The organism is Amycolatopsis deserti (assembly GCF_014653945.1).
GTDB lineage: Bacteria > Actinomycetota > Actinomycetes > Mycobacteriales > Pseudonocardiaceae > Amycolatopsis_E > Amycolatopsis_E deserti.
The window spans coordinates 228,426-282,935 of record NZ_BNAU01000004.1 but is presented as its reverse complement, the minus strand read 5'-3'; the positions used below and the strand labels follow the sequence as shown (position 1 = coordinate 282,935).

The following is a 54,510-nucleotide window of genomic DNA, read 5'->3' as shown; positions in this document are numbered from 1 at the left end:
GTCGAACCGGGCGTCGGCGGGGGTCTACGCGGACCACACGGGGCCGGTGATCGTCGGCTGGCTGCGGGAGCGCGGGTTCGACGTGCCGGAGCCGCGGGTGGTCCCCGACGGCGACCCGGTCGCGCAGGCCCTGCGCGAGGCCCTGCGTGATGACGTGCAGGTTGTCATCACGACCGGTGGGACCGGGGTGTCGCCGACGGACCGCACGCCGGACGTGACGGCGCCGCTGCTGGACCACCAGCTGCCGGGGCTCGCGGAGGCGATCCGGTCGGCCGGGCTGCCGAAGGTGCCGACGGCGGTGCTGTCGCGGGGCCTGGCCGGCGTGGCGGGGCGGACGCTGGTGGTGAACCTGCCCGGCTCACGCGGCGGGGTGACGGACGGGCTCGGCGTACTCGACGGCGTCCTGATGCACGCGGTGGACCAGCTCGCGGGCGGCGACCACCCGCGCCCGGCCACGGCTGGGACTGCGGGGGTGGCTGGGGCCCTGCCGGGGGCGGGCACCGCGGATGGCGCGACTGCGGCGGGTGCTGCAGGTGCGGCTGGGGCACCGCCGGAGGCGGGTGCCTCAGCGACCGCTGGAGAGCCCGAGGGCCTCAATGCGGCGGCCGGGGCAGGAACGGGCGCTGTCGCGGCCCAGGGGGCCGCTGGGGCGGTGGCCCCCGAGAGGGCGCCGGTCGCCCGGGAGACGGCCACTCAGGTGACGGCCAGCCAGGAGGCGGGCGCCCTGGAGACAGCCAGCGAGGAGACAGCCGCCCGGAAGACGGGCGCTCGGGAGACACCCGCCCGGAAGACGGGCGCTCGGGAGACGGGCGCTCGGGCGACGGGTGCCCGGGAGACGAGCGCTCGGGAGCCAGCCGCCCCGGGGGCTCCGCACATCGTGCGGGCTGAGGTGACCGATCGGGCCCTGTCGGTCGAGGAGCATGCTTCTCTTGTCGACGATCAGGCCGCTGGGGCGGTCGTCACCTTCGGCGGGGTCGTCCGTGATCATGATGGCGGGAAGGGCGTCAAGTCGCTGTTCTACGAGGGCCATCCGACCGCGGGGGACGTTCTCGCCCGCGTGGTGGCTCAGGTTGCCGGCCGCCGGAGGGGCGTGCGGGCCATCGCGGTCAGCCACCGGATCGGGGCGCTCGAGATCGGGGACGTGGCGCTGGCTTGCGCCGTCTCCGCCGACCACCGTGCCGAGGCCTTCGCGACCTGCGCCGAACTCGTCGACGAGGTGAAGGCCCAGCTGCCGGTGTGGAAGCACCAGCACTTCACCGATGGCACCGACGAGTGGGTCAACTCCCCCTGATCGTCGCCCGGCCCGCTTGGGGCCGGACGCGGCGGCACGGGTCACGAAAACCCGAAACCACCAGGGCGCCGGCGCCCCACCACCCGGGGGAGTGTGGTGGGGCTGCCGGACACCCCCAGCGTCACTTCGTGGCGATCTTCTGCCCGACCAGGATCAGGTTCGGGTTCGAGATGTACTGCGAGTTCAGCTCCTGAAGCTTCTGGTAGCCGCCCTCGACGTTGAACTTCTTGGCGATCCCGGACAGCGTGTCGCCCGCCACCACGGTGTAGTCACCGTTGGGGTTGGAGGCCGGGACGCTCACGGCCGGAGCCGGGGTGCTCTTCTTCGGCGTGCTCTTCGGAGCAGTGGCCTTCTTCGGCGTGGTGGCCTTCTTCTGGGTCGAGCCCTGGGTGTTGGAACCCTTGTAGCTCGCCGAAGAGCCGGCCTTCTTGCCACACACCGGCCAGGCGCCGATGCCCTGGCCCTGCAGGACGCGCTCGGCGACGGCGATCTGCTGCTCACGCGAAGCGTTCGCCGGGCTGCCGGTGCCGCCGTAGGCCTTCCAGGTGCTGGCGGAGAACTGCAGACCACCGTAGTAGCCGTTGCCGGTGTTGGTGCTCCAGTTGCCACCGCTCTCGCACTGCGCGATGGCGTCCCAGTTGACGCTGGCGGCCTGCGCGGGGGTCGCGGCGATCGCCAGCGGGGTGCCGACCGCGATACCCGCGACAGCGACGCGAGCGATGTTGCGAGCGGCGGGGGACATCTTGCGGTGCTTGCCTCGGTAGGACATTCCATCAACTCGATCTTCGCGCCGACGAGCATGGCTGCGAGGCGAACCCGGTAACGGGTCCTGCTCCACCCGGCGGGGTCCGGGGGAGCCAATCGGGCCTTCGCGGAAACGCTCGGGTCCAACCCTCTCCGTCCCTGTCCGGAAGATCTTCTTTCGCTCGGGGTTTGGTCCGGGATTCCGCCGGACAGGACTTGGCGCTCGGAATCCCGGTGTTGCCGTGGCCGGTCGGGGCCAGCCGAAAAGCGACGGTACGTAACGGCGAGCGTGATCGGAAATTATTCGAGGTGTGACCTACATCACAGTAACATCGAGCAACCTGTGCCGATCTCGTCGTTTCTCCTGGTCAGCGGGCCGTTACCTGGCCGTTTCCAAGTCGAGATATTTCACCGATCGTGAGGTCTGGGTCACGTCGTTTTGGCACGGTTGGACCATTCGTGAACCTCGTTCAACCGCCCGCGAAGGGCGGCAGGACGTCCAGTTCGGCCCCCTCCGGGAGGGGACGCGAGGGGTCGCGGACGGCCACGCCGTCGACGAGGAAGCTGGCCGCCTGGAGGATCCGCGGCAGGGTCTCCGGATGAAGATCACGGAGAGCGACCACCGCCTCGGCGACCGACGCGCCGGCCGGCAACTGGAGTACCTCTTCTTCCACGCCCGCGGCCGCGCGCGCGGACGCGAAATAGCGCACCAGGACGCTCACGGTCAAGATCTATCCCCCGATCGCGCTCATCGGCCGGATCGGCTGCGCGAAGCCGGCGTCGTTGATCTCGTGGCCGGCCAGCTTGCCCCACATGGTCATCCGCCAGGCCTGGGCGATCTCCTCGTCGCCGGCCCCGCCGCGCAGCAGCGCCCGCAGATCCGTCTCGTCGTTGCTGAACAGGCACGACCGGACGGCGCCGTCGGCGGTGAGCCGGGTGCGCTCGCAGGCCGCGCAGAACGGCCGCGTGACCGACGCGATGATCCCGACGTCGGCCGGGCCGCCGTCGACCAGCCAGCGCTCCGCCGGCGCCCCGCCGCGTGCCTCCGGGCTCGGCGTGAGCGTGAACTCCTTGCTGAGCAAGGAAAAGATCTCCTTCGCCGTCACCATGTCGGCGCGGTTCCAGCCGTGCTGGGCGTCCAGCGGCATCTGCTCGATGAAGCGCAGGTGGTAGCCGTGCTCGAGGCAGAACCGCAGCAGCGGCGCGGCCTCCTGCTCGTTGATCCCGCGCAGCAGCACGGCGTTCACCTTCACCGGGTCCAGCCCGGCGGCCCGCGCGGCGGCGAGGCCGTCCAGCACGTGGCTCAGCCGGTCGCGCCGGGTGATCTTCACGAACGTCTCGGGATCGACGGTGTCGAGCGAGATGTTGATCCGGTCCAGGCCCGCCTCGGCGAACGCGCGGGCCCGCTTGGCGAGCCCGATCCCGTTGGTGGTCATGGAAAGCCGGGGCCGTGGGCGCAACGCCGTGATCTCGGCGACCAGGTGCTCGAGCCCGGGCCGCAGCAGCGGTTCGCCGCCGGTGAGCCGGATGTCGGTGACCCCGAGGCGCTCGACCGCTATCCGCAGCAGGCGCACGAGCTCGCTGTCGGTGAGCACCTCCTCACCCGGCATCCACGGCAGGCCCTCCGCCGGCATGCAGTACGTGCAGCGGAGGTTGCAGCGGTCGGTCAGCGACACGCGCAGGTCCGTGGCGACGCGCCCGAACGTGTCGACGAGGGCGGGGTTGTCGGGGCGGGGCTGCGTGGTTCCGCGTGTGCCCGGCACGCGGGGGAGCCCGAGATCTACCGCACTCATTGACACCAGCCTAACCCGCGGACCGCACTGCCGATCCTCACTAGAATGTCTCGGTAGCAGAGTGTTTCAACCGCGGAGACGACTTGGGAAGGGACGCGCCGGATGCCGGAGGAAAAAAGGTACCCGGTGCCCCGCGAGGTGCTGGCGCGGTTCGCCGAGATCGGCCGCGAATCCAGCACCCTCGCCGTGCTCCGGCACGCCCAGATCGCCGAGAAGATGGGCCTGTCCGGCACCGACCACAAGGCCCTCGACCTGGCCGCCCGCGCCGACGGACCGCTGACCGCGGGCGAGATCGCCAAGCTCACCGGCCTGTCCACCGGTGCGGTCACCGGGGTGATCGATCGCTTGGAGCGCGCGGGATTCGTGCGACGGGTGCGGGACGTCAAGGACCGCCGCAAGGTCCTCGTCGAGGTGCTGCCGCTGGACGAGGAGAAGGTGGCGCCGCTGTTCGAGTCGGCGCTGGTGTTCACCGAGAAGGTGCTGGAGAAGTTCAGCCCGGCCGAACGCGAGGTCATCGAGCGCTACCAGAACGAACTGCTCGCCTTGATGCGCGACGACGTTCTCGGCGGCAACCCGTAGCTTTTCCGCAAATGCGGAAGTAATGTCCTCCGCATGCCGCAATTCCGGTTATCCGAGGCTGCCGAACTCCTCGGCGTCAGCGACGACACCGTCCGGCGCTGGGTGCGGGGCGGGCAGCTGACCGCCACCACCGACGGCGCCGGCCGCAAGGTCGTCGACGGCGCGGAGCTGGCCGCGTTCGCGCGGGAACAGGCCGCGCGGCCCAACGATCCCTCCGGCGTCGGCCGGTCGGCCCGCAACCGGTTCGTCGGCCTGGTCACCGACGTGGTCGTGGACAAGGTGATGGCCCAGGTCGAGCTGCAGTGCGGGCCGTTCCGCGTGGTGTCGCTGATGAGCGCGGAAGCGGTGCGCGAGCTCGGCCTCAAGCCGGGGTCACTGGCGGTTGCGGTGGTGAAGGCGACCACGGTGGTCGTGGAGACTCCGGGAGGACAGAGTTGAAGAAGCTGGGCGCCCTGCTGGCCGCGGCCGCGTTGCTGATCACCGGGTGCGGATCGTCCTCGGGCGGGAGTGAGAGCCGGACCCTGACCGTGTTCGCGGCCGCCTCGCTCACCGAGTCGTTCACCGCGCTCAAGACGGCCTTCGAGTCCGCGCACGCGGGCACGGAGGTGAAGTTCAACTTCGCCGGCTCGTCCTCGCTCGTGCAGCAGCTGTCCAACGGCGCGTCGGCCGACGTGTTCGCCTCGGCCGACCAGCCCAACATGGACAAGGCCGTGCAGGCCGGCGTGGTCGACGGCGCCCCGTCGGTGTTCGCGACGAACAAGCTGGCCATCGCGGTCGCGCCGGGCAACCCGAAGGGCATCAGGAGCTTCGCCGACCTGGCCCGCGACGGCCTGACCGTCGTGGTGTGCGCCCCACAGGTGCCGTGCGGCTCGGCGACGGAGAAGGTGGAGAAGAGCACCGGCGTCACGCTGAAGCCGGCCAGCGAGGAGCAGGACGTCAAGCAGGCGCTGAACAAGGTGCGGACCGGGGACGCGGACGCCGGGCTGGTCTACGTCACCGACGCCACGAGCGCGGCGGGCGCGGTCGACCGGGTCGACTTCCCGGAGGCGACCTCGGCCGTCAACTCCTACCCGATCGCCGTCGTCAAGAACGCCCCGCGGGCCGAGCTGGCCAGGCAGTGGGTCGAGTTCGTGCTGGGCGAGCAGGGCAGGGCCGAGCTGCGGAAGGCCGGTTTTGGCGCTCCGTAGGACCCGGCGGGTGCCGTGGGTTCTGTGGGTACCCGCGGCACTCGCCCTCGCACTCGTCGTGCTGCCGGTGGTCGGTCTGCTCGTGCGGACCGACCTCCGCCGCGTTCCGGGCCTGATCGTCACCGACGCCTCGCTCGCCGCGCTGCGGTTGTCGCTGGAGACGGCGGCCGTGTCGACGCTCGCCTGCGTCGTGCTCGGCGTGCCGCTCGCGGTCGTGCTCGCCCGCTCGACCGTGCCGGGCATCCGGATCCTGCGCGCGATCGTGCTGCTGCCGCTGGTCCTGCCACCCGTCGTCGGCGGGCTCGCGCTGCTCTACCTGCTGGGCCGCAAGGGGTTCCTCGGCTACCTGCTGAGCGTCACGGGCGGCGTGCAGATCCCGTTCACCACGACCGCGGTGATCATCGCGCAGACGTTCGTCGCGATGCCGTTCCTCGTGGTGAGCCTGGAGGGCGCGCTGCGCAGCGGCGGCGACCGCTACGAGCCGATCGCCTCGACGCTGGGCGCCCGGCCGTGGACGGTGTTCCGCCGCGTCACGATCCCGCTGCTGCTGCCCGCGCTCGGCTCGGGCGCGGTGCTCAGCTTCGCCCGCGCGCTGGGCGAGTTCGGCGCCACCATCACCTTCGCCGGCAGCCTCGAGGGCGTGACCCGGACGCTGCCGCTGGAGGTCTACACGCAGGCCGAGGTCGACGTGGACAGCGCGGTCGCACTGGCGCTGCTGCTGATCGTCGTCGCGATCGCGGTCATCGCGGTGGCCCGGCCGCGCGCGCTGGAGGGGACCGCCCGGTGAGCTTGCACGCCGAGATCGAGCTGACGCGCGGCACCTTCGGCCTGTCCGTGGACTTCGACGTGCCGGCCGGGAGCGTGCTGGCGATCCTCGGCCCGAACGGGTCCGGCAAGTCCAGCATCCTCGGCTGCCTGGCCGGGTTGTTCCGCCCGGACCACGCCGTGATCACCCTCGGCGGCCGGGACCTGCACGACCTCCCGGCGCACGACCGGGCGGTCGGGCTGCTGTCCCAGGACGCGCTGCTGTTCCCGCACCTGTCCGTTGTGGACAACGTCGCGTTTTCGCCGCGGTCCAAGGGCAAGAGCCGCGCGCAGGCGCGGGAGATCGCCCGGCGCTGGCTGGCCGAAGTGGACGCCGCCGAGTTCGCCGACCGCAAGCCCGGGCAGCTCTCCGGCGGCCAGGCGCAGCGCGTCGCGGTCGCCCGCGCCCTGGCGGGCAACCCGGACCTGCTGCTGCTCGACGAGCCGCTCGCCGCGCTCGACGTCGACGCCGCCCCGGCGATCCGCGGCCTGCTGCGCCGGGTCCTGGCCGCCGACCCGCACCGCGCGACCGTGCTGGTCACCCACGATCCGCTGGACGCGCTGGCCCTGGCCGACCACGTCGTCGTGCTGGCCGCCGGCCGGGTGGTCGAACGCGGTCCGACGCGTGAGGTGCTGGCCGCGCCCCGGACGGCGTTCACCGCGCGGATCGCCGGGCTCAACCTGGTCCCCGGCACGGCGGTCGAGGGTGGTCTGCGGACCGCCGACGGCAGCCTGGTGGCCGGCATCCGGTCGCCGGACGCGGTCGAGAACGAGCCCGCCGTCGCGGTGTTCGAACCCAGCGCGGTGTCGGTCCACCCCGCGGCGGAGGGACCCCACGGCAGCCCGCGCAACACGATCGAGGCGGTCGTCGGCGCGCTCGAACCACACGGACCGGTGATCCGGGTGCGGGCCGCGGGGGCCGGCTGGGCGGCGGGCCTGTCCGCCGACCTCACCCCGGACGCGGTCGCCGACCTGCGCCTGGAGCCGGGTGTGCCGGTCCGGCTCGCGATCAAGGCCACCGCGGTGACGGTGCACCCGGCTAGTCTTCAGGCATGAGCCGTTGGACGTATCTGACCGACATGGACGGCGTGCTGGTGCACGAGGAGCACCTGGTGCCCGGCGCCGACGAGTTCCTCGCCGAGCTGCGGGCCAACGACACCCCGTTCCTGGTGCTGACCAACAACTCCATCTACACCCCGCGGGACCTTCGGGCGCGGCTGCTGCGCACCGGGCTGGACGTGCCCGAGGAGCGCATCTGGACCTCCGCGCTGGCGACCGCGAAGTTCCTGCACAGCCAGCGCCCCGGCGGGTCGGCGTTCGTCATCGGCGAGGCCGGGCTGACCACCGCGCTGCACGAGGCCGGGTACGTGCTCACCGACCGCGACCCGGACTACGTCGTGCTCGGCGAGACCCGCACGTACAGCTTCACCGCGATCACCCGCGCCATCCGGCTCATCGAGGCGGGGGCGAAGTTCATCGCCACCAACCCGGACGCCACCGGGCCCAGCCTGGAGGGCAGCCTGCCGGCGACCGGGTCGATAGCCGCGCTCATCGAGCGGGCCACCGGGCGGCAGCCGTACTTCGTGGGCAAGCCGAACCCGCTGATGATGCGGTCGGCGCTGCGCAGCCTCGGCGCGCACTCCGAGGGCACGGTCATGATCGGCGACCGGATGGACACCGACGTGCACTCCGGGATCGAGGCCGGGCTGCAGACGATCCTGGTGCTCACCGGCATCTCCACGAAGGAGTCGGCCGAGCGGTACCCGTACCGGCCGACGCTGGTGCTCGACTCGATCGCCGACCTGGTCGGCCGTACGCAGGACCCGTTCGGGGACGGGGCGGTGCTCACCTGACCTGCGGCAACCGCCTATCGTCGAGGGATGGACGACCAGCAGCGCCCCGATGCCCGCACCTACGTCGTCGGCGACGTGCACGGGCACCGGGACGAGCTGGCGGCCGCGTTGCGCCGGGCCGGGCTGGTCGACGAGGCCGGTGACTGGTCCGGCGGGCAGGCGCACCTGTGGTTCCTCGGCGACTTCGTCGACCGCGGCCCGGACGGGATCGGCGTGATCGACCTCGTGATGCGGCTGCACCGCCAGGCCGCCGAGGCGGGCGGGTCGACGCGGACGCTGCTCGGCAACCACGAGATCCTGCTGCTGGGCATGCACCGGTTCGGCGACACCGAGGTGCCGTCCGACTTCGGGCCGCGCAGCTTCGCCCGCAGCTGGGAGATCAACGGCGGGCAGCTGTCCGATCAGGACGCGCTGACCGACGAGCACGTCGAGTGGCTGACCAGCCGCCCGCTGATCGCGCACGCCGCGAACCACCTGCTGATGCACTCGGACACCGTGGAATACCTCGACTGGGGCGACGACGCCGAGGACATCAACACCACCGTGCGGGAGATCCTGACCGGCGAGGACCTGGTGGAGTGGTGGGACGTGTGGCGCCGGATGACGACGCGCTACGCCTTCCGCGGCCCGCACGGCCCGGACATCGCCGACTACCTGCTCGAGCAACTCGGCGGGGAGCGGATCGTGCACGGGCACAGCGTGATCGCCGACCAGCTCGGGATCCACCCCAGCCAGATCGAGGCGCCGTACCTGTACGCCGGGGGCAGGGTGCTGGGCATCGACGGCGGGTTGTTCGTCGGCGGGCCCTGCCTCATCGTTCCGCTGCCGTGGCGGCCGGAGGACTGACCAGTGGGCGTCGAGCTGGAACTCCACGCGGGCAGGCCCGCGCGGGACGGGTCGTCGCGGTTGCGCGGGTCCTACGAGCACGCGAAGCGCAGGCGACGCTGCCCGAGGTCGCCGCGCTGCTCCAAAAGTCCCCGGACGCGGACGCCAGGGCGGCACTGGCCGATCTCGCCGGGATGCTGGAGGCGTGCGCGGCCACGCCGGGCAGCTACCTGCGGTTCATGGGCGACTGACCGTCTTCGCGCGGTCGCGGCGCATCATCGCCAGCGCGATGCCCAGACCGGCGAGGGTGGCCACGGCGGCCGCCGGGTAGAGGGCGCGTGGTCCGGCGCCCGCGATCAGCCCGCCGCCCAGCCAGCCACCGAAGGCTGCGGCGAGCTGGTACCCGGAGGCGTTCACCGCGATCGCCAGCGTGGGCGCCGCGCCCGCCGCCGTGAGCACCCGCGTCTGCATCCCGGGGACGACCCCGAACGCCAGCGCGCCGAGGACGAACGTCAGAACCGCCACCGCCACCCGGTTGTCCGCGGCGAGCCACCACAGCACCAGGGTTCCGGCCAGCGCGGTCAGCATCCAGGCCAGTGACGGCATCAGCGCGCGGTCCGCCAGCCGCCCGCCGAGCAGGTTCCCGATCACCGCGCCCGCGCCGTACACCAGCAGCAGCACCGGCACCGCGTCCGCGGTGAACCCGGCGACGTCGGTCAGCAGCGGGGCGATGTAGGTGAAGACCGTGACGACGCCGAGGTTCCCGACGCCCGTCAGGACGATGCCGAGCCAGACCTCGCGATCCGCGAGCACGCGGAGGTCGCCGACGGCGGACCCGCCCGCCGCGGGGAAGGCCGGGACGAACCGCAGCACCAGCAGCAGCGCGAGCAGCGTGATCGCCGCGACGGCGACGAACGTGGCCCGCCACCCGGCGTGGTGCCCGACGAACGTGCCCAGCGGTGTGCCCAGGATGATGCCGAGGTTCAGCCCCAGCGCGACCTTGGCGATCATGCTCGACTGCCGTCCGGCCGGCGCCATCGCCGCCGTGGTCGTGATCGCGACCGCGAAGAACGTCGCGACGATCAGGCCCGCGACGAACCGCGACAGCAGCAGGACGGCGTAACCCGGCGCGACGGCGGACCCCAGGTTGCCCAAGACGGACACCACGACGAGCCCGATGATCAGCGGTTTCCGGCCGACGCGCGCGGTCAGCACGGTGACCACCGGACCGCCGACGATCATGCCCACCGCGTAGGCGCTCACCAGCAACCCGGCCGCCGGGACGGACACCGACAGCCCGGCAGCCACGTCCGGGACGAGTCCGGCGATCACGAACTCGCCGGTCGTGAGCCCGAAGACCACGAGCATCAGCGAGAACACGGACAACGGCACTGTGCACCCCCAAGAAGGTTCGAACTGTAATATTGCGAGCTAGAACTACCACAGTTCGAACCATCTTCGCTAGACTCGCGGCATGGCGGATGTCGAGATCGATCGCGACGTGTGCAAGCTGGTGCACGAGTTCGCCCGCCGCCTCGACGTGCAGGTTCGCCGGGTCGGGGAGGAGGTCGGCCTGACGCCGGCGCAGGTCGTCGCCCTGCGCGAGCTGTCCGAGCCGATCACGGCCCGCGAACTGGCGAGCCGGATGTCGTGCGAGGCCTCGAACGCGACCTTCGTGATCGACCGGCTGGAGGATCAGGGACTGGTGCGGCGCCGGCCGCACCCGACCGACCGGCGCGCGAAGGAGATCGTGCTGACCGACGCTGGGGTCCAGGCGCGGTCCGGGGTGCTGGAGCGTCTCAACCGGACTTCGCCGCTGGTGTCGCTGGACCGGGACAGGCAGGAGTCGCTGGTCGAGTTGTTGCGGGAGCTCGTGTCCGACTGATCAGGTGCCGGCGGCGTACTTCACGCGGATGCCGGTGAGGACGATGTCCAGCCCGGCCTCGAAGGCGGCGTCGGTGTCCGGGGCGAAGAGGCGCCGCACCAGGCGGGCGGTCAGCGGGAGCTGTTCGCCGTCCACCATGCGCTCCAGCCGGCCCGGTTCGTACGGGTTGTCCGCGCCGTAGTCGGTGCCGGTGCGGGCTTGTTCTTCGATGGTGAAGCCGATCGTGTAGTGCAGCAGGGTCGGGTAGGCCTCCGCGGCGTCGTCCACCGTGAAGCCCGCGTCCTGCAGCGTGCGCAGGGTGAGTTCGACGGAGCGGAACATGGCCGGGTGCGCGGTGTTCGTGCCGGCCAGCACACGCGCCCCGTCGCGGTAGCGCAGCATCGTGCGCCGCAGCCGCCGGGCGTTGTCCGCCAGCCACTCCGCCCAGGTGACGCCCGCGCCCGGGGCCTCCAGGCCGTCGAGGGCCTCGAGCAGGATCGTCGTCGCCATCGCGTCGAGCAGTTCCTGCTTGTTCTTCACGTGCCAGTACAGGGTCGGGGCGCGCACGCCCAGTTCCGTCGCCACCACGCGCATGGTGAGCCCGTCGAGGCCGACGTCGGTGAGCAGTCGCAGCGCGATCGCCGGCGCCGGGCCGACCGGTCTGGTGCTGGCCTGCGAGCTGCGGCTGGCGGGCGTGGACGTGACGGTGCTGGACCGGCTGCCCGGGCGCAGCGGCGAGTCACGGGCGGGCGGGTTGCACGCGCGGACCCTGGAATTCCTGGACCAGCGAGGCGTCGCCGATCGGTTCCTGGCGCTCGGCCGTCCGCTGAACGTGGGGCACTTCTCCGGGCTGTGGCTGGACTTCACCCGCCTGCCGACGCGCTACCCGTTCGTGCTCAACCTGTTGCAGGCCCAGGTGGAACAGCTGCTCGAACAGTGGGCCGCCGAATTCGGGGTGCGGGTGCGCTGGTCGTCGGAGGTGACCGGGGTCCGGCAGAGCGCCGACGGCGTCGAGGTGACGCTGGCGGACGGCGCCGCCTTCGACGCGGCCTACCTGGCCGGGTGCGACGGCGGGCGCAGCACCGTCCGCAGGCTCGCCGGCATCGAGTTCCCCGGCACCCCGGCAACGCTCACCGCGCTGCTCGGCGACGTGGAACTCGCCGACCCGCCCGGCGAGGGGGTCTTCATGCGGCGCACTGAGCACGGCGACTTCTCCGTGCTGGGGTTCGAACCGGGCTGGTACCGCGTCATGACCACCGAGTACGACCGGGTGGCCGCCCGGGACGAGCCGGTGACGGTCGAGCGGCTGCGGGAGTCGCTGGTCCAGATCGCGGGCACCGACTTCGGGATGCACAGCCCTCTCTGGGTTTCCCGGTACGGTGACGCCGCCCGGCAGGCGGCGGACTACCGGCGCGGCCGCGTGCTTCTCGCCGGGGACGCGGCGCACATCCACTACCCGGCCGGCGGGCAGGGGCTGAACACGGGCGTGCAGCACGCGGTCAACCTCGGCTGGAAGCTCGCCGCGGTCGTCCGCGGCCACGCGCCGGAGTCCCTGCTGGACACCTACCACGCGGAACGGCACCCGGTCGGGCACCGGGTCCTCCACAACACACGGGCCCAGACCGCGCTGGGCCGCCCGGGGCCGCAGACCGAGGCGCTGCGGGAGGTGTTCGCCGGGCTGATCGCGATGGACGAGGTGAACTCCGCGCTCGCGGGAATGATCTCCGCGCTGGACGTCCGCTACCCGCTCGGCGACGCGGATCCGTTGCTGGGGCGGCGAATTCCCGACCTCGACCTGATCGCCGAGCGCGGCGCGACCCGGCTGTTCACCCTGCTGCACCGGGCCGGGCGGTGCTGCTCGATCTCGTCGGCGACCCGGAGCCGGCCGCGGTCGCGCGGGACTGGCCGGGCCGTCTCGATCTCGTCCTGGCCAAGTGCGCGCAGCCCGTTCCGGACGCCGTCCTCATCCGTCCGGACGGTCACGTGGCCTGGGTGGCGTCCCAGGGCGTCGAAGCGCTCCGGGCGGCGTGCGCGGCGTGGCTCGGTCAGGGGCGGTAGTAGGCCTCGGCGCCGCGGTCGACCGGGACGATCGTCTTGCCCAGCGGCATCAGGGAGACCGGGATGAGCTTGAAGTTCGCCAGCCCGAGCGGGATCCCGATGATCGTGACGCACAGGGCGATGCCGGTGATGATGTGTCCGATCGCGAGCCAGAATCCGGCGAAGACGATCCAGATGACGTTGCCGAGCAGCGACCCGACCCCGGCGCCGCGGCGGTCGACGATCGTCCGGCCGAACGGCCACAACGCGTAGTTCGCGATGCGGAACGACGCGATGCCGAACGGGATCGTGATGATCAGGACGCAGCAGATGATCCCAGCGACCAGGTACGCGAGGGCCATCCAGAAGCCGGCGAACACCAGCCAGATCAGGTTCAGGATGAGTCGCATCAGGCGTGCAGCTCCCCGCTGACGACGGTGACGGCCTGCCCGGACAGCGTCACCCGGTCCCCGTTCACCACGACCCGGACGATCCCGCCGCGCTCCGACGCCTGCTCGCCGACCAGCTTGTCCCGGCCCAGCTTCGCCGCCCAGAACGGCGCCAGCAGGCAGTGCGCCGAGCCGGTCACCGGGTCCTCCGGCACGCCGACGGCGGGCCCGAAGACGCGGCTGACGAAGTCGGCGTCGTCCCGGTCGCCGGGCGCGGTGACGATCACGCAGCGCGCGTCCCAGCCGGCGATGACGTCGAGGTCCGGCTTCAGCTGGCGCACCTGGGCCGCGTCGGTGGCCTCGACGAGGATGTCCCACTTGCCGCGGGCGACGCTCGCGACGGTCACGCCCGGCAGGGCGACGGCGACGTCGTCGTCGGCGGGACGCGGCGGGTCGTTCGGGAAGTCCATGCTGACCCACCCGCCGGCGGCGCGGGTGCGCAGCTCGCCGCTGCGGGTGGTGAACACCTGCTCGCCGCCCAGGACGTGCCCGGCGGCGAGGGTCGCGTGCCCGCACAGGTCGACCTCGACCGTCGGCGTGAACCAGCGCAGCGACTTCGGGCCGTCGCCGGAGACTTCGACGAACGCCGTCTCGGAGTGCCGCAGCTCGGCGGCCACGGACTGCATCCAGGCGGCGTCGGCCGGCTCGTCGAGCAGCACCACCCCGGCCGGGTTGCCCGCGAACGGGGTGCCGGTGAACGAGTCGACGATCGAGAGCCGCATGCCACCCACTCTAGGGGGTGTCCGGGGCGCGCAGGGATTCCTAGACTCGGTCACAGTCAGTGTCGACCGCGTCCGAGGAGGCGTCATGCCAGCCGTGCCGAGTTATGCGTCGGGTATCTCCGAGGTGCCCTTGCTGGGCGACACGATCGGTGACAACTTCGACCGGACCGTGGCCGCGTTCGGTGACCGGGACGCGCTGGTGGAGTACGCGTCGGGCCGCCGGTGGACCTACCGTGAGCTCGCCGCCGAGGTCGACGCGCTGGCCGCCGGGCTGGCCGGGCGCGGGATCGTCAAGGGCGACCGGGTGGGCATCTGGTCGCCGAACTGTGCCGAGTGGACGTTCCTGCAGTACGCGACGGCGAAGATCGGCGCGATCCTGGTCAACATCAACCCCGCCTACCGCTCGCACGAGCTGGAGTTCGTGCTGAACCAGGCCGGGGTGCGGATGCTGGTCGCCGCGCGCACGTTCAAGACGTCCGACTACGCGGCGATGATCGAGGAGGTCCGGCCGCGGTGCGCCGGCCTGGAGCAGGTGGTGCTGCTCGGCTCGGACGAGTGGACGGAGCTGCTGGAGTCCGGGCGGGGCAAGGCGTTGCCGGAGGTGGGCCTGTCCGCCGACGACCCGATCAACATCCAGTACACCTCGGGCACCACGGGCTTCCCGAAGGGCGCGACGCTGTCGCACCACAACATCCTCAACAACGGCTTCTTCGTCGGCGAACTGTGCCACTACACGGAGGCGGACCGGATCTGCATCCCGGTGCCGTTCTACCACTGCTTCGGGATGGTGATGGGCAACCTCTCCGCGACGACCCACGGGGCGTGCATGGTGATCCCGGCGCCGTCGTTCGAGCCGAAGGCCACCCTGAAGGCGGTGGAGGCGGAACGGTGCACGTCGCTGTACGGGGTCCCCACGATGTTCATCGCCGAGCTGTCCGAACCGGGCTTCGAGGACTACGACCTGAGCAGCCTGCGGACGGGCATCATGGCCGGCTCGCCCTGCCCGGTCGAGGTGATGAAGCAGGTCATCGAGCGGATGGGCATGGCCGAGGTGTCCATTTGCTACGGCATGACCGAGACCTCCCCGGTGTCCACGCAGACCCGGTCGGACGACTCGATCGAGCGGCGGGTTTCGACGGTCGGCCGGGTCGGGCCGCACCTGGAGGTCAAGATCGTGGACCCGGAGACCGGGCTGACGGTGCCGCGCGGCGAGCCGGGCGAGCTGTGCACCCGGGGCTACTCGGTGATGCTCGGGTACTGGGACCAGCCGGACAAGACGGCCGAGGTGATCGACAAGGCGAGGTGGATGCACACCGGCGACCTCGGCGTGATGGACGACGAGGGCTACATCCAGATCACCGGGCGGATCAAGGACATGGTCATCCGCGGCGGCGAGAACATCTACCCGCGGGAGATCGAGGAATTCCTCTACACGCACCCGGACGTGCTGGACGCCCAGGTGATCGGGGTGCCCGACCAGCGCTACGGCGAAGAGCTGATGGCGTGGATCCGGATGCGGGAGGGGGCGCAGCCGCTGACGGCGGAGTCGCTGCGGGAGTTCTGCACCGGGAAGCTGGCGCATTACAAGATCCCGCGGTACGTGCACATCGTGGATGAGTTCCCGATGACGGTGACCGGGAAGATCCGGAAGGTCGAGATGCGGGAGAAGGCGCTGAAGATCCTGAATCTGGAGTAGGAAGAAACGCAAGCCGGCAACGGAAGCGAGCCGGCTCCATCCGGGGCCGCAAACCACCCGACAAACCGCCGGCCGGCAGCGCAAGAAGACCGACTACCCCAACCAGACCTCCCCCGCCCCCGATCCACAGCCTGCTTTTGGTCGCCGATCAGGCGTGTCAAGGTACTCTTTCCCGCCTTGACACGCCTGCTCGGCGACTGAAACACAATCAGGCATCGGGGGTGGGGGTGGTCGTAAGGTGACCGTTTGGCGCCGTGAGGCGCTTTCCGCCCGTAGGGCGGACTCTTCGCCTGCCGAAGGCGGCGCCGGTTTAAAGATCAAGAGATGTCCTCGCCGGACGGGCAGGCTCCGGGATGACGGGGGACCGTTGTCGTCTCGCCTCGGGTGGGTGGGAGCCGGGTGGTCATCCCGTCGCCTTCCGGTTTGTGCATATCACTTTGAGCCAGGCCCGCAAGGTTGGCATGTCATCTCGCGTTGGCAGCGGATGTTGCGGGCCTGGCTCAAAGTGATCGTTCCGGTGTCAGGCGACGGGATGACCACCCAGCTCCGGTTGTGTGCAAAGCTTGGCGCTGCGCGCCCTAGCTCACTGCGTTCGCTAGTGCCTTGGCATCCTCTTCACCAAAGGTCTCTTCCAGTTGTTCTGGCGAGTAGTCCAGATCGATCTGGCCTACCGGGACTCCGCGCGCTGATTCGATCGCGCCCAGGCGACGCTGCGCCCGGTCCGCCGCGTATTCGATGAACTCCTGCGGGTCGTTGTCGAAGGGGCGTGGTTCCTCGAACTGGTTCTGCACCCATTCGATCATTCCCAGCGCGTGCGGCAACAGCTCGCCCATGCGCTGCTGCACTGCGTCCCACAGCGAATCGTCCGCGGCGATGTGTCGTCGGCACGTGAAGGTGCCCCATGCCATGTGCCGGCGCTCGTCGTCGCCGATGTGTTTCACCAGTTGCTGCATGCCGGGCAGGATGCCGCGCGTCGTGCAGACCTTTTGCCACGCGTAGTAGCCCGTCAGCGCCAGGCTGCCTTCGATCACGTGGTTGTAGGTGACGCTCGCGCGAACCTGGTTCAGCGGACTGGGGTCGTGCTCCAGAACAGCCAGCGACTCCGGCAGCTCCTCGTAGAACAGCTTGCGGTAGTGCGGGTTCTCACTCACGTACGAGGTCAGGTCCTCGGTCAGCCCCACCGCGTCCATCCAGCGGCGGAACACCTCCGTGTGCTTGGCCTCCTCGAAGCAGAACTGGGTCAGGTACATCTCGTCGCCGAACCGGCCCTCGGCGGCCATCGCCTTCATGAACGGCTGGATGTCCTCCGTCACCGCCTCCTCGCCGGCGATGAACTGGGCGCACAGGTACGTCGACGACCTGCGCTCCTCGTCGGTGAGGGTCTGCCAGTCCTCGGCGTCCTGGCTGAAGTCGATGTCGGCGGGGTTCCAGAACTTGCGGTTCCCCTTGACGAACAGCCGCAGCGGGAACGAGTCCCAGTTCAGCCCGCCCCGGCGGAGCGAGGCGAACCCGGTGCGGCGCACGGGAAGCGTATCGGTCATGACTGGTCACACTCCATTGTGGACGAGTAGTGGGTGATGGCCGGTGCGATCGCGGCGCAGATCAGGTCGGCCGCCTCGGTCGCGGTGTGGGTCGGCAGCACCAGGTGGCTCAGCGAGAGCCGGACCACGGTCTCGGCGAGGAGGTTCGCGGCCTCGGCGCTCAGAGCGGGCAGGGACTCCCGGTAGTTGGTCGCGGCGACCTCCATCGCCGCGGCCAGGACCGGTTCACCCCGGGTGGTGAGCAGCGGCAGCAGATCCTCACCCTGCGGTGTGCCCAGCGCGGAAGCGACCAACCGGTTCTCCCGGCCGTGCTCGATCGTGTAGGTGACCGCGTCGTGGATGCCGGTCAGCAGATCGGGCGCGGTGGCGAACCGGTGGTGGATGCCGTCCAGGAACTCGCCCGTGGTGCGCAGGACGACCGCCTGCACGAGCGCGTTCTTGTTGCCGAACTCGTTGTAGACCGTCTGGCGGCTGACCCCGGCCGCCGACGCCACGTCCGCCATCCGCAGGGCCGCGTAGCCCCGCGCCGCCAGGATGTCGGCCGCCGCGTCGAGCAGGGTCTCCCGGAGCGAAGTCCTGGTGCGCCCCGCGAACGAGTCGGTGATCTCAGTCACAAGGCCAGCTTGACACATGAGGCTCCGATGTCAAGAAGCTTGACCCGAATGGGCGCGCTGTAAAGCGGAGTGAGACGGCGTCCGGAACTGTCGGGGGTTCCGGCTACCGTGGCTGTCGTGGGGATCGTCGTCGGATTCGACCTGGACATGACGCTCATCGACCCGCGGCCGGGCATGGTCGCGGTGATGAACGCGCTCGGAGCGGAGGCAGGCCTGCCGCTGGACGGTGAGCACTTCGCCGCCAACCTGGGCCCGCCGCTGGACATGGTGCTGCGCGACTTCGGCGCGCCCGAAGACCGGATCACCGGGCTCGTCGACCGGTTCCGGCAGCTGTACCCGGAGATCGTGATCCCGGAGACGGTCGCGCTGCCGGGCGCGCACGAGGCGCTGGCCGCGGTGCACGACGCGGGCGGCCGCACCGTCGTGGTCACCGGCAAGTACGGGCCGAACGCGGCGCTGCACATCAAGGCGCTCGGCCTGGCCGTCGACGTGCTCGTGGGCGAGCTGTGGTCGGACGGCAAGGCGGTGGCCCTGCGCGAGCACGGCGCGTCGATCTACGCCGGCGACCACCTGGGTGACGTGCGCGGCGCCCTGGCCGCCGACGCGGTGCCGGTGGGTGTCACGACGGGCCCCTGCAGCCGCGAGGAGTTGCTCGAGGCGGGGGCGGCGGTGGTGTTCTCCAGCCTGGAGGAGTTCCCCGGCTGGCTCAGCCGGCAGCCGCTTTCCGGTGCTCGCGAACCAGTGAGATGAGCGACAGCGCGATGCCCAGCGGAGTGGCCACCCCGGCGACGGCGCTCAGCCACACCGGGAGGTCCCGCAGGCCGAACGCGAACAGGACGAACACGGCCAGCACGGCCAGCACGCCGATGGCGAACACACCGATCCCGAGCCGCATGAGGAACGGCTTGCGCGGGGAAGTCTTGGCCGGAGTATCCATGGCACAAGGTTAGAACCCATATCTTCTTCACCGGAGGGCGCATACCGGGATAGGCTGGTGGATACGCGTCCTGGGTACGCCCAGGGCGCGTTCGTCGTGCAGGCGGTCACGTGCCGCCGGTACGCGAGATGACTTACTCAGAGCGAAGGAACGGTGAGGGCAGTGCCGACCGGCAAGGTCAAGTGGTACGACGCGGAGAAGGGGTTCGGTTTCGTCACCCAGGACGGCGGCCAGGACGTCTACATCCGCAAGACCGCGCTCCCCCAAGGGGTGGAGGCACTCAAGGCCGGCCAGCGGCTGGAGTTCGGCGTCGCCGACGGCCGTCGTGGTCCGCAGGCCCTGTCCGTTCGGCTGATCGACAGCCTGCCCTCGGTCGCCGAAGCGCGCCGCCGCCCGGCGGAGGAGCTGCACGGCCTGATCGAGGACATGATCAAGCTGCTCGAGATGAAGGTGCAGCCGGACCTGCGCCGCGGCCGCTACCCGGACCGCAAGAACACCAAGCGGATCGCGGAAGTGATGCGCGCGGTCGCCCGGGACCTCGACCCGTAAGCCGGACTCCGTTGGGACGAGTGGGGTTCCTCGCACCGCGGGGGACCCCACTTCCGTGCGCGGTCAGCCGGGTTGAACCTGAAGCGACCAGAAAGCCCGCGCCACCAGCTGCGGATTCCCGTTCTCATCCAGGATCGGGTTCCCCGCCTGATCAGCCGCATAAGCAGCGCCGAGCTGCTGCACCTCGACCACCACCAACTGGTCGCCGGGCGCGGTGCCGGTCGCCGTGTAGGCCAGCTTGTCGCCCGGCGAGAAGAACTGCTGCTTCACCGGCTGCAGCTCGCCCTTGGCGTTGGCGTACTGGACGTTCACCAGCCAGGGCGTGTCGCCGATCTCGGACGGCACCGAGATCTGCACCGGCTTGCCCGGGCGCACCTTCAGCGTCACGGCGGCGTCGGGGTTCTCCGAGCACGACTTCAGGAGCGCGTCGCAGTTCACGACCGGCTCGGCGTTCACGGTGTGCCCGTCGCCGAAGAAGGTGACCTCGGGCGGTCCGACCTGGGCGGAGCACCCGGTCAGCGCCAGCGCTCCGGCCGACAGCAACAGCAAAGTTCGCCGCATGGCGGAAACACTACGGGTCGCGTCACTGCACGCGGGGAGCGGCCCCGTTGCCGGTTCGCGCCGGCCTGCGCTCCCGCCTGCCGCGCAGACCGGGCACCAGTGACACGCCTCTCTGCAGCAGGAACGTCTGCGCCAGGCCGACCGCGAGCAGGATCGACACCACCAGGAACCCGATCCAGTACGTCGGCGGCAGCAGCAGGCCGATCGCGCCGCCGAACACCCACGCCAGCTGCAGAACCGTCTCCGACCGCCCGAACGCCGACGCCCGCGACTCCTCCGGCAGATCGCGCTGGATCACCGCGTCGAGGCTGATCTTCGCCAGCGCGCTCGCCGTGGCGCCGACGAGACCGACGATCGCGGCCGTGACGATGCCGGACATGACGGCGGCGAGGATCGTCGAGGCGAGCGCCGCGCCCGCGCAGCCGAGGACCACCTGGCTGGGGTGCCCGAAGCTGAGCCGCGACCCGAGCGCGTTGCCGACGAACCCGCCGAGCCCGGCCGCGCCACCGATCAGGCCGAGCAGCAGCAACTGCATGAACGGGCTCTGCCCGGTCTGCTCCGCCTGCGCCTTCACGGCGAACGCCGCGAACATCATCAGGAACCCGGTCAGCACGCGGATGGTCCCGTTGCCCCACAGGGCGAGCACCACGTCACTGCCCAGCGGCTGCCGTTTCTTCTTCTTCGCCGGGTGGGCCTTGAGCGTCGCCGGGACCTCGCCCTCGGTCACCTCGACCCAGGCCGGGATCCGCATGGCCTGCACCGCGCCGACCGCGCAGATCACCGCGGTGAACCACAGCGCGCCCGCCGATCCGAACAGCGAGTTCACCCCGGAGGCGATGGCGCCGAACACACCACCGGCCGCCAGGCCGAACACCGTGAGCCGCGCGTTGGTCTTCGACAGCGTGATGTCCGGCGGCACCACGCGCGGGGTGACCGCCGACTTGAGGACCGTGAACGACTTGGACAGCACCATCTTGCCGAGCGCGGCGGGGTAGAGGCCCCAGTCGTTGAAGTGCAGCGCCATCAGCACGGCCATCAGCACCTGGCCGACCGAGGTGAGGCACATCGCCAGGCGGCGGCCGCGCTGGATCCGGTCCAGCAGCGGGCCGATGACCGGCGCGACGAGCGCGAACGGCGCGATGGTGATCAGCAGGTACAGCGCGACCTTGCCGCGGCCCTCGCCGCTGGTGGCCGCGAAGAACAGGGTGTTGGCCAGCGCGATGGCCATCGCCGCGTCGCTGGCGTAGTTCAGCATCACCGCGTACGTCAGCGAGGTGAGGCCGGACTTGTCGGCGCCGTCGGCCTTCGTCGCGCGCTGGAACATGCCGACCGCGCGCCCGCCGAGTTCCCGGCTGCGCAGCGCGGCGACCCGGGTGACGGTCAGCTTCTTCGGCATCCGGGGCAGCGGCCCGGCGGTCGCCTCCGTGCGGTGCCCCGCGGCCGGCTCCGGCTCAGGCTCGTGGCGCGCGGAACCCGCGTAGCCGTCGGTGTCGTAGTGCTCGTAGAGCGGCTCGGTGCGGCGGGGCGGCGGCTCAGAGCGTGGGGGCAGCTCGCTGTGCCACGGACGCTGCGGCGGGGGCGGGCCCTGCCGCGGCGGGTACGGCCGCGCGCCACGCGGTGGTGGCGGCGGTGTGCGGCCGCCGGCCGGGAACGCGCTCGTCGGCGCCTCGTCCGCGTTCGGGACCGCCGACGACTCCGGGTAGAAGCGCCCCTGGGCGCGCCACGGTTGCCCGGCACCCGGTGCCGGTGTCCACTTCCGTTTGCGCCCCACACGTCAATCTTGCCGTATTGCTGGGCCGACGCGCTGGGTGATCAGGTAGCGGGGACGAATTTCACCCGGAACATCGCCGGCCAGAGCTTCCCGGTGATCAGGAACTCATCGGTGCCGGGGATCGCGGCGATGCCGTTGAGCACATCCGCGGCCGCCGCCTGGGCCGGGGTGAGCAGCCCGGCCGCGGTGATCTGGCCGGTCACCTCGCCGGTCGCCGGGTCGATGCGCAGGATGCGCTCGGTCTTCCACACGTTCGCGTACACCGCGCCGCCTGCGCACTCCAGCTCGTTGAGCTGCGTGAACGTCTGCTCGCCGGAGTGGGCGGTGACCTCGCCGGTGACCTCGAACGTCGACGGGTCGCGGAAGGTGAGCCGGTCCGAGCCGTCGCTCATCACCAGCCGGCCGCCGTCGTGGCACAGCCCCCAGCCCTCGCCGTCGTAGGACACGCGCCGCAGCTCGGCGAGCGTCCGCGCGTCCCGCTCGATCGCCACGCCGTTCTGCCAGGTCAGTTGCCACAGGGTCGGGCCGGTGACGGTGATGCCCTCGCCGAACAGCGGCGCGGGCAGGTCCACGCGCGTGGCCGGCGGCTGCCCGGGCGCTCCGGCCCGCACCGACGACTGCCCGACCAGACCGGTGCCCTCGTACAGGGTGGCGCCGGAGAACTCGAGCCCCTGCGTGAACGCCGCCGGGTCGTGCGGCAGCGTCTCCAGCACCCGCACGGTGAGCTGCGGAACGGTGGCCGGCGCGGGCGGTGTCGCGGCCGCGCAGCCACCGAGTGCGACGACCGTGGCGAGGGTCAGGGTGATCAGGGTGCGCACCCCTCCACCCTGACACGGCGGCCCGAGGCGCGCGGGGCACAATTGGGGTATGACGCTGCTGCTCACCCTGGACGACGGCTCCGTGGAGCGCGCTCTCGCCGAGGCGGTCGGCCTCGCGCGCGAGGCCGCGGTCGAAGAGGCGGGGGCCGAGCAGGTCGGGGCGCACGTCGGCGTGTCGCGTGAGGACGCGGTGTCGGCGAGCCACCTCTTCGAGGCCCACGTGCCCGGTTACCGCGGCTGGCGCTGGTCGGTGACGGTCGCGAACGCGGGCCCGGACACCCCAGTGACGGTGAGCGAGGTCGTGCTCGTGCCCGGCCCGGACGCCTTGATCGCCCCGCAGTGGGTGCCGTGGGAGCGCCGGGTGCGGGCCGGTGACCTCGGCGTCGGCGACATCCTCCCGCCGGACAAGGACGACCCGCGGCTGGTCCCGGCGTACCTGCAGTCCGACGACCCGGCGGTCGAGGAGGTCGCGCACGAGGCCGGGCTCGGCCGCGTGCACGTGATGTCCCGCTTCGGCCGCGAGGAGGCCGCCACGCGGTGGCACCGCGGTGAGTTCGGTCCGCGGTCGGACATGGCGCGCAGCGCGCCGGCCCACTGCGGCACCTGCGGCTTCTACCTCCCGCTCGCCGGTTCGCTGCGCGCGGCGTTCGGCGTGTGCGGCAACGAGATCGCCCCGGCGGACGGCACCGTCGTGCACGCCGAGTACGGCTGCGGCGCGCACTCCGAGGTCGAGGTCGAGGTGACCTCGTCGGTGCCGGTCGCCGAGCTGGTCTACGACGACTCGCTGCTGGACATGGAGCCGGTCGAGGAGCCGAAGACCGAGACGGGCGCCACCGCGGACGCCGAGACGGCGAGTGAGTCAGCTGAGTGATCCGTTCGGCACCGAGGCGCTGCGGGCCTCGGTGCTGCGGGCCTGGCGGGATTCGCCGACCCGGTTCACCGAAGACACCAACGCCGAGGGCGACCTGCGGGTCGGCGGCTACCGCGACCGGCTGTTCGTCGAGCTGGCGCAGAACGCCGCCGACGCCGCCGCGCTCGCCGGGAGCCCCGGCACGCTACGGGTTTCCGTCGTCGGTTCCGAACTCCGCGTCGCCAACACCGGTGCGCCGCTGGACGTCGCCGGAGTCGCGTCGCTGGCTTCGCTGCGCGCTTCGGCGAAGCAGGGCGACACCGTGGGGCAGTTCGGCGTCGGCTTCGCCGCGGTGCTCGCGGTCAGCAGCGAACCGCGGGTGATCTCCCGGACCGGTGGGGTGGCCTTCTCCGAGACGCGGACGCGCGAGGCCGCCGGGCGCGATGGCGCGGTGCCGGTGCTGCGGCTGCCCTGGCCGGTGGACGAGGACCTCCCCAACGGCTTCGACACCGAGGTCCGCCTGCCCCTGCGCGACGACGTCGACGCGGACGAGCTGCTCGCGCGTCTGGCGGACGAGGCCGAGGACCTGCTGCTGTCCCTGCCCTGGCTGGCGCGTATCGAGGCGCCCGGCGCGGAGTGGACCCGGTCCGAAAAGGACGGTGTGGTCGAGCTGTCCACGCCGTCCGGCGCGGTCCGCTGGCTGACCCAGGTCGGCGAGAACGCGGTGTGGGCCAAGCCGGCCGATGGGCGGCTGACCGAGGACGTGCTGCACGCGCCGACGCCCACGGACGAACGGTTGTCGTTGCCGGCCCGGCTGATCGCGACCGTGCCGCTGGAGCCGTCCCGGCGGAGGGTGCTGCCCGGCGCCGACGCCGCGCTGGTCGCCGCCGCCCGCGAGTACCCGGCGCTGGTGCGCAAGGTCGCCCCCTCCGACCGGCTGGACCTGGTGCCGGACGCGGGTTTCCCGCTGTCCGAAGTGGACGGCAAGTTGCGCGAGCTCGTGGGCCGCCAGCTGGCGAAGCAGGCGTGGCTGCCCGCGGCCGAGGGCGACGACCTGGTGCCCTCGAGCGCCCGGGTGCTGTCGGTCGAGTCGCCGCGGCTGCTGGAACTGCTCGCCGGTGTCGTGCCCGGTTTGGCCGGGATCAGCGGCTACGAGCCGGCGCAGGTCCTGGCGACCGTGGACGCCGACCGCCTGGACGTGTCGGACCTGGTCGACCTGCTGATCGGCGTGGACCGGGACCCGGAGTGGTGGCGCTCGCTGTACGACGCCTTCCTGCCGCTGCTGGACAACCACGAGGTGACCGCGGACGAGCTGGGCGCGCTGCCGGTGCCGCTGGCGGACGGGCGGACCCTGCCCGGGCCGCGCGGCGCATTGCTGCTCGGCGCGTCGGAGCTGCTCGACCTGCTGGCCGACGCCGACGTGGGCGGCCTGCGGCTGGTGCACCCGGAGGCGGCGCACCCGCTGCTGGAGCGGCTCGGCGCGAAGCAGGCGGAGGCCGCCGATCTGCTCGACGCGCCCGCGCTGCGTGAAGCCGTCGAGCGCAGCCTGGCCGACGCCGAGTCCGGGTTGGACACCCGCCCGCTCGCCGAAGCCGTGCTGCGCCTGGTTTCCGAGACCTCCGCGGAGGGCCTGGGCGCGCTGGCGCTGCCGTCGGAGGACGGCTGGCGCCGGGCCGATGAGCTGGTGCTGCCGAACTCGCCGCTGCGCGAGATCTTCGACCCCGAGGTGTTCGAAGAGGACGGCCCGTTCGCCGTGCTGGACGCGGACTTCGCCGAGCGGTGGCCGGTGCGGGTGCTCACCGAACTGGGCGTGCTCGACGAGTTCCTGGTGGTGCCCAACGAGGACGAGCGGCTGGAGATCCGCGACCTCGACCTGGTTGCCGACGATGCCTGGCCACGGGCGCTGCGGCTGATCGCCGGGCAGCGCGTGACCTGGCAGGCGCTGACGGTGCCGGACAGCCCGTCGGCGGCCTGGCTGGAGCGCAACGCGCTGCTCGCCGGCCGCCCGCCTGGCGAGTGGCGGCTGCCGGACGCGGACAGCCTGAGCGGCCTCTACGACCCGGTGCCCGACGTCGGGGTGCGCCCGGACGTGCTGGCCGCGGCCGGGGTCCGGTCGGAGCTGGCCGTGCGCGACCTCGACGACGCCGCCGACCTGCTCGACCGGCTCGGCGACCCGGACCGGGAGATCCCGCCGGGGCTGATCCTGCGGGCGCACGCCGTGCTGGCCGCCGCCGACCTGGAGTGGAGCGAGCTGGACGCGCCGGAGCGGGTGCGCACGGTCGACGGGTCCGTGGTCGACGCCGAGCAGACCGCGGTGCTCGACCTGCCCTGGCTGGGCGCGGTGTGGGCGCCGGAACGCCTGGTCGCCGCGTCGCCCGGCGCGGACGTGGCCGCGCTCGCCGAGCTGCTGGACATCCCGCTGCTGTCCGAACACGCCGAAGCCCGGGTCAGCAGCGAGGGCGAGTTCGTGCCGTGGCCGGAGATGACCGCGCTGGTCCTGGCGGCGGAGCTGCTGGACATCCCGCTGCCCGAGGGCGGGCTCGTGGTGCACGACGAGTTGACCGTCGAGGTCGACGGAGTCAAGCGCGCCACGCCGTGGTGGGTCGAAAGTGGGACGTTTCACGGGGAACATCACGCCGAGGACTCACCCGAAGGGCTGGCCCGCGCGTTCGCCTGGGCCACCGGTCGCTGGTCCGAGCGCCACCTGGTGGAAGCCGTGCTGAACGACCCCGCGACGACGACCTTCCTGCTCTAGAGACCCGTCTGGGCGCTCCTCGACCCGCGGCGGCGGGCCCAGCGCTGCCAGCTCATGATGCCCATCCCCATCAGCCCGAGGACGCCACCGGCCAGGCAGGTCCACATCCAGACGCTCGCCGGGCCGCCCGTGTCGAACACGCGCAGCGCGCCCAGCACGACGAACCCGGTGAACCACACGAGTGTGCCGACCACGACGACCGGGTAGAGCACCACCAGTCGCTCAGGCAACTCGGGCACCGGAAGCAACGGACGTTTAACATCCCCGGCGTTGATCGGATCGGCCACGTCAGGAAGGCTACCCGCGGGTCATCGCAGGAGCAGCAGGTAAGGCAGGTTGCATTGGCTGAGCAGGGCGGCAGGACCGGGCTGGACCGGTTCTTCAAGATCACCGAACGCGGGTCGAGCGTCGGCCGCGAGGTTCGCGGCGGGCTGGTCACCTTCGTCACGATGGCCTACATCGTGGTGCTCAACCCGCTGATCATCGGCAGTTTCTCGGCCTCGGACGCGGGCGCGCACAAGGACCTGTTCGGCAACATCCTGCCGGTCCCGCAGGTGGCGGCCGTGACCGCGCTGATCGCCGGCGTGATGACGATCCTGATGGGCGTCGTGGCGAACTACCCGTTCGCGATGGCCACCGGGCTCGGCATCAACTCGTTGATCGCGGTCAGCGTCGCGCCGCAGATGAGCTGGCCCGCGGCGATGGGGCTGGTGCTGCTCAACGGCCTGATCATCCTGGTCCTGGTGCTGACCGGCGTGCGCACGATGGTGTTCCGCGCCGTGCCGCCCGCGCTGAAGGCCGCGATCGCGGTCGGCATCGGCCTGTTCATCACCCTGATCGGCCTGGTGGACGCCGGGTTCGTGCGGCGCATCCCGGACGCGGCGAACACCACCGTGCCGGTCGGGCTGGGCATCGGCGGGTCGATCGCGAGCTGGCCGACGCTGGTGTTCGTGATCGGGCTGCTGATCACGGGCATCCTGGTCGCCAAGCGGGTGCGCGGCGCGATCCTGATCGGCGTCCTGGTGACGACCGTGATCGCGATCATCGTCGAGGCGATCGTCAAGGCCGGCCCGGCCGGCGGCACCAACCCGAAGGGCTGGAACCTCGGCTACCCGGCGCTGCCCGACCGGATCGCCGGTCTGCCCGACTTGTCGCTGATCGGCAAGGTCAACTTCGACGCCTGGGTGCAGGTCCCGGCGATCACCGCCGCGCTGATCGTGTTCACGCTGATCCTGACCGATTTCTTCGACACCATCGGCACGATGACCGGCCTGGGCAAGGAGGCCGGGCTGCTCAACCGAGACGGTGAACTGCCGAACACCGGCAAGGCGCTGTTCGTGGACAGCCTCGGCGCGGTCGCCGGTGGCGTCGGCTCGTCCAGTTCGAACACCGTGTTCGTGGAGTCGGCGGCCGGCATCGCGGAGGGCGCGCGGACCGGCCTGGCCAACGTGGTCACCGGGCTGCTGTTCATCGCCGCCATGTTCTTCACCCCGCTGTACGAGGTGATCCCGGTCGAGGCCGCGGCGCCGGCGCTGGTGATCGTCGGCGCGCTGATGATCAGCCAGGTCCGCGAGATCGACTTCACCGACTTCCGGATCGCGCTGCCCGCGTTCCTGACGATCGTCGTCATGCCGTTCACCTACTCGATCACCAACGGGATCGGCGTCGGGTTCATCTCCTACGTGCTGATCCAGGTCGTGACCGGTGGCGCGCGGAAGGTGCACCCGCTGCTGTGGATCATCGCCGTGGCGTTCGTGGCCTACTTCGGCGTCGGGCCGATTCAGGACGCGCTCGGCTGAGCCACCAGACGCTCGACCGCGGCCGCGACCAGCTGATCGCGATCGGCCTCGCCGAACACGTCCGGCAGCGTGAGCTGCTCGACGATGAGCCAGTTGAGGGCGAGGATCAGCAGCCGCACCGCGGTCGCGTCACCGGGCAGCCCCGACTGCTCGTGGTAGTTGACGTTCGCCTCGACGTCCGCGCGCACGCGCTCGGTCAGCAGCTCGCGCAGCCGGGGGCGGCGCGTGGCCTCCAGGCGTAGTTCGAGCAGCGCGAGGTAGCCGCTGCGGAACGAGCTGATCCGGCTCACCAGCTCACGCATCAGCTCGGTGTAGGTCTCGCGGTCCCGGGGTGCGGTCTGCTGCCGTTCGATCGTCGCCGCGTCGGGCTGCAACCGCTCGTAGACCCGCTGCGCGGTCTGGTAGAGCAGGTCGTCGCGGTTGGTGAAGTAGTTGGACGCGGTGCCGGCCGGCACGGCGGCTTCCGCGTCCACCGCCCGGTAGGTGAGGCCCCGGACGCCCTCCCGGGCCAGCACTTCGATCGCGGCGTCCAGCAGAGCCGCCCGTCGTTCGTCGTTCCTGCGCACCATTGACACCACTCCAGTTGTAGTACTACGGTTGAACCACTACGGACAGAGTACTACGAATGGAGCGATTCATGCGTGAACTGGTCTACTACATCGGCGTCAGCATCGACGGCCGGATCGCCGGTCCCGGCGGCGAGTACGACTTCTACCCGCAGGGCGACGAGGAACAGGCCGCCGCGTACAGCGCATGGATGACCGAGCGGTACCCGGAGACCATCCCGACGATGATGAGACCGGCATTCGGTCTGGAGAACACGCCCAACCGGGAGTTCGACACGATCGTGATGGGGCTGGGCACCTACCGGCCCGGGCTGGATCAGGGGTTCACCAGTCCCTACGCGCACCTGCGCCAGTACGTCGTCTCGAGCACCTTCGGGCCCGGCGAGGATCCGGCGGTGACGGTGGTCCCCGGTGATCCGCTCGGCCTGGTGCGCTCGCTCAAGCAGGAGGCGGGCAAGGACATCTGGCTTTGCGGGGGCGGCGAGCTGGCCGGCGAGGTGCTGCCGGAGATCGACCGGATGGTGGTCAAGAGTTACCCCGTCGTCGCGGGCGCGGGGATTCCGATGGTGGATGGCAAGTTCGACCCGACACCGTTCGCGGTGACCGACCGGAAGTCGTTCGACAACGGGGTGGTGGTCAACTGGTTCCGGCGCCGGAGCTGATGCGACCGATTTCACCAGGTCGTCCAGTTGATCGTGAGGTATGCTAACTATGTGTCCGATATGCGGGAGCCCGCCCTGGCGAGCCGGTTGCGGCTCGCGGTGGTGCGGCTGAACCGCAAGCTCCGGGCGCAGCGCACCGACGAGAACGTCTCGCTCACGCAGCTCGCGGCGTTGTCCACGCTGCACAAGTGCGGACCGCTAACGCCGGGCAAGCTCGCGGCCAAGGAAGGTGTCCAGCCGCCGTCGATGACCCGGGTCATCGCGGCGCTGGAGGACTTCGGGTACGTCGAGCGCAGCCCGCACCCGACGGACGGGCGGCAGTCGATCGTCGCCCTGACCGAGCGGGGCCGGGCGTTCGTCGGGGAGACGATCTCGGTGCGCGAGGCCTGGCTGGACCGGAAGCTGGCAGAACTGAGCGGCGACGAGCGGGAAGTGCTCGCCCGCGCCGCCGAGATCATCGACAGGATGGCGGGGAACGAATAACGGTGGGGCTCAACACGGGTACTGAGGGACAGTCCGAACTGACGAACACAGCTACCCGGGGCCAGGCACCACCCGCGGACCGCGCCACGTGCACCGCGCCGTCCGGCCGGATGCGGCCAAAGCCGGCCGCGGCTCCCGTCGCGGAGCCCGAGGAGAAGGTTCAGCCGAAGGCGAGCATGTTCGCCTCGCTGCGGGTGCGCAACTACCGGCTGTTCTTCTCCGGCCAGATCATCTCCAACATCGGCACCTGGATGCAGCGCATCGCGCAGGACTGGCTGGTGTTCCAGCTGTCCGGGAACAACCCGGTGGCGCTGGGGATCGCGGTGGCGCTGCAGTTCCTGCCGACGCTGATGCTGTCCCTGTGGGCCGGTGTGCTCGCCGACCGGGTGGACAAGCGCAAGCTGTGCATCGCCATCCAGAGCGGCATCGGGGTGCAGGCGCTGGTGCTCGGGCTGCTCGACGTGTCCGGGGTGGTGACCCTGTGGCAGGTCTACGTGCTGTGCTTCGTGCTGGGTGTCTTCAGCTCGCTGGACGTGCCGGCGCGGCAGTCGTTCGTCGCGGAGATGGTGGGGCGCAAGCAGATCACGAACGCGGTCGCGTTGAACTCGTCGGTGTTCAACATGGCCCGGATCGTCGGGCCCGCGATCGCCGGGTTCGCGATCACGTGGGTCGGCACGGGCTGGATGTTCCTGGCGAACGCGGTCAGCACGCTGGCCGTGATCACCGGGCTGTTGCTGATGGACCCGGACAAGCTGTTCCGCGGGCCCGCCGTGGCCCGCGCGAAGGGGCAGTTGCGCGAGGGGCTGGCGTACGTGCGCGGGCGGTCGGACCTGGTTTCGCTGATGGTGCTGGTGTTCTTCGTCAGCACGTTCGGCATCACGTTCTTCACGTCGCTGGCGATCGTGGCGGGCAACGTGTTCGGCACGCAGGCGGACGGCTATGGGCTGTTGTCCACGCTGCTGGCGGTGGGGACGTTCACGGGTTCGCTGATGGCAGCCCGCCGTGGGGCGCGGGGCCGTCCCCGGGTGCGGCTGCTGCTGGTCGCGGCGTTCAGCCTGGGGGCGGTGGAGTTCGTGGCCGGGTTCATGCCGACCTACCTGGCGTTCGGGATCGCGCTGATCCCGCTCGGGTTCGCCACGATCACGTTCCTGAACACGGCGAACTCGCTGGTGCAGACTTCGGTGAGCCCGGAGATGCGGGGCCGCGTGATGGGGATCTACGTGCTGGTGCTGATCGGCGGCAACCCGATCGGCGGCCCGATGGTGGGGTGGATGGCCGACACCTTCGGCGGCCGATCCCCGTTCCTCATCGGCGGCGTGATCTCCGCGGTGGCCGCGGTGGCGTGCGCGGCGGTGCTCGCCCGACGAGGCGGCATGACGCGCCCGGTGCGCCTGGCGGGCCTACGGGTCCTCAGCGGCCGCCGCGCCGCCTGACGCCTGGCCCGCGTCAGCGGCCCAGCAGTGCGGGCAGCACGCTCTCCGCGAGTGCCTTCAGGTCGCGGCCCGTTCCGGTGAACGTCAGCTCCTGGCTGGAGTCGTCCTCGAGTTTCACCGCCACCACGTCGTCGGTGATCAGGGCCGGGCGGCCGGCCAGCGTGTCCGGGTACGCGCGCGGCGTGACGTCGTCGGTCAGGGCGGCCTGCACCGTGCGGACCGTGCAGCGGCCGTCGAACCTCGGCTTCGCCGTGGACGGGCTCGTGCTCATCGCCTTCGCGAGCTGCGTGCACAGCTGCCACGACACCACCGGCCACGGCGCGTCCTGGATGCCGTAACCCGGCATCGGCTCCATCACCCGCATCGCGATCACCGCGTCGCGGCCCTGCGCGGGCAGGTCCGGGCCGGGCGCCATCGTCGCGTCGATGACGTCCCGCGCGATCGAGGTGGCGAGGTCGTCCAGCGTGAGACCCGGGCGGGTGACGGCGTACCGGGTGATGTCGACGCGCAGGAACGGGTGCACCTCGGCGCTCGGCTCGTCGTCGACCAGGTGGACGTTGAGCCGCGCGTTGACGGTGCCGCTCGACTCGACCTCCGCGGCCCGCCCGGACACCGTCACCGACTGCGGCGACCGCAGAGTCGCGGGCACGTTGTCGAGACGCAGGGTGACGTCGAGGCTGCCGGTGACCAGGTGGCACACGTTGCCGCGAACCTCGCGCAGCGTGGCGCCGCCGAGCACGGCCTCCCACCGCTGCTCGGACAGTGCCTGGCACAGCACGTGACCAGAGCTGCCGGCGGGCAGCGCGGCGAGCATCTCGCCCGACGGCATCGGCACGCGGCGCGGCAGTTCACCGTCCCGGCTCGGCCAGACGGCAGGCAGCCCGGGGGCGGGTGGCGGCGCGTCGCTGCCGTGCGACCACAGGTAGCCGGCCGCGCCGGCGACGGACGCGAAGGACAGCAGCACGCCGAGTACAACCGCGATCACTGTCGACGTCTTCACGCCCCGAACGCTATCCGGTGACCGAGCGAGTTCGATCAGTGATCCCCTGAACGTCGGACAACCCGTCAGACCACGCTGACGGGTGAACGGACGATCTTCTCCTACCCGCCCCTTGCGGCCTCTGGTGAAGTTAGGCTAACCTAAGGCTTGTCCGCTTCGTGGTGGGAGCGGCAGTCAGTTCGGGAACGGGCGGAGCCCCGGCGCCGGGAAGGATCCCAGCGCCGGGGCTTCGTTCACGTCGATCCCGAAGTGCACTCCGTACGCCTCGACCTTCTCCGCCTCGCTCACCTCGCGCTCGGCCCGCTTGCCGTCGACCGTCTCGATCAGCTTGTCGCCCGCCAGGGTGATCCGGCCGGACGGCGTCGAGATCGTGGCGAGCACGCTCTGGGTGAAGTGCGAGTCTGGCGAAGTGGCCTGCCACCAGCAGGTCGGTCCGAAGTCGGCCAGCTGCCGCGGCCGCTGCTCCAGCCGGTACGCCGGCTCGCCGTTCATCCGCACCTCGATGTCCCCGTCCGGCGCGTCCAGCACCAGGAACTCGCCCTCGGGGTCGGGCTGCGGCTCGCACGCCGACAGCCGCAACGGGTGGCGGGCGAAGCGGCCGAAGCCGACGTCGGCCAGCCACGGCTCGTCCAGGTCGACCCGCAGCGCCAGGTGGTCGAACGGCACACCCCACCGCCCGCCGCCGAACACGCGGGCGCTCAGCAGGGTCACCGCAAACCCCAGCTCGCGCAGGAGGGCGGCGAACAGGCCGTTCAGCTCGTAGCAGAAACCGCCCCGGCGGCGCCGGACCACCTTGTCGAACAACGCGTCCTCGTCCAGCACGATCCGCTCGGGCAGGTGCACGCTGAGGTTCTCGAACGGCACCGTCAGCAGGTGGGCCTCGTGCAGGTCCCGCAGCGCCGCCGCGGTGGGCGCGGCCGGCCGGTCGGCCCCGATGCGGTCCAGGTACGCGTCGACATCCATGGCAGCCAGCCTGCACCCTCCACTGTGGTCGAGGTCAAGCGGAAAAAAAGAAGGGCCCTGTCCGCGCGGGTGCGCGGAAGGACCCCTCGATCGGGCTAGCTCAGAGGAGCAGGCCGTTGCCGCCGGAGACGGCGTTGTCGAAGCGCTTGCTGATCTCGCCCCAGTTGTAGACGTTCCACAGCGCCTTGACGTAGTCCGCCTTGACGTTCTTGTAGTCGAGGTAGAAGGCGTGCTCCCACACGTCGACCAGCAGGATCGGCACGGTCGGCAGGATGAGGTTGTTGTGGTGGTCGCGCAGCTGCTGCGTGATCAGCGTCTTGCCCACCGGGTCCCACGACAGGGCGGCCCAGCCGTTGCCCTGGATGGTCGTGGCGACCGCGGTGAACTGCGCCTGGAACTTGTCCCAGGAGCCGAACGCCTCGTCGATCGCCGAGGCCAGCTCGCCGGTCGGCTTGTCGCCGCCTTCGGGGGACAGGATCTTCCACCACACCACGTGGTTGGCGTGCCCGGCCAGGTTGAACGCCAGCGTGGTCTCCAGGCCGACGATCGAGCCGAAGTCGCCCTTGTCCCGAGCCTCGGCGAGCTTGTCCAGGGTGTCGTTGGCGCCCTTGACGTAGGTCGCGTGGTGCTTGCTGTGGTGCAGCTCGTTGATCTGACCCGAGATGTGCGGGGCGAGCGCGCCGTAGTCGTAGTCGAGGTCAGGAAGCTCGTAGCGGGCCATCAGCCCTCCTTCTTGTCTGACGCAGAGTCCCTTGCGGTATCAAAACCTAGTCCTCGCGCGCGCGGGAAGCTAACTGGGGAGCCGCTGTCCGCACTGCGGGAACCGGTCATGCCCCAACCCTGCAATCTCCAGCTAGATGGAGGTCAACGGGGTGTGCCGATGATCACTGGGCCAGGTCGTCGAGCACCGCGATGTTGAACTCGAACGCCACCAGCGTCTCGGTGACGATGCGCTCGCGCTCGGCCCCGGTCCACGGGGTGCCGTCGAGCAGCGCCTTGTACCGCTTCCGGAACGCGGGGACGTTGTCGATGTCGTCGAAGTGGTAGAACAGCGCGCCCGGCCCCTCGACGCCGTGGGCCTTCGCCAGCAGCTTGCGCACCGCCTGTCCGCCGGCGAGGTCGCCGAGGTAGCGGGTGTAGTGGTGGGCGACGTAGCCGCCGGCCCAGTCGAAGGCCACCGAGCGGATGCGCCGCACGTAGTCCTCGGTCGCCGGGACCGGCGTGACTCGCTCCCGCCAGCGCTCGCCGTAGAGGAACTCCAGGTCGACCGCCAGCGCGGGCACGCGGCGCAGCTCGTCGAACACGAACCGGCCGCCGACCGGGTCGCGGCGCATGGCGTCCGCGGCCTCCTCGATCGCCTGGTAGATGAACCAGTACTGGGCCGCCAGCCGCGCGTACTCGCTCAGGTCCAGGTCGCCGTTGAACAGCTCGCGCATGTACCGGGAGTGGTGCGCCCGGTCGTGGGCGCGTCGTGTCGACTCCCTCAGGGTGGTCGAGAACGGGGTCTGGGTCAGGTCCGAGTCAACCGCGAGGGGAGCCGCCATGAGTGGCACTGTAAGCGAGATCCGTCACTTAGGCTACCCTAACAAGGCCGGATTGACCCGAACAGAGCCGCCATGATCACGCAGTGTCCACCGGCCAGGTGTGCACGGCCTCGCCGCCGCGGCTCAGCTCGAGGTAGCGGCCCAGCATCGCGCTCAGCGCGGTGTCCCGGTCGGCGCCGCGGTCCTCCGCCTCGGTGACCGTCGCCCGCTGCCACCACGCTCCGTTGCGGCGGGTCAGGCAGCGCTGCTCGATGACGCCGAGGTAGCGGTCGATGGCCGCCTCGGACACGTCGGCGCTGCGCAGCCCCTCGACCGCGAGCGGCAGCAGCACGCGCAGCACCAGTTCGTCCGGCGGCACCCAGCCCTGGCCCGGCCAGTAGAGCTGGGCGTCGAACCCGTTGCGCGCGCCGGCGTAGAGGTTCTCCTCGGCCGCCTGGAACGACATCTGTGTCCACACCGGACGCTCGGCCTCGGCCAGGGCCCGTTGCGCGCCGTAGAAGAACGCCGCGTTCGCCATCATGTCGAGCACCGTCGGCCCGGCCGGCAGGACGCGGTTCTCCACGCGCAGGTGCGGTTTGCCGTCCACCACGTCGTACACCGGGCGGTTCCAGCGCCACACGGTCCCGTTGTGCAGCATCAGCTCGGTGAGCTTCGGCGCCTGCCCGGCCTCGAGCGCGTCCAGCGGGTCCTCGCTGTCGGTCTCCGGCAGCAGGCCCGGGAAGTAGCGGACGTTCTCCTCGAACAGGTCGAAGATCGAGGTGATCCACCGCTCGCCGAACCACACCCGCGGCCGCACGCCCTGGTTGCGCAGCTCCTCCGGCCGGGTGTCGGTGGCCTGCAGGAACAGCGGGATGCGGGTTTCGTGCCACAGCGCCTTGCCGAGCAGGAACGGCGAGTTCGCGCCGACCGCCACCTGCACGCCCGCCAGGCACTGCGCGGCGTTCCAGTGCGTGGCGAACTCCTCCGGCGCGACCTGGACGTGCAGCTGCACGGACGTGCACGCGGCCTCGGGCAGGATCGACTCGGAGTAGGTGCGCAACCGCTCCGGGTTGTGCCCGCCCAGCGGGGCGCCGTCCATGGACAGCGTCATGTTCTCCCCGCGGGCGGCGAAGATCTGGTCGTTGAGCAGGGTGTAGCGGGTGTTGTTGGTGATCCACTTCTGGTCGAAGTGGTCCTGGGTGAGCGTCGGCAGGATGCCGATGACGGCCAGCCGCGCGCCGGCCGCGGTCGCGTTCCGGTCGGCCTCGCCCAGGTAGCCGATCAGGTCGTGCTCCAGCTCGATCGCGGACTTGCCGGCGAGCGGGCGCGGCGGCACGTTCAGCTCGATGTTGTGCTGCGACAGCTCGGTGGTGAAGGACTCGCTGTCCAACGCCTCCAGTACCGCGCTGTTGGACATGGACGGCCGCAGCCGATCGTCCACGAGGTTCAGTTCGACCTCGAGTCCGATGTGTCTTCGCGGGAACGAGAAGCCGTCGTCGGCGAGCATCCGGGCCAGCGTGTCCAGGCACCGCTGGAGCTTGTGCCGGTACCGCGCCCGGTCCCGGGGGCTGAAGCTGTCCGCCGACACGTCCTTGCCCATGCCATCCCTGCTTCTGTGGTGTTCCGGCCGCCAACGGTCGCACAACGATCGCCGCCGGTCATCGGCCAAAACGGTTGGCCTCGCGGTGACGTGCTGCACTCCGCGTCACACTGCTCCGTTCGGCCCAGGGGTACTCAGCTCGTTCGGAGCACCCACCCCGACGACGGAGGATCTACCCCGAAGCCGCAGACTTCATGCCGTGGCGCTCATCGTGCGAACCGAAGACGAGGGTGATCCCAGGCTCGACGACTTCCGGGACCTCTCCACGGCCGACCGGCGACCGGACCGGCCCGGCGGGCGCGGCCTGGTGATCGCCGAGGGAACCGTGGTGGTCCGGCGCCTGCTCGCGTCAGCCTACCCGCCGCGGGCGCTGCTGGGGGTCGAGCGGCGGATCGCCGAGCTCGCGCCCGATCTGGCGGACGTGCCGGTGCCGGCGTACGTCACTTCGGCCGAGGTGATGGCGAAGGTCGTCGGGTTCCACCTCAACCGCGGCGTGCTGGCGGTGGCCGACCGCGCGCCGCAGCCGGACGCCGACGAGATCCTCGCGCGGGCGCGGGTGATCGCGATCCTGGAGGGTGTCGGCGACCACGAGAACATCGGCGCGCTGTTCCGCAACGCGGCCGCGCTCGGGGTGGACGGGGTGCTGCTCGGCGCCGGCTGCGCGGACCCGCTGTACCGGCGGAGCGTGCGGGTGTCGATGGGCAACGTGCTGCGGGTGCCGTTCGCCGCGCTGACGCCGTGGCCGTCCGGGCTGGAGCGGGTGCGGGCGGCCGGGTTCCGGGTGGCGGCGCTGACGCCGCGGGCGGATTCGCGGACGCTGCGCGAGGTGGCTGCGGGTGGCGGCCGCACGGCTCTGCTGCTCGGGTCGGAGGGGCCCGGGCTGACCGCGGAGGCGCTGGCGAGTGCCGATGTCGCGGTGCGGATCCCGATGAGCGAGGGCGTCGACTCGCTCAATGTGGCCACGGCCGCGGCGGTGGCCTTCTACGAGCTCGCCGCGGCGGTAAATTGACGACGTCCTGGCGTGACGGCCGGAAAGGTGCATGCGTGGAATTGCGGGTCCGCGGCGACCGCGCCGTGCTCAAGGGGCACGGCGACGTGTACACGCGCGAAATCGACCCCCACAGCCTCGCGCTTGGTGTCGACCTGGCCGACGCGCTGCACGAGTGGGCGCAGGTCGCGGCCGCGCTGCGGCGGTCGTCGAGCGACCCGACCGAGGCCGCGGCCGTGGTGTCCCGGCGCGGGCAGCAGCTGGCGTCGCGGGTGGCCGGGGTGATGGGCACGCCGGTGCACTACGTCGACCCGGTGACGGGTGAGCAGATTGTCGTGCCGCCGCCGCCGCGGACCGAGCCGCCCCGGCGGCTGTTCGCCGGGGTGGGTGACGAGCCGACGCCGTGGGCGACCGGGCTGGTGGTCGCCGCGTTCGTGGCGGCGGTGGTGATCGTCGCGATGATGGCGCTCGCGATCGCGCTGGCCGCGGAGACCGCCGGGTGGCTGGTGCTGCTCGCGGCCGTCGTGGTCACCGCCGGGATCGCCCCGTCGCTGTGGCTGGCGCGGAAGCTGCCGATCATCCGGTGGGTCGCGCTGGGCGCGGCGGCCGGGATCGTGTTGTCCTGGTTCGGCGTGCTGGCCGTCGTGTTCTGATGGACCCGCTCTCGCCGCTGCGTGAGATCTGCCTGGCGCTGCCGGAGGTGGAGGAGCGGCTCAGCCACGGGGAGCCGACGTGGTTCGTCCGGGGCCGGAAGAGTTTCGTGATGTACGCCGACCACCACCACGACGACCGGGTGGCGTTCTGGTGCGCCGCGCCGCCGGGTGCGCAGGAGGAGATGGTGGCGGCCGAGCCGGACCGGTTCTTCCGGCCGCCCTACGTCGGGCACCGCGGGTGGCTCGGGGTGTACCTCGACGTGCCGGTGGACTGGACCGAGGTGCGGGCCGTGGTGCGGGAGGCCTACCGGACCGTGGCGCCGAAGTCACTGGCCGCCCAGCTGGAGGACTGACCAGCGGTGCCTGGTGCGGCGAGCCACGGCGGCGGTCGACGATCCCGCCCGTGCTGATCGCCTGTGCGGTGATTCGATTCGGGTGGTGCGGGTAGCCGTGCCCGCATGTGGGCGCGAGCGGTAGCGCAGGGTGCGGTCGCCGGGCTGGCGGGCGTGCTGGCGATGACGGCGGTGGAGAAGGCCGAGCAGCGGTTCACCGGGCGGCCGGACTCGTACGTGCCGGGGCGGACCCTGTCGCGGCTGGTGGGCCCGCCGGACCGGCCGCGGCGGTCGGTGAACCTGGCGATGCACTTCGGGCAGGGCGTGCTGCTCGGCGCGCTGCGCGGCGTGATGGCGACGGCCGGGCTGCGGGGCCCGTGGGCGTCGGCGATGTTCTGGGTGGTGCGACTGACGAACGACCAGACGCTGGAAAACGCGACCGGCGTGGGGGCCCCGCCGTGGACCTGGCCGCGCCGCGAGCTGGTGATCGACCTGGCGCACAAGGGCGTTTACGCCGCGGGGACCGGGCTGGTGGCGGATTGGCTGGCGTCGCGCTCCGGGGAGGGGCCGGGGCAGCGGCACGCTGCGCTGGCGCCGGGGCGGCGGTCGGATGTGGGGCCGGTGCCGCGGTGAGTTCTTCGCCTGCCCAAAGCTTGGTGGTCATCCCGTCGCCTTCCGGTGCGGTGTCAGGCGACGGGATGACCACCCAGCTACCTGTGTTCAGGGCGCCGCTCAGCCGCGTTGGCTGCGGACTCCCAGCAGCACGTCTTCCCAGGCCGGCACGGCCGGGTGGGACTTCTTCTTCGGCTTCGGCTTGGCGGCGCTCGGGTCCGGTTGGGCGTCGATGTCCAGCGTGGGCTGCGCCGGCTCCTCCGCGACCGGCTCCGGCTCCACCTCCGCCTCCACCGCGCGCAGCGTCCGCGGCGTGCGGTGCGGGTCCAGCAGGTCCTCGGCGTGCTCGTCCAGCGCCGTGACCGTTCCGCCGTGCGCCCCGGCCGAGAACTGCCAGTGCGCGGCGTTGTCCGAGCGCCCCGCGGTCCACCGGAGCGCCACGATCCACCGGCCGTCGTCGCCGCGCCAGGCGTCCCACGTGGCCTGCGAGTAGTCCTGGCCCCGCACGCCGAACGCGTAGGCCACGATCTCGCCGAGCGTGCGCACGTCCGGCCCGTCCTCGCGGACCGGGTGCGCCGACTGCGCCAGCTCGGCGGTCCGGGACCGCTCCAGCAGCACCGGGTACGCGAACCGCTCCACCCGCTCCACCGCCACCCCGGCGGTGTCCGCGACCTGCTGCACCGACTCGCCGGCCCGGATCCGGGCCTGGATCTCGCGTGGTCGCATCTGGCTCTCCGTCTCGATTTCGATCTGCCCGAGCCTCGGAACATCGCCCCGGACGGCCGCGCGCAGCTTCTCATCGGCGGGCAGGAGGAAACGCTCGCGCCGCGCCGGGTCTTCGCACACGATGGACTTACCGTCCTCGTGCAGCCCGACCACCCTCAGCGTCCGCATCCGCTGCCTCCTCCTGACTTCACCTTCGGGTGTTCACGGTAGGTCGGCGCGTCCGCTTGACGGGGCAGGCGCGCCGACACTTTTTGGTTGATCTTGCAGCAAGTCCACCCGTTCGGCCACCCGGGCGGCACCGCGGTGATCAGGATCCGCGAGGATTGCGCGATGGGGCGGAGGGTTCTGGCCACGGGCGTGGCGATCGAGGTCGTGCTGGTCGGGATTCTGCTGGCCTGGAAACGGTTGGACGGGCTGGATCTGGACGTCTACCGGCTCGGCGCGCAGGCGTTCTTCGACCGCGGTGACCCGTACGGCGTATTGCCGCCCACGCGCAACGGCACGCTGCTGCCGTTCACCTATCCGCCGTTCGCCGCGTTCGTTTTCGCGCCGCTGCTGGTGATTCCGGCGGACGTCGCGCTCGTCGGGATCACCATCGTGTCCGTGGTCGCGCTCGGCGCGGTCGTCGCGCTGTGCTTCCGGCGCTACGACCGGCGGCTGCGCGTGTTCGGCGGCCTCGCGCTGGTCGTGCAGGCCGTCGCGTTGTTCAGCGAACCGGTGCGCGCCACGCTCGGGTTCGGCCAGATCAACCTGCTGCTGGTGTTGCTCGTCGCGGTCGACGCGCTGGCCCCGGTCCGCCGCCGCGGCTTCCTGGTCGGGCTCGCCGCCGCGGTCAAGCTGACCCCGGCCGCGTTCGTGCTGTTCTTCCTGCTGCGCAAGGATTTCCGCGCCGCGGCACGGGCGATCGGCACGTTCGCCGGTTGTGCCTTGCTCGCCTGGGCGATCGCGCCGCGGGCCTCGGTCACCTACTGGACCGAGCTCGTCTTCCAGGGCGAACGGGTCGGCGACCCGGGCTACATCGGCAACCAGTCCCTGCACGGCCTGCTCGCCCGGCTCGGCGCGCCGACCTGGGCGTGGCTGCTCGCGGTGGCCGTCACGGTCGTCGTCACCGTGCTGGTCATGCGCCGCGCCGACGCGGTGGTCGCGCTGCTCGCGTGCGCGGTCGGCGCGTTGCTGGTCTCGCCGGTGTCGTGGACCCACCACTGGGTGTGGGCGGCGCCGGTGATCGGGGTCCTGACGTGGCGAGGGCGGCGGCTCCGGCCACTCGTGCTCGGAACCGCCGCCCTCGCGACAGTCGTGTTCGTCGTCAGCCCGCTGTGGGACCACCGGAGCGTCTGGCCGCTCGCCGAGAGCTACGTCCTCGTCGGCGTCCTGCTGCTCCTCGCGCTCGGACTAGTCGCCCATCCGCTCGACGACCCACTCGATGCAGCTGGTCAGCGCCGTGATGTCGCCCGGCTCGATCGCGGGGAACATGCCGACGCGTAGCTGGTTGCGGCCCAGCTTGCGGTACGGCTCGACGTCGACGATGCCGTTGGCCCGGAGCACCTTCGCGACCTGCGCCGCGTCGACCTCGTCGACGAAGTCGATGGTGCCCACGACCTGCGAGCGCAGCGACGGGTCCTTCACGAACGGAACCGTGTAGCTGGTCTCCTCGGCCCACTCGTACAGCCGCGTCGAGGAGTCCTTCGTGCGCGAGACCGCCCAGTCGAGGCCGCCGTTCGACAGCATCCACTCGATCTGGTCGGCCAGCAGGAACAGCGTCGCCACCGCCGGGGTGTTGTACGTCTGGTCCTTGCGCGAGTTGTCCAGCGCCGTGGTCAGCGACAGGAACTCGGGGATCCACCGGCCGCTGGAGCCGATCTTCTCGACGCGCTCGATCGCCGCCGGCGACATCAGGGCCAGCCACAGGCCGCCGTCGGAGGCGAAGCACTTCTGCGGCGCGAAGTAGTAGACGTCGAAGTCCTCGGCCTTGACCGGTAGGCCGCCGGCGCCCGAGGTGGCGTCGATCGCGACCAGCGCGCCCTCGCTGCCGGCCGGGCGGCGCACCGGCACGGCGACACCGGTCGAGGTCTCGTTGTGCGCCCAGCCGACCAGGTCCGCGCCCTGCTCGTAGGCGATCTCCGGGGCGCTGCCCGGCTCGGCCTTGACGACGATCGAGTCGCCCAGGAACGGCGCGTCCGAGGTCACCTTGGCGAACTTCGAGGAGAACTCGCCGTAGGTGAAGTGCTGGGCCCGCTCGTTCACCAGGCCGAACGCGGCGGCGTCCCAGAACGCCGTGGTGCCGCCGTTGCCGAGCACGACCTCGTAGCCCTCGGGCAGCGAGAAGAGCTGGGACAGACCGGAGCGCACCCGTCCGACGAGGGACTTCACCGGCTTCTGCCGGTGGGAGGTGCCCATGTAGGCGGCGCCCTCGGAAGCGAGGTTCGCCAGCTGCTCCGCCCGGACCTTGGACGGTCCGCAGCCGAAGCGCCCGTCGGAGGGCTTCAGTTCTGCCGGAATGGTCAGCTCATCGGTCATGCGCCCAGTCTCGCAGGTCGCGTTTCCGCCGCGTAACGGCGGTGTCGGTCCCACTATGCGGTACGCCAGCCCTCCGGATCCACGCCGCCGGGGACCGGCGCGGCCGGGTCGTAGGGGGTGCGCGTGAAGATGAACGTGGCCAGATCCAGGTGCCGCGGCGTGCCGTCGGCGTCCCGGCCGACGCGCAGGGTCTCGCCGGCGTAGTAGCCGTCCAGGCCGAGCCACTCGTCCTCGGCGACCGGCCGGAAGCGGGACGCCCGGCCCATGCCGCTGACCGGGGCGAGGCTGAGCAGGCCGCCCGGGATCAGCCGCAGGTGGTACGGCGTCGGGCCCCAGTGCCACAGTCCGGTGAGGGGCAGCAGGCCGCGGTCGACCTCGGCGGGCTGCCACTCGGCGGGCAGGTTCGGCTCCTGCTCGTCGGCGATCGCGATCAGGTCCACCACCAGGCCCAGGATGGCCGGCCCGGAGGTGGTGTTGGCGAAGGTCAGCGCGCCGGTGCCGGTGGACTCGTCGACCAGCGAGCAGGCGAGGAACCCGGGCATCGACCCGGTGTGCCCGGCCAGCCGCTTGCCCTGGTAGCGCAGGACCTGCAGGCCCAGGCCGTAACCGGAGGTCCAGGTGTCGGCGTCGTCGACCGTGGCGACCGCGCGCATCTCGGCGATGGTGTCGGGGCTGAGCACGTCCGCGGTGTCGCCGCCGACGAACGAGGTCCAGCGCGCCAGGTCGCGGACCGTCGACCACAGCTGGCCGGCCGGGGCCATCGCGCCGGCGTCCGGGCTGGGCTCCGGCAGCAGCAGGTCGGCGAACGGGTGCACGGCCCAGCCGCGCGCGTGCTTGCCCCGCGGGTGCGGAGTCGTGCGCGACATGCCCAGCGGTTCGAGGACCTCGCGGTTCAGCGCGGTCAGCCAGTCCGTGCCGCGGTGGCGGGCGACCAGCTCGCCGAGCACGCCGTAGCCGACGTTGGAGTAGTGGAACCGGCTGCCCGGGCGGTTCTTGAGCGCGTCCCGCGCGAGGCTCGCCTGCAGCGAGGCCCAGTCGCCGCCCTCGGTGCGCTCCCACCAGGAGCCCGGGGATTCCGCGGTCAGGCCGCCGGTGTGCGAGAGCAGCTGGCCGACCGTCGAGGCGCCGAAGCTCGTGCCCGGGACGTGCTTGTCCAGCGGGTCGTTGAGGTCGAGGCGGCCCTCGTCGCGCAGGCGCATGACGAGCGCGGCGACGAGCGACTTGGTGATCGAGCCGAGGCGGTACTGGGTGTCGTCGTCCGGCGCGGCGCCCTCGACGGTGCCCCGCGCGCCCCACCAGGCGACCTCGCCGTCGCGGACGACCGCGGCGACCATCGACGGCGCGCGGCCGTTCGCCTGTTCCAGTGACAGGCGGCGGAGCAGGGCGAACTCGGTGCTGGGCAGCATGTCGTCATTCTGCCGCGCGCGGCGTGAGCAGCTCAGTGAGGGCGAGCTCGAGGGAGCCGAGCAGGCGGCGGCGCAACTCCGAGCCGGGCTCGGCCTGGAGCAGGTGCTGGGCGAAGCCGTCGGTGAGGGCCATGACGATGTCGGCCAGCCGTTCCGCGTCCAGGTCGTCGCGGATGTGGCCCTGGCGCTGGGCCTGGCCGAGGAAGTCGGTGGTCTGCTCGCGCAGGAAGCCGTAGCCGTGGCGCAGGCGGTGTGCCCAGTCCGGCAGGACGGCGGCGCGGACGGCGAAGGCGAGGAGGACGATCACCTCGGCGACGCTGGTCGTCCAGCGGCCGCCGCGATCTTGCTGGCGGGCGCACGGCTCACCAGCGCTGCAACACGGAGAGCGAGCAGCGCGCCGGTCAGCGGGACGCCAATGGTGAAACCTACGCCGAGTACTGCGCCCGCACCGGCCAGTCGGTCGAGGAGTGCGCCGCCGGATGACGACAAAGCCCCGGAACCAGCACCGGTTCCGGGGCCTGCCAAGCAAAAACCACCTACAGCGGCTTGACCGCCGACCAGCCCTCGACCTCCTCGGGCGCTCGCGGGCCCGGCCCGACGTAGCTCGCCGAGGGGCGGACCAGCCGGCCGGTCTGCTTCTGCTCCAGGATGTGCGCCGCCCAGCCCGCGGTGCGCGCCGACGTGAACATCGCCGGCATCATGCGCGTCGGGACCTGCGCGAAGTCCAGGATCACCGCCGCCCAGAACTCCACGTTCGTCTCGATCGCGCGGTCCGGCCGGCGCTCCCGCAGCTCCGCCAGCGCGGCCTGCTCCAACGCCGCAGCCACCTCGTACCGCTCGGCGCCCAGCTCCCGGCACGTCCGCCGCAGCACGCGGGCCCGCGGGTCCTCGGCCCGGTACACCCGGTGCCCGAAGCCCATCAACCGCTCCTTGCGGTCCAGGATCCCCTTGACGACCTTCCGCGCGTCGCCCTCCTTCTCGACCGCCTCGATCATCGGCAGCACCCGCGCGGGCGCCCCGCCGTGCAGCGGCCCGGACATCGCGCCGATCGCGCCCGACAGCGACGCCGCCACATCCGCACCGGTCGAGGCGATCACCCGCGCGGTGAACGTCGACGCGTTCAGCCCGTGCTCCGCCGCCGAAACCCAGTACGCGTCCACGGCCTTGACGTGCGCCGGGTCCGGCTCGCCGCGCCAGCGGATCATGAACCGCTCGGTGATCGTCTGCCCCTGGTCGACCCGGGACTGCGGCACGGCAGGCACCCCGACCCCGCGCGCGGACTGCGCCACGTACGACAGCGCCATCACCGACGCGCGGGCCAGGTTGTCCCGCGCCTCCTCGTCGCTGATGTCCAGCAGCGGGCGGAACCCCCAGATCGGCGCGACCATCGCGAGCGCGGCCTGCGCGTCCACCCGGACGTCGCCGGTGTGCACGGGGATCGGGAACGGCTCGGCGGGCGGCAGGCCGTCGCCGAACCGGCCGTCGACCAGCAGGCCCCACACGTCGCCGAAGCTGACCTTGCCCGCCAGGTCCTCGATGTCCACGCCGCGGTAGCGCAGCGCGCCGCCGTCGCGGTCCGGCTCGGCGATCTGGGTGCGGAAGGCGACCACGCCTTCCAGCCCGGGCTTGAACCCGTCGTCCGGTTCAGTGTTGTTCGCAACGGGCGCTGAGGTAGTCACTGGTGGAAACCTTTCGCTGCGCATTTCCCCGACAGGAAGCTGTTACGCGCGCGTGACGCGCTCGGGGCGCCTCGTCGCACGGTGACCACACCATGCCCCTCGAACGGCGGAGTAGCAATCGAAGAAAGCGGTGGTTTCGGTCACGATTACGAGAACGATTCAGCCGGACGGGTCGTTCGCACGTAAATCCTGTGTTTCTTCCGCGCGTGTCGCCCTCGGTGCGGTGATAGACCTGAGCCCATGCACTTGAGCCCCCAGGAGCGCGACAAGCTGCTCGTCCACGTCGCCGCCGACGTGGCCCGGCGCCGGCTCGAGCGCGGCGTCCGCCTGAACTACCCGGAGGCCGTCGCCCTCATCACCGACCACGTGCTGGAGGGCGCCCGCGACGGCCGCACCGTCGCCGAGCTGATGTCCAGCGGCCGGTCCGTGCTGTCCCGCGACCAGGTGCTCGACGGGGTGCCCGAGATGGTCGACTCCGTCCAGGTCGAGGCCACCTTCCCGGACGGCACGAAGCTCGTCACCGTGCACGACCCGATCGTCTGAGGAGCGCGCGTGCGTCCAGGAGAGATCATCCCGGCCGGATCACCCGTCGAGCTGAATCCGGGCCGCCCGCGCGTGCGACTGCGCGTGAGCAACACCGGGGACCGCCCGGTCCAGGTCGGCTCGCACTACCACTTCGCGGTGACGAACCCCGCCCTCCAATTCGACCGCCAGGCGGCCCGCGGTCACCGCCTGGACATCCCCGCCGGCACCTCCGTCCGCTTCGAACCCGGCGTCGAGCGCGAGGTCGGCCTGGTGCCGCTGGCCGGCCGCCGGGTGGTCCCCGGCCTGCGGAAGGACGGCGAGTGAGCAGCATCGACCGCGAGCGCTACGCCGAGCTGTTCGGGCCCACCGTCGGCGACCGGGTCCGGCTGGCTGACACCGACCTGCTCATCGAGGTCACCGAGGACCGCAGCATGGGCGCCGGCTCCGGCGACGAGGTGCTCTTCGGCGGCGGCAAGGTGATCCGCGAGTCGATGGGCCAGGGCATGGCGACCCGCGCCGAGGGTGCGCCGGACCTCGTCATCACCGGGGCGGTCGTGCTCGACCACTGGGGCGTGGTCAAGGCCGACGTCGGCGTGCGCGATGGCCGGATCGTCGGCATCGGCAAGGCGGGCAACCCGGACACCATGGACGGCGTCGACCCGAACCTGGTGATCGGCCCGGCCACGGAGATCCTGTCCGGCAACGGCAAGATCCTCACCGCGGGTGGCGTCGACTGCCACGTGCACTTCATCTGCCCCCAGCTCGTCGACACCGCGCTGGCCTCCGGTCTGACCACGCTCGTCGGCGGCGGCACCGGCCCGTCGGAGGGCACCAAGGCCACCACCGTCACGCCCGGCCCGTGGAACCTGGCCCGGATGCTGCGGGCGATGGACGGCCAGCCGGTCAACGTGCTGTTGCTGGGCAAGGGAAACACGGTCCGGCCCGAGGCGCTGCGGGAACAGCTGGCGGCCGGCGCGGGCGGGTTCAAGCTGCACGAGGACTGGGGCACCACCCCGGCCGCGATCGACGCGTGCCTGTCGGTGGCGGACGAATCCGGGGTGCAGGTGGCGATCCACACCGACACGCTCAACGAGGCCGGGTTCCTGGAGTCCACAGTGGACGCGGTGGGCGGCCGCTCGATCAACGCCTACCACACCGAGGGCGCCGGTGGCGGCCACGCGCCGGACATCATCAAGGTCGCCGGGCTGCCGAACTTCCTGCCTTCGTCGACCAACCCGACCCGCCCGCACACCGTCAACACCCTCGACGAGCACCTCGACATGCTCATGGTGTGCCACCACCTGAACCCGTCGGTGCCCGAGGACCTGGCCTTCGCCGAAAGCCGCATCCGCCCGAGCACCATCGCCGCCGAGGACGTGCTGCACGACCTCGGCGCGATCTCGATGATGAGCTCGGACTCGCAGGCGATGGGCCGGATCGGTGAGGTGATCATCCGGACCTGGCAGACCGCGCACGTCATGAAACGCCGCCGGGGCGCCCTGCCCGGCGACGGCGCGGCGGACAACCTGCGGGCCCGTCGCTATGTCGCCAAGTACACGATCAACCCGGCCATCGCGCACGGCATGGACGGCGAGATCGGCTCGGTCGAGGTCGGCAAGCTGGCCGATCTGGTGCTGTGGGAGCCCAAGTTCTTCGGCGTCAAACCGCACGTGGTCCTCAAAGGCGGCTTCGTGGCGTGGGCCGCGATGGGGGATGCGAACGCCTCCATCCCGACCCCGCAGCCGGTGCTCGCGCGGCCCATGTTCGGCGCCGCGCCGTCCGTGGCCGCGGCGAGCAGCCTCTACTTCGTCGCGCCCGAAGCGCTCGAGACCGATCTGCCGGTGACCCGGCGGTTGGTGCCGGTTCGCAACGTGCGCCGCGTGACCAAGGCCGACATGGTGCTCAACGACGCGCTGCCGGACATCCAGGTCGACGCGGACAGCTTCGCGGTGCACGTCGACGGGGAGCTGATCGAACCGCAGCCGGTCGCCGAACTGCCCATGGCCCAGCGGTACTTCCTGTTCTGATGGGCATCTCCGCGATCCTGCTCGCCGACTCCCGGTTCCCGGGCGGCGGGCACGTGCACTCCGGCGGGCTGGAGGAGGCCGTCGCCCGCGGGCTGATCCGCACCACCGCCGACCTGCCCGGGTTCCTGCGCGGTCGCTTGTGGACGGCCGGATACCTCGCCGCCGTCTTCGCGTCCGCCTCCGTCGGGAGTGGACAGTGGACGCGGCTGGACGAGGAGCTCGACGCCCGCACGCCTTCGCCGGCCCAGCGTGCGGCATCGCGCGCCCAGGGCCGTGGCACGGCGCGAGCCGGCCGGATCGCCTGGCCGTCGCCGGTGATCGACGAGCTGCTGGCCGCCACCCCGCGCCCGCACCACCCGATCATCACCGGCGCGCTCACCGGCGTGTCCGGCGGCACGCCACGGGATGCCGCCCTGGCCGTCGGCTACCTCGCGGTTAGCGGTCCGGCCAGTGCGGCGGTCCGGTTGCTGGGCTTCGACCCGTTCACCGTCAACGCGATGGTGGCCGCGCTGGGGCCGGACCTGGAGGCGGTCGCCGAGCAGGCGGCGGGCTACTCCGGGACCGACCCGGCCCGGCTGCCGTCGCCCGGATCACCCGCGCTGGACCTGCTCGCCGAAGCACACGTGCGCCACCACGAGGAAGAGGTGCGTCTCTTTGCCAGCTGAACACGGACACGGGCACGGCCACGTGCACCCGGTCAACTTCGACCCCACCGCCACCGAACCCGATCGGTACGAGCCGCCGCCCGCGCGCGGCCGCGCGTTCCGCATCGGCATCGGCGGTCCGGTCGGCAGCGGCAAGACCGCGCTGACCGCAGCGCTGTGCCGGGCGCTCGGCGACGAGATCGACCTCGCCGTGGTGACCAACGACATCTACACCACCGAGGACGCCGACTTCCTGCGCAAGGCCGGCGTGCTCGACCCGGATCGGATCGAGGCCGTGCAGACCGGCGCCTGCCCGCACACCGCGATCCGCGACGACATCACCGCCAACCTCGACGCGGTGGAACGGCTCGAAGACCGGTTCCCCGGCCTGGAGCTGGTGATCATCGAAAGCGGCGGGGACAACCTGACCGCGGTGTTCAGCCGGGGCCTGGCGGACAGCCAGATCTTCGTGGTCGACGTGGCGGGCGGGGACAAGGTGCCGCGCAAGGGCGGGCCGGGTGTCACGACCGCTGACCTGCTCGTCATCAACAAGATCGACATCGCGCACCTGGTGAACGCCGACATGGACGTGATGACCTCCGACGCGCACCGCATGCGCGGCGACCTGCCGGTGATCACGCAGTCGCTGGTGCGCACGCCGGACGCGCCCGACGTGGCGGCGTGGGTGCGCGAGCAGCTGGCCGGGTGAAGGCGCACGCGCGGCTCGTCGCCGAGGTCGCCGGCGGGCGGACGGTGCTGCGGGAGCTGACGTCGATGGCGCCGCTGACCCTGGTGCCGCGGCGCGGGTCCGGCCCGGCGGCACAGGTCCACCTGGTGAACTCGGCGACCTCCCCGCTCGGCGGCGACGAGCTGGCGCTGGAGATCGTCGTCGGTCCGGGCGCGGACCTGCGCCTGTCCGGGGTCGCCGCGACGCTCGCGCTGCCCGGGCCGGCCGGCGCGGCCAGCACGTCGTCGGTGCGCGTCGAGGTCGGCCCCGGCGGTTCGCTGGAGTACCGGCCGGAGCCGACGGTGGTCACCGCGCGGGCCCGGCACACCGCGGAGCTGGTCGCGATCCTCGACGGGACCGCACGGTTCCGCACGCGGGAGGTGCTGGTCCTCGGCCGCGCGGGTGAAGCACCCGGACGTCTCACCACGTCGCAGCGCGTCACCTCCGGCGGCAGGCCGGTGCTGGACCAGACCCTCACCGTCGGCGACCCGGCCCTCGACGCCAGCGCGGCGGTCCTGGCCGGGCACCGCGTGCTCGCCACGGAGCTGCTGATCGGCGACGAAGTGGCGGAGCCGTCGAGCGGCGACTGGTGGGCGGTGACCCCGCTGCCGGTCGCCGGGTTCCTGATCACCGCGCTCGCCCCGGACACCGTGACCGCCGAGGAGCTGCTGGGTCGTGGCCGGAGTCACCGTTCGTCGGCTTTCGGAGCGGCTGCCCAGGCCCTAACGTGGGCTGTTACGGGTGAGTAAGCGGGTCGCGGAGGTTGGCACATGCCAGAGGTCGAAAACATCGACGACGTTGCGGTACGCCTTCCCGGCATGCGGGTGGCCTACGACGGTGAGGCGCTGGACGAGGCCGACCTGGCCGGCAGCTGGACCGAGCAGTTGCAGGACTGGCTGAACCAGGCCATCGCCGCTGGGGTCGCCGAGCCGAACGCGATGGTGCTGGCCACCGCCGACGCCGAAGGCCGTCCGTCCTCCCGCACCGTGCTGTGCAAGGGCCTCGACGAGCGCGGTGTCGTGTTCTACACGAACTACACCTCCAACAAGAGCCACGACCTGACCGTGACCCGGTACGCGTCGGCGACCTTCCCCTGGTACGCGCTGCAGCGGCAGGTGACCGTGCGCGGCGAGGTGGAGAAGGTCAACGTCAAGGAGACCGCCGAGTACTGGAAGCAGCGCCCGCGCGGCTCGCAGCTCGGGGCCTGGGCGTCGCCGCAGTCGAAGGTCGTGACGAGCCGTCGCGACCTGGACGTCGCCCTGTCGTCGATCGAGCGCCGCTTCAGCGACGTCGAGGAGGTGCCGCTGCCCCCGCACTGGGGCGGGTGGCGCATCCGGCCCGAGGTCGTCGAGTTCTGGCAGGGACAGCAGAACCGGCTGCACGACCGGCTGCGGTACGTGCGCACCCAGGACGGGTGGCACATCGAGCGCGTCGCCCCCTGAGCCGCCGAACGCGCTGGCGAGGTAAATCACCGGCGCTTCGTTAGTTAGCGCGGCTAAACTGGCCGGTTGTGAGTGTCGAGGCCGGGTCACAACGGGGCAAGAAGCGCAAACTGCTAAAATCGGTGGTCGTGGACGTGCGGCCGCTGCGCACGCCCGCCTTCCGGCGCCTGTTCACCGGCACCGCGATCACCGCGATCGGCAGTCAGCTCACCACGGTCGCCGTGCCGAAGCAGGTCTTCGACCTCACCGGCTCGTCCGGGTACGTCGGCCTGACCGGCATCGTCGCGCTCGTTCCGCTGCTCGTCTTCGGACTGTGGGGCGGCGCGATCGCCGACACCGTCGACCGCCGCAAGCTGCTCATCTTCGGCAACGCCGGCATCGCGGTGGTGTCCGCCCTGCTGTGGGCGCAGGCGTACTTCGACGTCGGCTCGGTGTGGCTGGTCTTCGTGCTCCTGGCGTTCAACCAGGCGTTCTTCGCGATCAACATGCCGACCCGCAGCGCGATCGTGGCCCGGCTGATCGAGCCGGAGCTGCTGCCGGCGGCGGCCGCGCTGTCCGGCACCGTGAACACGTTCGGCATGGTGTTCGGGCCGATGGCCGCCGGCGCCCTGATGCCGGTGATCGGCCTGCCCACGCTCTACCTCATCGACACGATCGCCCTGGTCATCGCGCTCTTCTCGGTCTGGCGGCTGCCCCCGCTGCCACCGCTGTCCGGCACCGTCCGCGCCGCCGGCCTCAAGGACGTCCTCGACGGCTTCCGCTACATGGGCACCCAGAAGGTCCTGCTCGCGTCGTTCGTCGTGGACATCATCGCGATGGTCGCCGGCATGCCGCGCGCCCTGTTCCCGGAGATGGCCGAGCGGACCTTCGGCGACCCGCCCGGCGGCGGGCTCGCCCTGGGCTGGCTGTACGCGGCGATCCCGATCGGCTCGGTGGTCATCGGGTTGTTCTCCGGCTGGCTCGGCCGGGTTCGGCGGCAGGGCGTGGCGGTGACGGTCGCGATCTGCGCGTGGGGCGGGGCGGTGATCGGGTTCGGGTTGTCCGACTCGCTGTGGCTGGCGGTGGTGTTCCTGTGCCTGGCCGGCGCGGCGGACATGGTCAGCGCGATCTACCGCCAGGCGATCCTGGTGATGGCCGCGACCGACGAGATGCGCGGCCGCATGCAGGGCGCGTTCACGGTCGTCGTCGCGGGCGGGCCGCGGCTGGCGGACCTCACGCACGGCTGGACCGCGGCCGCGGTGGGCACGGCCGCCGCGGCGAGCGGTGGCGGCGTGCTGGTGATCGTCTTCATCGCGATCGCCGTCGCGCTGCTGCCCGCGTTCTGGCGCTACCGCGCCGCGGCGGTCACGAGTTCGTCGTGATCACCCGCCGCTGAACGCCTCCTGGCCGGCCTGGACGCGGTGCGGCTCCAGCAGCGCGCGCTGGCCCGCCGCCCGCTCGATCAGCGCGTCGAAATCCACCCCGGGCACCTGGTCGGCGAGTCCGGCCAGGTCGCGCAGCGTCGTCCAGAGCTGCTTCTTCCCGTCGATCCCCATGGTCAGCACTTCCAGCTCCAGGAAGCGGCTCAACGGCGAGTAGCCCAGCAGCCGCCCGTTCGGCTTGAACCGGGCCAGCCGCTCCGCCCCGAACACCGCCGCCGTCTTCAGCGGGTTCTGGCGGACCCCGAGGTGGTCCATGATCGACCGGAAGGTGTCGACGTCCTCGGCGATCTCCGTCGCCACCCGGTCGAGTGCTTCGCCCACCGCGGTGCCGCGGTTGTTGCCCGCGGCCCGCCGGGCCAGTTCGCGCCAGCCCACGCCCAGCGCGAGCTGGTCGTTGAGGTAGATCGCCAGGAAACCGTCCACGCCCCCGGTTACCCGCGACCCGGCCGGCCACGCGTGCCACCCGTTGATCCGAACGGCGGGCATTCCCCCGAAAGCGTGGCCGGGCAAATCGGATTGGTGCACACTTTCCCGGCATGGCTGAGGTGAGCACTACTCAGGAACCCGCACTCAACCGGGTCATCGGTCCGAAGCTGCTGCTGTTCTTCGTGGTCGGGGACATCATCGGCACCGGCGTCTACGCCCTGACCGGGCAGGTGGCCGGCCGCGTCGGCGGCGCGCTGTGGCTGCCGTTCCTGCTGGCGTTCGTGGTCGCGTTCATGACCGCGTTCAGCTACCTGGAACTGGTCGGCAAGTACCCGAGAGCGGCGGGTGCCGCGCTGTACACCAACCGCGCGTTCCGCACCCCGTTCCTGACGTTCATGGTCGCCTTCGCGGTCATGTGCTCGGGCATCACGTCGGCCTCCTCGGCCGCGATCGCGTTCGCCAACACCTACCTCAAGGAGTTCGTCGACCTCCCGGGCTGGCTGATCGCGCCGCTGTTCATCGTCGGCCTGGCCGCCATCAACTTCCGCGGCGTCAGCGAGTCGGTCAAGACCAACGTCGTGCTCACCTGCATCGAGCTGTCCGGCCTGCTGATCATCGTCGGCGTCGGCGTCTGGGCGGTGCTCAACGGCGCCGGAGACCCCGGCCGCCTGGTCGAGTTCGACACCGCCGACCAGACCGCGCTCGTCGCCATCACCTCGGCGACCTCGCTGGCGTTCTTCGCGATGGTCGGGTTCGAGGACTCGGTCAACATGGCCGAGGAGTGCCGCGACCCGGTGCGCATCTTCCCCAAGGCGATGCTGTGGGGCATGGTCGTCGCGGCCACCATCTACGTGCTGGTCTCGCTGACCTCTTCCCTGCTGGTGCCGCCCGACGAGCTGGCCGCGGCGAAGAGCAACGCGCTGCTCAAGGTGCTCGACGTCGGTGCGCCCGGCTTCCCGCGCGAGGTGTTCTCCGCGATCGGCCTGTTCGCGGTCATCAACTCGGCCCTGATCAACATGCTGATGGCCAGCCGCCTGCTCTACGGCATGTCGAACGAGCGGATCATCCCGAAGGTGCTCGGCACGGTGCACCCGCTGCGCCGCACGCCGTGGGTGTCGATCGTGTTCACCAGCGTCATCGCCATCATCCTGGTGTCCACTGTGGACATCAGCGTGCTGGGCGGTACCACCGCGCTGTTGCTGCTGGTGGTGTTCGCCATCGTCAACGTGGCGGTGCTGGTGCTGCGCCGGGAGAAGGTGGACCACCCGCACTTCCGGGCGCCCACGATCATCCCGGCGCTGGCCGCGGTGTTCTGCCTGTACCTGGTGAGCCCGCTGTCCGGGCGTCCGGCGCGGGACTACGCGATCGCGGCGATCCTGCTCGGCGTCGGTGTCGTGCTGTGGGTGGTCAACTGGCTCGCGATGCGTGCCGCAGGAAATACGGATCGTGCGCCGACAGCACCGTGACCTCGTCGCCGTGGTCGCGCACCAGTTCGCGCAGCCGCCGGTGGTTCTCCCGCCGCGCGCCCGGCACGGTCTCCACCCGGGCCTCGAACCACGCGAGGCCCGGGGTGGCGTGCGGGCGGGCCGGGTCGATCTGGCCGTGGTGGAAGAACGCGTCACCGGCGTGCAGGAGCCACCCGTGCCCGGTGTCCACCGCGACCCCGGCGTGCCCGCGGGTGTGCCCGCCCAGCGGGACGAGCAGGATCTCCGGCGGCAGGCCCTTCAGCTCGCGCACCGCGTCGAAGCCGAACCACTTCTCGCCGGTGTCCGGGTAACTGCTCCACTGTGGACCGTGCGCGAAGTGGACCTGCTTGTACCGCCAGCGTTCCTTCTCGTCGCGGGGTGACTGCAACGCACGCAGCTCCTCGGCGTAGACGTGCACGGTGGCGTGCGGGAAGTCGACCAGTCCGCCGGCGTGGTCCAGGTCGAGGTGGGTCAGGATGATGTGCCGGACGTCTTCGACCTGGTAGCCCAGCCGGCGGACCTGTTCGGCCGCGGTCTCCGCGACCGAGGTCCGCACACCGACCATGCGCACGAACTTCGCGCCGAGCCACTCGTCCGCGCGGTCGACGGCGGGTGAGCCCATCCCGGTCTCGATCAGGACCAGCTCGGAG

Annotated in this window: 60 protein-coding genes and 3 pseudogenes (2 of these 63 running past the window's edge); 36 read left to right on the top strand and 27 right to left on the bottom strand. The window is 71.4% G+C overall.

Annotated features, from left to right (window positions below):
* Both IE290_RS38675 and IE290_RS38670 read left to right on the top strand, forming a co-directional pair.
* A pseudogene (locus IE290_RS38675) lies at positions 1 to 469 on the top strand (MogA/MoaB family molybdenum cofactor biosynthesis protein) (its annotated part extends 38 nt beyond the left edge of the window); the annotation flags it as partial.
* Positions 470 to 877: 408 nt separating this feature from the next.
* Positions 878 to 1,291, top strand: a pseudogene (locus IE290_RS38670) (molybdenum cofactor biosynthesis protein MoaE); the annotation flags it as partial.
* A gap of 121 nt (positions 1,292 to 1,412) precedes the next feature.
* On the opposite strand, the gene IE290_RS19295 reads toward IE290_RS38670, so the two are convergent.
* From IE290_RS19295 to moaA, 3 genes are all read right to left on the bottom strand, one after another.
* Entirely contained in the window at positions 1,413 to 2,060 is a 648-nt protein-coding gene (locus tag IE290_RS19295) for a transglycosylase family protein (RefSeq protein WP_191246021.1), read from the bottom strand.
* A gap of 445 nt (positions 2,061 to 2,505) precedes the next feature.
* The gene (locus tag IE290_RS19290) at positions 2,506 to 2,757 is read right to left on the bottom strand and encodes a MoaD/ThiS family protein (RefSeq protein ID WP_191246020.1); all 252 of its coding nucleotides are present in this window, start codon (positions 2,755 to 2,757) and stop codon (positions 2,506 to 2,508) included.
* Positions 2,758 to 2,766: 9 nt separating this feature from the next.
* Complete coding sequence (gene moaA / locus IE290_RS19285; protein WP_191246019.1) at positions 2,767 to 3,828, bottom strand: GTP 3',8-cyclase MoaA; 1,062 nt, start codon at positions 3,826 to 3,828, stop codon at positions 2,767 to 2,769.
* 102 nt (positions 3,829 to 3,930) lie between these two features.
* Here moaA and IE290_RS19280 point away from each other — a divergent pair, with 102 nt between their 5' ends.
* The 8 genes from IE290_RS19280 to IE290_RS19245 are packed head-to-tail and all read left to right on the top strand — an operon-like array spanning position 3,931 to position 9,327.
* Positions 3,931 to 4,407 (top strand): MarR family transcriptional regulator, encoded by a 477-nt coding sequence (locus IE290_RS19280; RefSeq protein WP_191246018.1) that lies wholly within the window; start codon positions 3,931 to 3,933, stop codon positions 4,405 to 4,407.
* Positions 4,408 to 4,440: 33 nt separating this feature from the next.
* Positions 4,441 to 4,845: a TOBE domain-containing protein gene (locus IE290_RS19275; RefSeq protein WP_191246017.1), complete on the top strand. Its 405-nt coding sequence runs from the start codon at positions 4,441 to 4,443 to the stop codon at positions 4,843 to 4,845.
* Positions 4,842 to 5,594 carry a molybdate ABC transporter substrate-binding protein gene (modA, locus tag IE290_RS19270; RefSeq protein ID WP_191246016.1) on the top strand — a complete coding sequence of 251 codons (753 nt, stop codon included), beginning with the start codon at positions 4,842 to 4,844 and terminating at the stop codon, positions 5,592 to 5,594. Before IE290_RS19275 ends, modA begins: the two co-directional genes overlap by 4 nt.
* Positions 5,595 to 5,604: 10 nt before the next feature.
* Positions 5,605 to 6,381 carry an ABC transporter permease gene (locus IE290_RS19265; protein WP_191246015.1) on the top strand — a complete coding sequence of 259 codons (777 nt, stop codon included), beginning with the start codon at positions 5,605 to 5,607 and terminating at the stop codon, positions 6,379 to 6,381.
* Positions 6,378 to 7,454, top strand: coding sequence for a sulfate/molybdate ABC transporter ATP-binding protein (locus tag IE290_RS19260; RefSeq protein ID WP_191246014.1), 1,077 nt, complete (start codon positions 6,378 to 6,380; stop codon positions 7,452 to 7,454). Before IE290_RS19265 ends, IE290_RS19260 begins: the two co-directional genes overlap by 4 nt.
* The gene (locus IE290_RS19255; protein ID WP_191246013.1) at positions 7,451 to 8,251 is read left to right on the top strand and encodes an HAD-IIA family hydrolase; all 801 of its coding nucleotides are present in this window, start codon (positions 7,451 to 7,453) and stop codon (positions 8,249 to 8,251) included. The genes IE290_RS19260 and IE290_RS19255 overlap by 4 nt, the downstream gene beginning before the upstream one ends.
* 27 nt (positions 8,252 to 8,278) lie before the next feature.
* Positions 8,279 to 9,097, top strand: a complete 819-nt coding sequence (locus IE290_RS19250; protein WP_191246012.1) for a metallophosphoesterase family protein — start codon at positions 8,279 to 8,281, stop codon at positions 9,095 to 9,097.
* Positions 9,079 to 9,327 (top strand): hypothetical protein, encoded by a 249-nt coding sequence (locus IE290_RS19245; protein ID WP_229874600.1) that lies wholly within the window; start codon positions 9,079 to 9,081, stop codon positions 9,325 to 9,327. Before IE290_RS19250 ends, IE290_RS19245 begins: the two co-directional genes overlap by 19 nt.
* Here the strand turns inward: IE290_RS19245 and IE290_RS19240 are convergent.
* The gene (locus tag IE290_RS19240) at positions 9,314 to 10,468 is read right to left on the bottom strand and encodes an MFS transporter (protein WP_229874599.1); all 1,155 of its coding nucleotides are present in this window, start codon (positions 10,466 to 10,468) and stop codon (positions 9,314 to 9,316) included. The two genes, IE290_RS19245 and IE290_RS19240, sit on opposite strands and share 14 nt — an antisense overlap.
* An 82-nt stretch (positions 10,469 to 10,550) precedes the next feature.
* Between IE290_RS19240 and IE290_RS19235 the strand changes: the two genes are divergently transcribed.
* Positions 10,551 to 10,961, top strand: coding sequence for a MarR family winged helix-turn-helix transcriptional regulator (locus tag IE290_RS19235; RefSeq protein WP_191246011.1), 411 nt, complete (start codon positions 10,551 to 10,553; stop codon positions 10,959 to 10,961).
* Here the strand turns inward: IE290_RS19235 and IE290_RS19230 are convergent, their stop codons facing one another.
* A complete protein-coding gene (locus tag IE290_RS19230) occupies positions 10,962 to 11,534 on the bottom strand; it encodes a TetR/AcrR family transcriptional regulator C-terminal domain-containing protein (protein ID WP_191246010.1) in 573 nt (190 codons plus the stop codon).
* On the opposite strand from IE290_RS19230, the pseudogene IE290_RS38570 reads away from it, so the two are divergent.
* Together IE290_RS38570 and IE290_RS38565 are read left to right on the top strand one after the other, a co-directional pair.
* Positions 11,533 to 12,489 (top strand): annotated as a pseudogene (locus IE290_RS38570) (FAD-dependent monooxygenase); the annotation flags it as partial. The gene IE290_RS19230 and the pseudogene IE290_RS38570 sit on opposite strands and share 2 nt — an antisense overlap.
* Positions 12,490 to 12,791: 302 nt before the next feature.
* Complete coding sequence (locus IE290_RS38565) at positions 12,792 to 12,998, top strand: aromatic-ring hydroxylase C-terminal domain-containing protein (RefSeq protein ID WP_373300478.1); 207 nt, start codon at positions 12,792 to 12,794, stop codon at positions 12,996 to 12,998.
* Here IE290_RS38565 and IE290_RS19220 read toward each other — a convergent pair.
* A complete protein-coding gene (locus IE290_RS19220; protein ID WP_191246009.1) occupies positions 12,986 to 13,387 on the bottom strand; it encodes a YccF domain-containing protein in 402 nt (133 codons plus the stop codon). The two genes, IE290_RS38565 and IE290_RS19220, sit on opposite strands and share 13 nt — an antisense overlap.
* On the bottom strand, positions 13,387 to 14,148 hold the full coding sequence (locus IE290_RS19215) for a PhzF family phenazine biosynthesis protein (protein WP_191246008.1): 762 nt from the start codon (positions 14,146 to 14,148) through the stop codon (positions 13,387 to 13,389). The genes IE290_RS19220 and IE290_RS19215 overlap by 1 nt, the downstream gene beginning before the upstream one ends.
* A gap of 85 nt (positions 14,149 to 14,233) precedes the next feature.
* On the opposite strand from IE290_RS19215, the gene IE290_RS19210 reads away from it, so the two are divergent.
* A complete protein-coding gene (locus tag IE290_RS19210) occupies positions 14,234 to 15,844 on the top strand; it encodes an AMP-binding protein (RefSeq protein ID WP_191246007.1) in 1,611 nt (536 codons plus the stop codon).
* Positions 15,845 to 16,422: 578 nt separating this feature from the next.
* Here IE290_RS19210 and IE290_RS19205 read toward each other — a convergent pair.
* Positions 16,423 to 17,385, bottom strand: coding sequence for a R2-like ligand-binding oxidase (locus IE290_RS19205; RefSeq protein WP_191246006.1), 963 nt, complete (start codon positions 17,383 to 17,385; stop codon positions 16,423 to 16,425).
* Positions 17,382 to 17,999, bottom strand: coding sequence for a TetR/AcrR family transcriptional regulator (locus IE290_RS19200; protein ID WP_191246005.1), 618 nt, complete (start codon positions 17,997 to 17,999; stop codon positions 17,382 to 17,384). Before IE290_RS19200 ends, IE290_RS19205 begins: the two co-directional genes overlap by 4 nt.
* Positions 18,000 to 18,116: 117 nt before the next feature.
* Between IE290_RS19200 and IE290_RS19195 the strand changes: the two genes are divergently transcribed.
* Positions 18,117 to 18,749 carry an HAD family hydrolase gene (locus tag IE290_RS19195; protein WP_191246004.1) on the top strand — a complete coding sequence of 211 codons (633 nt, stop codon included), beginning with the start codon at positions 18,117 to 18,119 and terminating at the stop codon, positions 18,747 to 18,749.
* Here IE290_RS19195 and IE290_RS19190 read toward each other — a convergent pair.
* Complete coding sequence (locus IE290_RS19190) at positions 18,706 to 18,936, bottom strand: hypothetical protein (RefSeq protein ID WP_191246003.1); 231 nt, start codon at positions 18,934 to 18,936, stop codon at positions 18,706 to 18,708. The two genes, IE290_RS19195 and IE290_RS19190, sit on opposite strands and share 44 nt — an antisense overlap.
* A 162-nt stretch (positions 18,937 to 19,098) precedes the next feature.
* On the opposite strand from IE290_RS19190, the gene IE290_RS19185 reads away from it, so the two are divergent.
* Positions 19,099 to 19,485: a cold-shock protein gene (locus IE290_RS19185; protein ID WP_017985244.1), complete on the top strand. Its 387-nt coding sequence runs from the start codon at positions 19,099 to 19,101 to the stop codon at positions 19,483 to 19,485.
* Positions 19,486 to 19,548: 63 nt separating this feature from the next.
* On the opposite strand, the gene IE290_RS19180 is transcribed toward IE290_RS19185, so the two are convergent.
* From IE290_RS19180 to IE290_RS19170, 3 genes are read right to left on the bottom strand one after another with little or no spacing between them, the layout of a single operon-like run.
* Positions 19,549 to 20,046 (bottom strand): DUF2771 family protein, encoded by a 498-nt coding sequence (locus tag IE290_RS19180; protein WP_191246002.1) that lies wholly within the window; start codon positions 20,044 to 20,046, stop codon positions 19,549 to 19,551.
* A 22-nt stretch (positions 20,047 to 20,068) separates the two neighbouring features.
* A complete protein-coding gene (locus IE290_RS19175) occupies positions 20,069 to 21,817 on the bottom strand; it encodes an MFS transporter (protein ID WP_191246001.1) in 1,749 nt (582 codons plus the stop codon).
* A gap of 41 nt (positions 21,818 to 21,858) precedes the next feature.
* Complete coding sequence (locus IE290_RS19170; protein WP_191246000.1) at positions 21,859 to 22,635, bottom strand: glutaminyl-peptide cyclotransferase; 777 nt, start codon at positions 22,633 to 22,635, stop codon at positions 21,859 to 21,861.
* Positions 22,636 to 22,684: 49 nt separating this feature from the next.
* Between IE290_RS19170 and IE290_RS19165 the strand changes: the two genes are divergently transcribed.
* Both IE290_RS19165 and IE290_RS19160 read left to right on the top strand, forming a co-directional pair.
* Positions 22,685 to 23,506 carry a DUF3027 domain-containing protein gene (locus IE290_RS19165; RefSeq protein WP_191245999.1) on the top strand — a complete coding sequence of 274 codons (822 nt, stop codon included), beginning with the start codon at positions 22,685 to 22,687 and terminating at the stop codon, positions 23,504 to 23,506.
* Complete coding sequence (locus tag IE290_RS19160; RefSeq protein ID WP_191245998.1) at positions 23,490 to 26,240, top strand: sacsin N-terminal ATP-binding-like domain-containing protein; 2,751 nt, start codon at positions 23,490 to 23,492, stop codon at positions 26,238 to 26,240. Before IE290_RS19165 ends, IE290_RS19160 begins: the two co-directional genes overlap by 17 nt.
* Here the strand turns inward: IE290_RS19160 and IE290_RS19155 are convergent.
* Positions 26,237 to 26,479 carry a DUF2530 domain-containing protein gene (locus IE290_RS19155; protein ID WP_191245997.1) on the bottom strand — a complete coding sequence of 81 codons (243 nt, stop codon included), beginning with the start codon at positions 26,477 to 26,479 and terminating at the stop codon, positions 26,237 to 26,239. The two genes, IE290_RS19160 and IE290_RS19155, sit on opposite strands and share 4 nt — an antisense overlap.
* Positions 26,480 to 26,581: 102 nt before the next feature.
* On the opposite strand from IE290_RS19155, the gene IE290_RS19150 reads away from it, so the two are divergent.
* Positions 26,582 to 28,039 (top strand): NCS2 family permease, encoded by a 1,458-nt coding sequence (locus tag IE290_RS19150; RefSeq protein WP_191245996.1) that lies wholly within the window; start codon positions 26,582 to 26,584, stop codon positions 28,037 to 28,039.
* Here the strand turns inward: IE290_RS19150 and IE290_RS19145 are convergent.
* The gene (locus IE290_RS19145) at positions 28,021 to 28,608 is read right to left on the bottom strand and encodes a TetR/AcrR family transcriptional regulator (RefSeq protein WP_191245995.1); all 588 of its coding nucleotides are present in this window, start codon (positions 28,606 to 28,608) and stop codon (positions 28,021 to 28,023) included. The genes IE290_RS19150 and IE290_RS19145 overlap by 19 nt on opposite strands.
* 68 nt (positions 28,609 to 28,676) lie before the next feature.
* Here IE290_RS19145 and IE290_RS19140 point away from each other — a divergent pair, with 68 nt between their 5' ends.
* The 3 genes from IE290_RS19140 to IE290_RS19130 all read left to right on the top strand — a co-directional run bounded on the left by IE290_RS19140 (position 28,677) and on the right by IE290_RS19130 (position 31,183).
* On the top strand, positions 28,677 to 29,267 hold the full coding sequence (locus tag IE290_RS19140) for a dihydrofolate reductase family protein (protein WP_191245994.1): 591 nt from the start codon (positions 28,677 to 28,679) through the stop codon (positions 29,265 to 29,267).
* Between the two features lie 60 nt (positions 29,268 to 29,327).
* Positions 29,328 to 29,750, top strand: a complete 423-nt coding sequence (locus IE290_RS19135) for a MarR family winged helix-turn-helix transcriptional regulator (RefSeq protein WP_191246318.1) — start codon at positions 29,328 to 29,330, stop codon at positions 29,748 to 29,750.
* Positions 29,751 to 29,926: 176 nt separating this feature from the next.
* The gene (locus tag IE290_RS19130; protein ID WP_191246317.1) at positions 29,927 to 31,183 is read left to right on the top strand and encodes an MFS transporter; all 1,257 of its coding nucleotides are present in this window, start codon (positions 29,927 to 29,929) and stop codon (positions 31,181 to 31,183) included.
* Positions 31,184 to 31,196: 13 nt separating this feature from the next.
* Here the strand turns inward: IE290_RS19130 and IE290_RS19125 are convergent, their stop codons facing one another.
* The 5 genes from IE290_RS19125 to IE290_RS19105 all read right to left on the bottom strand — a co-directional run bounded on the left by IE290_RS19125 (position 31,197) and on the right by IE290_RS19105 (position 36,269).
* Positions 31,197 to 32,183 (bottom strand): hypothetical protein, encoded by a 987-nt coding sequence (locus IE290_RS19125; protein ID WP_191245993.1) that lies wholly within the window; start codon positions 32,181 to 32,183, stop codon positions 31,197 to 31,199.
* Between the two features lie 174 nt (positions 32,184 to 32,357).
* Complete coding sequence (locus IE290_RS19120; protein ID WP_191245992.1) at positions 32,358 to 33,146, bottom strand: arylamine N-acetyltransferase family protein; 789 nt, start codon at positions 33,144 to 33,146, stop codon at positions 32,358 to 32,360.
* A 100-nt stretch (positions 33,147 to 33,246) separates the two neighbouring features.
* Complete coding sequence (locus tag IE290_RS19115; RefSeq protein WP_191245991.1) at positions 33,247 to 33,867, bottom strand: superoxide dismutase; 621 nt, start codon at positions 33,865 to 33,867, stop codon at positions 33,247 to 33,249.
* A 163-nt stretch (positions 33,868 to 34,030) separates the two neighbouring features.
* Entirely contained in the window at positions 34,031 to 34,690 is a 660-nt protein-coding gene (locus tag IE290_RS19110; RefSeq protein ID WP_191245990.1) for a biliverdin-producing heme oxygenase, read from the bottom strand.
* A gap of 76 nt (positions 34,691 to 34,766) precedes the next feature.
* Positions 34,767 to 36,269 (bottom strand): glutamate-cysteine ligase family protein, encoded by a 1,503-nt coding sequence (locus IE290_RS19105; protein WP_191245989.1) that lies wholly within the window; start codon positions 36,267 to 36,269, stop codon positions 34,767 to 34,769.
* 199 nt (positions 36,270 to 36,468) lie between these two features.
* On the opposite strand from IE290_RS19105, the gene IE290_RS19100 reads away from it, so the two are divergent.
* From IE290_RS19100 to IE290_RS19085, 4 genes are all read left to right on the top strand, one after another.
* Entirely contained in the window at positions 36,469 to 37,278 is an 810-nt protein-coding gene (locus IE290_RS19100; protein ID WP_191245988.1) for a TrmH family RNA methyltransferase, read from the top strand.
* Between the two features lie 35 nt (positions 37,279 to 37,313).
* Positions 37,314 to 37,910 carry a DUF2537 domain-containing protein gene (locus IE290_RS19095; protein ID WP_191245987.1) on the top strand — a complete coding sequence of 199 codons (597 nt, stop codon included), beginning with the start codon at positions 37,314 to 37,316 and terminating at the stop codon, positions 37,908 to 37,910.
* Complete coding sequence (locus IE290_RS19090; RefSeq protein ID WP_191245986.1) at positions 37,910 to 38,263, top strand: MmcQ/YjbR family DNA-binding protein; 354 nt, start codon at positions 37,910 to 37,912, stop codon at positions 38,261 to 38,263. The genes IE290_RS19095 and IE290_RS19090 overlap by 1 nt, the downstream gene beginning before the upstream one ends.
* A 105-nt stretch (positions 38,264 to 38,368) precedes the next feature.
* Entirely contained in the window at positions 38,369 to 38,875 is a 507-nt protein-coding gene (locus IE290_RS19085; RefSeq protein ID WP_191245985.1) for a hypothetical protein, read from the top strand.
* Between the two features lie 99 nt (positions 38,876 to 38,974).
* On the opposite strand, the gene sepH is transcribed toward IE290_RS19085, so the two are convergent.
* A complete protein-coding gene (gene sepH / locus IE290_RS19080; protein WP_191245984.1) occupies positions 38,975 to 39,748 on the bottom strand; it encodes a septation protein SepH in 774 nt (257 codons plus the stop codon).
* A gap of 87 nt (positions 39,749 to 39,835) precedes the next feature.
* On the opposite strand from sepH, the gene IE290_RS19075 reads away from it, so the two are divergent.
* On the top strand, positions 39,836 to 41,065 hold the full coding sequence (locus tag IE290_RS19075) for a glycosyltransferase 87 family protein (RefSeq protein ID WP_229874597.1): 1,230 nt from the start codon (positions 39,836 to 39,838) through the stop codon (positions 41,063 to 41,065).
* Here the strand turns inward: IE290_RS19075 and serC are convergent.
* The 4 genes from serC to IE290_RS19055 all read right to left on the bottom strand — a co-directional run bounded on the left by serC (position 40,973) and on the right by IE290_RS19055 (position 45,206).
* A complete protein-coding gene (gene serC, locus IE290_RS19070; protein ID WP_191245983.1) occupies positions 40,973 to 42,097 on the bottom strand; it encodes a phosphoserine transaminase in 1,125 nt (374 codons plus the stop codon). The genes IE290_RS19075 and serC overlap by 93 nt on opposite strands.
* 53 nt (positions 42,098 to 42,150) lie before the next feature.
* Complete coding sequence (locus IE290_RS19065) at positions 42,151 to 43,503, bottom strand: serine hydrolase domain-containing protein (RefSeq protein WP_191245982.1); 1,353 nt, start codon at positions 43,501 to 43,503, stop codon at positions 42,151 to 42,153.
* 4 nt (positions 43,504 to 43,507) lie between these two features.
* Entirely contained in the window at positions 43,508 to 43,810 is a 303-nt protein-coding gene (locus IE290_RS19060; RefSeq protein WP_229874596.1) for a TetR family transcriptional regulator C-terminal domain-containing protein, read from the bottom strand.
* Positions 43,811 to 44,039: 229 nt separating this feature from the next.
* Positions 44,040 to 45,206: a citrate synthase 2 gene (locus IE290_RS19055; protein ID WP_191245981.1), complete on the bottom strand. Its 1,167-nt coding sequence runs from the start codon at positions 45,204 to 45,206 to the stop codon at positions 44,040 to 44,042.
* A gap of 216 nt (positions 45,207 to 45,422) precedes the next feature.
* Between IE290_RS19055 and IE290_RS19050 the strand changes: the two genes are divergently transcribed.
* From IE290_RS19050 to IE290_RS19015, 8 genes are all read left to right on the top strand, one after another.
* Complete coding sequence (locus IE290_RS19050; RefSeq protein WP_094009075.1) at positions 45,423 to 45,725, top strand: urease subunit gamma; 303 nt, start codon at positions 45,423 to 45,425, stop codon at positions 45,723 to 45,725.
* Positions 45,726 to 45,734: 9 nt separating this feature from the next.
* Complete coding sequence (locus tag IE290_RS19045) at positions 45,735 to 46,031, top strand: urease subunit beta (RefSeq protein ID WP_191245980.1); 297 nt, start codon at positions 45,735 to 45,737, stop codon at positions 46,029 to 46,031.
* Complete coding sequence (locus IE290_RS19040) at positions 46,028 to 47,734, top strand: urease subunit alpha (protein WP_191245979.1); 1,707 nt, start codon at positions 46,028 to 46,030, stop codon at positions 47,732 to 47,734. Before IE290_RS19045 ends, IE290_RS19040 begins: the two co-directional genes overlap by 4 nt.
* Positions 47,734 to 48,399: an urease accessory protein UreF gene (locus tag IE290_RS19035; RefSeq protein WP_191245978.1), complete on the top strand. Its 666-nt coding sequence runs from the start codon at positions 47,734 to 47,736 to the stop codon at positions 48,397 to 48,399. The genes IE290_RS19040 and IE290_RS19035 overlap by 1 nt, the downstream gene beginning before the upstream one ends.
* A complete protein-coding gene (gene ureG, locus IE290_RS19030) occupies positions 48,389 to 49,087 on the top strand; it encodes an urease accessory protein UreG (RefSeq protein WP_191245977.1) in 699 nt (232 codons plus the stop codon). Before IE290_RS19035 ends, ureG begins: the two co-directional genes overlap by 11 nt.
* Positions 49,084 to 49,854 (top strand): urease accessory protein UreD, encoded by a 771-nt coding sequence (locus IE290_RS19025; RefSeq protein ID WP_191245976.1) that lies wholly within the window; start codon positions 49,084 to 49,086, stop codon positions 49,852 to 49,854. The genes ureG and IE290_RS19025 overlap by 4 nt, the downstream gene beginning before the upstream one ends.
* A 21-nt stretch (positions 49,855 to 49,875) precedes the next feature.
* On the top strand, positions 49,876 to 50,547 hold the full coding sequence (gene pdxH / locus IE290_RS19020) for a pyridoxamine 5'-phosphate oxidase (RefSeq protein WP_191245975.1): 672 nt from the start codon (positions 49,876 to 49,878) through the stop codon (positions 50,545 to 50,547).
* Between the two features lie 68 nt (positions 50,548 to 50,615).
* Entirely contained in the window at positions 50,616 to 51,908 is a 1,293-nt protein-coding gene (locus IE290_RS19015) for an MFS transporter (protein ID WP_191245974.1), read from the top strand.
* Here the strand turns inward: IE290_RS19015 and IE290_RS19010 are convergent, their stop codons facing one another.
* Positions 51,909 to 52,454: a hypothetical protein gene (locus IE290_RS19010; protein WP_229874595.1), complete on the bottom strand. Its 546-nt coding sequence runs from the start codon at positions 52,452 to 52,454 to the stop codon at positions 51,909 to 51,911. It lies immediately after the preceding gene.
* 50 nt (positions 52,455 to 52,504) lie between these two features.
* Here IE290_RS19010 and IE290_RS19005 point away from each other — a divergent pair, with 50 nt between their 5' ends.
* A complete protein-coding gene (locus tag IE290_RS19005) occupies positions 52,505 to 53,860 on the top strand; it encodes an APC family permease (RefSeq protein ID WP_191245973.1) in 1,356 nt (451 codons plus the stop codon).
* Here the strand turns inward: IE290_RS19005 and IE290_RS19000 are convergent.
* A protein-coding gene (locus tag IE290_RS19000; RefSeq protein ID WP_191245972.1) for an MBL fold metallo-hydrolase crosses the window boundary here: on the bottom strand, positions 53,802 to 54,510 show its 3' portion. The gene runs 122 nt beyond the window's last position; only the last 709 of its 831 coding nucleotides appear in the window; its start codon lies off the right edge, out of view — the gene reads right to left on this strand; it ends in the stop codon at positions 53,802 to 53,804. The genes IE290_RS19005 and IE290_RS19000 overlap by 59 nt on opposite strands.

Excerpts from the sequence above, each read along its gene's own strand:
- IE290_RS19295 (WP_191246021.1), bottom strand. The coding sequence starts at position 2,060 with ATGTCCTACCGAGGCAAGCACCGCAAGATGTCCCCCGCCGCTCGCAAC.
- moaA (WP_191246019.1), bottom strand. The coding sequence starts at position 3,828 with ATGAGTGCGGTAGATCTCGGGCTCCCCCGCGTGCCGGGCACACGCGGA.
- IE290_RS19280 (WP_191246018.1), top strand. The coding sequence starts at position 3,931 with ATGCCGGAGGAAAAAAGGTACCCGGTGCCCCGCGAGGTGCTGGCGCGG.
- IE290_RS19275 (WP_191246017.1), top strand. The coding sequence starts at position 4,441 with ATGCCGCAATTCCGGTTATCCGAGGCTGCCGAACTCCTCGGCGTCAGC.
- IE290_RS19255 (WP_191246013.1), top strand. The coding sequence starts at position 7,451 with ATGAGCCGTTGGACGTATCTGACCGACATGGACGGCGTGCTGGTGCAC.
- IE290_RS19250 (WP_191246012.1), top strand. The coding sequence starts at position 8,279 with ATGGACGACCAGCAGCGCCCCGATGCCCGCACCTACGTCGTCGGCGAC.
- IE290_RS19235 (WP_191246011.1), top strand. The coding sequence starts at position 10,551 with ATGGCGGATGTCGAGATCGATCGCGACGTGTGCAAGCTGGTGCACGAG.
- IE290_RS19230 (WP_191246010.1), bottom strand. The coding sequence starts at position 11,534 with ATGCGCGTGGTGGCGACGGAACTGGGCGTGCGCGCCCCGACCCTGTAC.
- IE290_RS19220 (WP_191246009.1), bottom strand. The coding sequence starts at position 13,387 with ATGCGACTCATCCTGAACCTGATCTGGCTGGTGTTCGCCGGCTTCTGG.
- IE290_RS19215 (WP_191246008.1), bottom strand. The coding sequence starts at position 14,148 with ATGCGGCTCTCGATCGTCGACTCGTTCACCGGCACCCCGTTCGCGGGC.
- IE290_RS19210 (WP_191246007.1), top strand. The coding sequence starts at position 14,234 with ATGCCAGCCGTGCCGAGTTATGCGTCGGGTATCTCCGAGGTGCCCTTG.
- IE290_RS19205 (WP_191246006.1), bottom strand. The coding sequence starts at position 17,385 with ATGACCGATACGCTTCCCGTGCGCCGCACCGGGTTCGCCTCGCTCCGC.
- IE290_RS19190 (WP_191246003.1), bottom strand. The coding sequence starts at position 18,936 with ATGGATACTCCGGCCAAGACTTCCCCGCGCAAGCCGTTCCTCATGCGG.
- IE290_RS19180 (WP_191246002.1), bottom strand. The coding sequence starts at position 20,046 with ATGCGGCGAACTTTGCTGTTGCTGTCGGCCGGAGCGCTGGCGCTGACC.
- IE290_RS19165 (WP_191245999.1), top strand. The coding sequence starts at position 22,685 with ATGACGCTGCTGCTCACCCTGGACGACGGCTCCGTGGAGCGCGCTCTC.
- IE290_RS19145 (WP_191245995.1), bottom strand. The coding sequence starts at position 28,608 with ATGGTGCGCAGGAACGACGAACGACGGGCGGCTCTGCTGGACGCCGCG.
- IE290_RS19140 (WP_191245994.1), top strand. The coding sequence starts at position 28,677 with ATGCGTGAACTGGTCTACTACATCGGCGTCAGCATCGACGGCCGGATC.
- IE290_RS19135 (WP_191246318.1), top strand. The coding sequence starts at position 29,328 with ATGCGGGAGCCCGCCCTGGCGAGCCGGTTGCGGCTCGCGGTGGTGCGG.
- IE290_RS19130 (WP_191246317.1), top strand. The coding sequence starts at position 29,927 with ATGTTCGCCTCGCTGCGGGTGCGCAACTACCGGCTGTTCTTCTCCGGC.
- IE290_RS19120 (WP_191245992.1), bottom strand. The coding sequence starts at position 33,146 with ATGGATGTCGACGCGTACCTGGACCGCATCGGGGCCGACCGGCCGGCC.
- IE290_RS19115 (WP_191245991.1), bottom strand. The coding sequence starts at position 33,867 with ATGGCCCGCTACGAGCTTCCTGACCTCGACTACGACTACGGCGCGCTC.
- IE290_RS19110 (WP_191245990.1), bottom strand. The coding sequence starts at position 34,690 with ATGGCGGCTCCCCTCGCGGTTGACTCGGACCTGACCCAGACCCCGTTC.
- IE290_RS19105 (WP_191245989.1), bottom strand. The coding sequence starts at position 36,269 with ATGGGCAAGGACGTGTCGGCGGACAGCTTCAGCCCCCGGGACCGGGCG.
- IE290_RS19090 (WP_191245986.1), top strand. The coding sequence starts at position 37,910 with ATGGACCCGCTCTCGCCGCTGCGTGAGATCTGCCTGGCGCTGCCGGAG.
- IE290_RS19085 (WP_191245985.1), top strand. The coding sequence starts at position 38,369 with ATGTGGGCGCGAGCGGTAGCGCAGGGTGCGGTCGCCGGGCTGGCGGGC.
- sepH (WP_191245984.1), bottom strand. The coding sequence starts at position 39,748 with ATGCGGACGCTGAGGGTGGTCGGGCTGCACGAGGACGGTAAGTCCATC.
- serC (WP_191245983.1), bottom strand. The coding sequence starts at position 42,097 with ATGACCGATGAGCTGACCATTCCGGCAGAACTGAAGCCCTCCGACGGG.
- IE290_RS19065 (WP_191245982.1), bottom strand. The coding sequence starts at position 43,503 with ATGCTGCCCAGCACCGAGTTCGCCCTGCTCCGCCGCCTGTCACTGGAA.
- IE290_RS19055 (WP_191245981.1), bottom strand. The coding sequence starts at position 45,206 with ATGCGCAGCGAAAGGTTTCCACCAGTGACTACCTCAGCGCCCGTTGCG.
- IE290_RS19050 (WP_094009075.1), top strand. The coding sequence starts at position 45,423 with ATGCACTTGAGCCCCCAGGAGCGCGACAAGCTGCTCGTCCACGTCGCC.
- IE290_RS19035 (WP_191245978.1), top strand. The coding sequence starts at position 47,734 with ATGGGCATCTCCGCGATCCTGCTCGCCGACTCCCGGTTCCCGGGCGGC.
- pdxH (WP_191245975.1), top strand. The coding sequence starts at position 49,876 with ATGCCAGAGGTCGAAAACATCGACGACGTTGCGGTACGCCTTCCCGGC.
- IE290_RS19010 (WP_229874595.1), bottom strand. The coding sequence starts at position 52,454 with ATGCCCGCCGTTCGGATCAACGGGTGGCACGCGTGGCCGGCCGGGTCG.
- IE290_RS19005 (WP_191245973.1), top strand. The coding sequence starts at position 52,505 with ATGGCTGAGGTGAGCACTACTCAGGAACCCGCACTCAACCGGGTCATC.